We start from the raw sequence: 57,671 nt of genomic DNA on the forward strand, positions 1-57,671 counted from the left end.
GACAAAGAAATGGTTATGCCAGGCGATAACGTGTCGATCACCGTCAAGCTGATCAACCCGATCGCGATGGAAGAAGGTCTGCGCTTCGCTATCCGTGAAGGCGGCCGTACCGTCGGCGCCGGCGTGGTTGCAAAAATCCTCGCATAAGGAAATGTTATGCTTCCACCCGAGGCGTCTTGGGTGGTAGAATAGCGCTCCACTAAAGTTTTACGTAGGGACGTAGCTCAATTGGCAGAGCGTCGGTCTCCAAAACCGAAGGTTGGGGGTTCGATGCCCTCCGTCCCTGCCACCGTCAAGGTGCAGGGCACCGAAAGTAGAAAAATGTCAAATCAATCCGTGCAAACCGTTAGCACGTCGAGTGACAAGATAAAAGTCGCGCTGGCAATAGTGGCAGCGATTGCAGGAGTAGTCGGGTTTTATTACCTGGCAGGCCAACCAGCTCTGGTGCGCGCAGGCGCGCTTGTGGCTGGTTTGCTTATTGCTGTTGCGCTCTTGTGGATCTCGACGACCGGCCGTGAATTCCTGAATTTCGCCAAAGAAGCTGTGCGCGAAACCAAGAAAGTCGTTTGGCCTACCCGCAAAGAAGCTACACAGATCACCTTGATCGTGTTTGCCTTCGTGCTGGTTATGGCGATTTTCCTGTGGGGCACGGATAAATTGCTTGAGTTTCTGTTGTATGACGTAATTCTTGGTTGGAAAAAATAATGAGCGAAAATGTGCATGATGAAGCGACGGGTGAATCCGTAGCGGGCGACGCTCCGGCAACGGATGCTGGTGCAGCGCTGAGCGTTCCGGTGAGCAGCAAGCGCTGGTACGTCGTGCACGCTTATTCCGGCATGGAAAAGAGCGTCATGCGTGCACTGACCGAGCGTATCGAGCGCGCGGGCATGCAAGACCAGTTCGGCCAGATTCTGGTGCCGATCGAAGAAGTGGTTGAAGTCAAGAATGGTGTGAAGTCGGTTACCGAGCGTCGTTTCTATCCTGGCTATGTGCTGGTTGAAATGGAAATGACGGACGAGAGCTGGCACTTGGTCAAGAACACCAGCAAAGTTACCGGCTTTATCGGTGGCAAGTCGAACAAGCCGACGCCGATCTCCGCGCGCGAAATCGACGCCATCATGCGCCAGATGCAAGAGGGTGTGGAAAAGCCCCGTCCAAAAACCTTGTACGAGGTGGGCGAGCAAGTACGTATCAAAGATGGTCCTTTCACCGATTTCAACGGCAACGTCGAAGAAGTCAATTACGAGAAATCCAAAGTACGCGTTTCGGTCACCATTTTCGGCCGCGCTACCCCAGTAGAACTCGAATTCGGCCAGGTCGAAAAAGTCTAAGCAAGATCAGCATCATGGGCCGCAAGGCCCGCAGCGCCACCAGGAGCGCCGCGGCAAGTTAGCGAAATCCGGTCAGAGGAGCCCCGCCAGGGTAGGATCGGCGGGGCGCTACTACTCAATCCAAGATAGGAGCCATCATGGCAAAGAAAATCATTGGTTTTATCAAGCTGCAAGTGCCAGCTGGTAAAGCAAACCCATCCCCACCAATCGGTCCAGCTCTGGGTCAACGTGGTCTGAACATCATGGAATTCTGCAAAGCGTTCAACGCGCAGACCCAAGGTATGGAACCAGGCATGCCGATCCCAGTCGTGATCACCGCATTTGCTGACAAGTCCTTCACCTTCGTGATGAAGACGCCTCCAGCAACCTACCTGATCAAAAAAGCTGCTGCGATCACCAAAGGTTCGCCGAAGCCACATACCGACAAAGTCGGTACGCTGACCCGCGCACAAGCTGAAGAAATCGCTAAATTGAAAACCCCTGATCTGACCGCTGCCGACATGGATGCTGCTGTACGCACCATCGCTGGTTCCGCACGTTCGATCGGTATCACGGTGGAAGGTGTTGTATAATGGCTAAGTTATCCAAACGTATCAAGGCTTTCAAAGCCAAAGTCGACCGCACCAAAGCGTATGGTTTCGACAATGCTGTCGCGCTGATCAAAGAGTGCGCAACTGCCAAGTTCAATGAATCGATCGACGTATCGGTACAACTGGGTGTTGATCCTAAGAAATCCGACCAAGTGGTACGCGGCTCCGTCGTGTTGCCAGCTGGCACCGGCAAAACCGTACGCGTTGCTGTTTTCGCGTCGGGCGACAAAGCTGAAGCTGCTAAAGCAGCTGGCGCCGACATCGTTGGTATGGAAGACCTGGCTGAGCAAATCAAAGCCGGCGACATGCCTTTCGATATCGTGATCGCTTCGCCAGATACCATGCGTATCGTTGGTACCCTGGGTCAGATCCTGGGCCCACGTGGCCTGATGCCTAACCCGAAAGTTGGCACTGTTACTCCTGACGTCGCTACCGCCGTGAAAAACGCGAAAGCCGGTCAAGTTCAGTACCGTACCGACAAATCCGGTATCATCCACGCTACCATCGGCCGTAAATCGTTCGCTGACGCAGATCTGAAATCGAATCTGGTCGCACTGATCGACGCCCTGAACAAAGCTAAACCAGCATCGAGCAAAGGCGTGTACCTGCGCAAAGTCTCGCTGTCGTCGACCATGGGCGCTGGCGTCCGTATCGACCAGGCTAGCCTGGCAGCTTAAGTAAAGAATCAAGTCCTGTGGCGCCTTCGGGCGCTGCGGGCGCATCTTTGGGCTGTCTGCGTGGTGTTTTCACCGTGCAGGCAGACAATCAAAGACCGTTGGGCCGACTGGGACAGCAGGTACAGAAGGTTAATAGGCTTTCCGGCAACGGGAAGTGCCCAACGCAGATGGTGTACCCGAACAAGTTTTGTAGTCCTCATGCTGCGTGAATCCATCCGCTCAGTTTAGTACTTCTTGACTTCGGACGCCGTGTTCGAACCGATGCAAGACGCTTTACCACTCGGTAAAGAGTGTCGAACATCATTTAAGGAGGTTGACCGTGAGTCTCAATCTGAATGACAAAAAGGCCGTCGTCGCCGAAGTTTCCGCACAAGTAGCAACTGCGCAAACTATCGTCGTGGCCGAATATCGTGGCATCCAGGTTGGTCACTTGACGCAACTGCGTGCTAAAGCACGTGCCCAAGGCGTGTACCTGCGTGTGTTGAAAAACACATTGGCTCGTCGCTCCGTCGAAGGCACCCAATTCGCCAGCCTCGCCGATTCCATGACCGGCCCGTTGATCTACTCGATCTCGGACGATGCCGTTGCAGCAGCTAAAGTCATCGCTGACTTCGCTAAAACCAACGACAAACTGGTCATCACGGCAGGTAACTACGCCGGCAAATCGCTTGATAAAGCGGCTGTCGTAGCTCTGGCGAGTATTCCTTCCCGTGAAGTCCTCATTTCGCAGCTGTTGGGCGTTATGCTGGCTCCGGTGTCGGGCTTTGCACGTGGTCTGGCTGCTCTGGCAGCGAAAAAAGGCGAAGGCGCCGCTCCTGCAGAAGCAGCAGTGGAAGAAGCCCCAGCAGCCGCTTAATAGCGCGCGCTTTTTTCTCTCAGTACCAATCTGATGTAACTAACGTAATAAATTTAGGAGTTTCAAAATGGCAATTAGCAAAGACGATATCCTGGAAGCAGTTAGCGCCATGTCCGTAATGGACCTGAACGACCTGGTAAAAGCTTTCGAAGAAAAATTTGGCGTGTCGGCAGCAGCTATGGCTGCTCCAGCAGCCGGCGGCGCAGTAGCTGCAGCTGCTGAAGAGCAAACCGAGTTCAACGTTGTTCTGGACACCTTCGGCGCAAACAAAGTTGGCGTCATTAAAGCAGTTCGCGAAATCACCGGCCTGGGCTTGAAAGAAGCTAAAGACCTGGTCGATGGCGCACCAAAAACTGTGAAAGAAGGCGTTTCGAAAGCCGACGCTGAAGCAGCACAGAAGAAACTGGTAGAAGCCGGCGCAACCGCTTCGATCAAGTAATATCTGTACTGGCGTCAGTTTAGCGCCCGAGCCAAAGTCTGAGATTTCCCCTTGCAAGGGGGGAAATCCGACTTTGGCTCCTTTGTCGTCTGCATTGTATTTGTAATGTATTTGTAGCGTCTTGTAGCAATATCTGTCGCAGTTTTGTTCGATTCAAGCCGGAAAGCAGAGCCTTGAGGTTTCGTCTGTGTCACACGCAGCGTTGCAAATGAACACTTGCAAAACCTGAATTTTCTATCCTTTCTGTCACTCACGGAGTGTCCATGCACTACTCATTTACTGAGAAGAAACGCATTCGCAAATCATTCGCGAAGCGCGCCAACGTTCACCACGTTCCGTTCCTGCTGGCGACCCAGCTCGAGTCTTATCATAGCTTCTTGCAAGAGGACATAGCACCGTCCGGCCGCAAGAACGATGGCCTGCAGTCGGCCTTCACTTCGATTTTCCCTATCGTGTCGCACAATGGTTTTGCGCGTCTCGAATTCTTGTCGTACGTTCTGGGCGATCCTGCCTTTGACGTCAAAGAATGCCAACAACGTGGCCTGACGTTCGCGTCGCCGCTGCGCGCGAAAGTGCGTCTGGTGATCCTGGACAAGGAATCGCCAACCAAGCCAGTCGTCAAGGAAATGAAAGAACAGGAAGTCTACATGGGCGAATTGCCGCTCATGACGACCACCGGTTCCTTCGTGATCAACGGCACTGAGCGTGTGATCGTTTCCCAGTTGCACCGTTCGCCTGGCGTGTTCTTCGAGCACGACCGCGGCAAGACTCACTCGTCCGGTAAACTGCTGTTCTCGGCACGTATCATTCCTTACCGCGGTTCGTGGCTGGACTTCGAGTTCGACCCGAAAGACATCCTGTTCTTCCGCGTCGACCGCCGCCGCAAGATGCCAGTGACGATTTTGCTCAAAGCAATCGGCATGTCGCACGAGCAAATCCTGGCTAATTTCTTTGTCTTCGACAATTTCAACCTGCGCTCCGAAGGCGCGGAGATGGAATTCGTTGCCGAGCGTCTGCGCGGTGAAGTTGCGCGTTTCGACATCGTCGACAAGTCGGGCAAGACCCTGGTGCTGAAAGACAAGCGTATCAACGCCAAACACGTGCGTGATATCGAATCGGCTGGCATCAAACACATTTCCGTACCGGAAGACTACCTGCTGGGCCGCGTATTGGCGAAAAACATCGTCGATGGCGACACCGGTGAAGTTGTTGCTTCCGCCAACGATGAGCTGACCGAAGACCTGCTGGGCCGTCTGCGCGACGCCAACGTGTCCGAAATCCAGACCTTGTACACCAACGACCTGGATCAAGGTGCGTACATCTCGCAAACCCTGCGTATCGACGACACCGCTGACCAGATGGCAGCGAAAGTGGCGATCTACCGCATGATGCGTCCAGGCGAACCGCCAACGGAAGACTCCGTTGAAGCGCTGTTCAATGGCCTGTTCTACAACTCGGACCGCTACGACCTGTCGGCCGTGGGCCGCATGAAGTTCAACCGCCGTATCGGCCGTGATGAACTGACTGGCGCCATGACCCTGTCGAACGAAGACGTGCTGGCCGTGATCAAGATCCTGGTGGAACTGCGCAATGGCCGCGGCGAAGTCGACGATATCGATCACCTGGGTAACCGTCGCGTACGTTGCGTGGGCGAACTGGCTGAGAATCAATTCCGTGCCGGTCTGGTACGTGTTGAGCGCGCAGTCAAGGAACGTCTGGGCCAGGCCGAAGCCGACAACCTGATGCCGCATGACCTGATCAACTCGAAGCCGATTTCGGCTGCAATCCGCGAGTTCTTCGGTTCGTCCCAGCTGTCGCAGTTTATGGACCAAACCAATCCTCTGTCGGAAATTACCCACAAGCGCCGCGTATCGGCTCTGGGACCCGGCGGTCTGACACGCGAACGCGCAGGCTTTGAAGTGCGCGACGTGCATCCGACCCACTACGGCCGCGTCTGCCCGATCGAGACACCGGAAGGTCCGAACATTGGTCTGATCAACTCGCTGGCTCTGTACGCCCGCCTGAATGAATACGGCTTCCTGGAAACCCCATACCGCAAGGTAGAAGGCTCCAAGATCACCGACCAGATCGACTACCTGTCCGCCATCGAAGAAGGCCGCTACATCATCGCTCAGGCGAATGCGACCATCAACGACGCAGGCATGTTGTCCGATGAACTGGTATCGGCCCGTGAAGCTGGCGAAACCATCCTGGTATCCCCAGAGCGCATCCAGTACATGGACGTGGCGCCTGGCCAGATCGTTTCCGTCGCTGCCTCGCTGATTCCATTCCTCGAACACGATGATGCGAACCGTGCATTGATGGGCGCCAACATGCAACGCCAGGCTGTGCCTTGCTTGCGTCCTGAAAAAGCGCTGGTTGGTACCGGTATCGAACGCACTGTAGCGGTCGACTCGGGCACCACGGTACAAGCACTGCGTGGCGGTATCGTTGATTACATCGATGCAGGCCGTGTGGTGATTCGCGTCAACGATGACGAAGCGCAAGCTGGTGAAGTGGGCGTCGACATCTATAACCTGATCAAGTACACCCGTTCGAACCAGAACACCAACATCAACCAGCGTCCTATCGTGCAAGTGGGCGACCGTGTTGCCAAGCGCGACGTGATCGCCGACGGCGCATCGACCGACCTGGGTGAATTGGCTCTGGGCCAGAACATGACCGTGGCGTTCATGCCATGGAATGGTCTGAACTTCGAGGATTCGATCCTGATCTCGGAAAACGTCGTGAAAGACGACCGCTACACCTCGATTCATATCGAAGAGTTGTCGGTTGTTGCACGCGATACCAAACTGGGCGCGGAAGAAATCACGCGCGACATCTCGAACCTGGCTGAAAATCAGCTGGCACGTCTGGATGAGTCCGGTATCGTCTATATCGGCGCTGAAGTACAGGCCGGCGACACGCTGGTTGGTAAGGTAACGCCTAAAGGCGAAACCCAGCTGACCCCGGAAGAGAAGCTGCTGCGCGCGATTTTCGGCGAAAAAGCTTCGGACGTAAAAGACACCTCGCTGCGCGTGCCTTCGGGCATGATCGGTACCGTGATCGACGTACAAGTCTTCACCCGTGAAGGTATCGTGCGCGACAAACGCGCCCAGCAAATTATCGATGACGAACTGAAACGCTTCCGTCTGGATCTGAATGACCAGATGCGTATCGTTGAAGGCGATGCCTTCCAGCGTCTGGAAAAAATGCTGATCGGCAAAGTTGTCAACGGCGGCCCTAAAAAGCTGGCCAAAGGCGCCAAGATCACCAAGGAGTACCTGGCCGATCTGGACAAATACCACTGGTTCGACATCCGCCCTGCGGACGACGATGCAGCGGTAGCGCTGGAAGCGATCAAGGAATCGATCAACGAGAAGCGTCACCAGTTCGATCTGGCCTTCGAAGAGAAGCGCAAGAAACTGACGCAAGGCGATGAGCTGCAACCAGGCGTGCAAAAAATGGTCAAGGTGTACCTGGCCGTGAAACGCCGCCTGCAGTCGGGCGACAAGATGGCAGGTCGCCACGGTAACAAGGGTGTGGTTTCCCGTATTGTTCCTGTGGAAGATATGCCATACATGGCCGACGGCACGCCAGCGGACGTGGTGCTGAACCCGTTGGGCGTTCCTTCGCGGATGAACGTTGGTCAGATTCTCGAGACTCACTTGGGCTGGGCTGCCAAGGGTCTGGGTATCCGCATCGGCGAAATGCTGAAGGCGCAAACCAAGGTCGAGCAAGTACGCAAGTACCTGACCACGATCTACAACGACAATGGCCGCGCCGAAGAGCTGGATCAGTTCGACGACGAAGAGATCATGAAGCTGGCGGAAAACCTGAAAAAAGGTGTTCCATTCGCTACCCCAGTGTTTGACGGCGCGAATGAAGCCGAAATCCGCCGCATGCTGGACCTGGCGTATCCGGACGACATCGCCAAGAACCTGGGCATGACCGCTTCGAAAAACCAGGTGACCATGTATGACGGTCGCACCGGTGAAGCGTTCGAGCGCAAGGTCACTGTCGGCGTGATGCACATGCTGAAACTGCATCACTTGGTCGATGACAAGATGCATGCCCGTTCGACCGGACCTTACTCGCTGGTCACGCAACAGCCGCTGGGTGGTAAAGCCCAGTTCGGTGGTCAGCGCTTCGGTGAGATGGAAGTGTGGGCACTGGAAGCGTACGGCGCGTCGTATGTCTTGCAAGAGATGTTGACCGTCAAGTCCGATGACGTGAATGGCCGTACCAAAGTGTACGAGAACCTGGTCAAAGGCGACCACGTGATCGACGCCGGCATGCCTGAGTCGTTCAACGTGCTGGTCAAGGAAATCCGTTCGCTGGGTATCGATATCGATCTCGAACGCAACTAAAAGACAGGCTTATTGACCCAATAAGCGTCATTTGGTTTGGGAAACACAAAGCCCGGCTGGGAAACCATGCCGGGCAATGTAGTCTCAGGAATATAGAAATTTAATCACCTCTGGAGTGATACATGAAAGCACTGCTCGATCTATTCAAGCAAGTACAGACTAACGAGACCTTCGATGCAATCAAGATCGGTCTCGCTTCGCCTGAGAAAATCCGTTCGTGGTCCTACGGCGAAGTCAAGAAGCCGGAAACCATCAACTATCGTACCTTCAAGCCTGAGCGCGATGGCCTGTTCTGCGCCAAGATCTTTGGCCCGATCAAGGACTACGAATGCCTGTGCGGTAAATACAAACGCCTGAAACACCGCGGCGTGATCTGCGAAAAGTGCGGCGTTGAAGTCACCTTGGCCAAAGTGCGCCGTGAGCGCATGGGGCACATCGAACTGGCCTCGCCAACCGCGCACATCTGGTTCCTGAAATCGCTGCCATCGCGTCTGGGTATGGTGCTGGACATGACCCTGCGGGACATCGAACGCGTGCTGTACTTTGAAGCATATGTCGTGACCGATCCAGGCATGACCCCGCTGAAAAAGTGCCAGATCATGTCGGAAGACGACTACGCCGCCAAGTACGAAGAGTACGGCGACGACTTCACCGCTTTCATGGGCGCCGAAGGTATCCGTGAACTGCTGCGCTCGATCGACATCCACCGCGATGCCGAAACCCTGCGCGTGGAACTGAAGGAATCGAAATCCGAAGCCAAGATCAAGAAATACGCGAAACGTCTTAAAGTTTTAGAGGCGTTCCAACGTTCGGGCATCAAGCCTGACTGGATGATCATGGAAGTGCTGCCAGTGCTGCCGCCGGAACTGCGTCCGCTGGTACCGCTGGATGGTGGCCGTTTTGCGACCTCGGATCTGAACGATCTGTATCGCCGCGTCATCAACCGTAACAACCGTCTGAAACGCCTGATGGAGCTGCGCGCTCCAGAGATCATCACGCGCAACGAAAAGCGCATGCTGCAAGAAGCAGTCGATTCGCTGCTGGACAACGGCCGTCGCGGTAAGGCGATGACCGGCGCCAACAAGCGTCCGCTGAAGTCGCTGGCAGAGATGATCAAAGGTAAAGGCGGCCGTTTCCGTCAAAACTTGCTGGGTAAACGCGTCGACTACTCCGGTCGTTCGGTGATCGTCGTGGGCCCGCAATTGAAACTGCATCAGTGCGGCTTGCCGAAACTGATGGCGCTGGAACTGTTCAAACCATTCATTTTCAATAAACTGGAACTGATGGGTCTGGCTACCACGATCAAGGCCGCTAAAAAGCTGGTCGAGATTCAAGAGCCGGTCGTATGGGACATCCTGGAAGACGTGATCCGTGAACATCCGATCATGTTGAACCGCGCACCAACCTTGCACCGTCTGGGTATCCAGGCTTTCGAGCCAGTGCTGATTGAAGGCAAGGCCATCCAGTTGCATCCACTCGTCTGCGCGGCATTCAACGCCGACTTTGACGGTGACCAAATGGCGGTCCACGTTCCTCTGTCGATCGAAGCGCAGATGGAAGCACGCACCCTGATGCTGGCATCGAACAACATCCTGTTCCCATCGAACGGCGAACCGTCGATCGTGCCGTCGCAGGATATCGTGCTCGGTCTGTACTACGCGACCCGCGAAGCGATCAATGCGAAGAACGAAGGGATGCTGTTCCCTGACGTCTCCGAAGTGATCCGCGCCTACGATAACAAGGAAGTCGAACTGACGACCCGCGTTACCGTGCGTATCACCGAATACCCGAAAAACGCTGAAACCGGCGTATTCGAAAAAACCATCACCCGCTACGAAACCACGGTAGGCCGTGCGATCCTGTCGGAAATTCTGCCTAAAGGCTTGCCGTTCTCCGTACTGAACCGCGCGCTGAAAAAGAAAGAAATTTCCAAGCTGATCAACACGTCGTTCCGCAAGTGCGGCCTGCGCGCCACCGTTGTGTTCGCAGACAAACTGATGCAATCGGGCTTCCGCCTGGCGACGCGCGCAGGTATTTCGATCTGCGTCGACGACATGCTGGTACCACCTCAAAAAGTGACCCTGATCGCGACGGCCGAATCGGAAGTCAAGCAGATCGAACAGCAATACGCTTCGGGTCTGGTGACCGCCGGCGAGCGTTACAACAAGGTAGTCGACATCTGGGGCAAAACCTCGGACGAAGTCGGCAAGGCCATGATGGACCAGCTGAAAGTCGAAGATGTCGTCAAGCGCGATGGCACCAAGTCGACGCAAGAATCGTTCAACGCCATTTACATGATGGCCGACTCCGGCGCGCGCGGTTCCGCAGCCCAGATTCGTCAGTTGGCCGGTATGCGTGGTCTGATGGCCAAACCGGATGGCTCGATTATCGAAACGCCGATTACCGCGAACTTCCGCGAAGGTCTGAACGTTTTGCAGTACTTCATTTCGACCCACGGTGCACGTAAAGGTCTGGCCGATACGGCGCTGAAAACGGCTAACTCCGGTTACCTGACGCGTCGTCTGGTTGACGTTACGCAAGATCTGGTGGTTATCGAGGACGATTGCGGCACCACCAACGGTACCGTCATGAAGGCCCTGGTTGAAGGTGGTGAAGTCATCGAACCGTTGCGCGACCGTATCCTCGGCCGTGTGGTGGTGCATGACGTCGTCAATCCTGAAACCCAGGAAACCCTGTATGACGCCGGTACCCTGATGGACGAAGACATGGTCGAAGAGATCGAGCGTCTGTCGATCGACGAAGTCAAGGTGCGTACGCCGTTGACTTGCGATACGCGCTTCGGCCTGTGCGCCAAGTGCTATGGTCGCGACCTGGGCCGTGGCTTGCTGGTCAACGCCGGTGAAGCAGTCGGTGTGGTGGCTGCGCAGTCGATTGGTGAGCCTGGTACCCAGCTGACCATGCGTACCTTCCACATTGGTGGTGCGGCATCGCGTGCAGCAGTGGCATCGTCGGTAGAAGCCAAATCGAACGGTACCATCCGCTTCACGGCAACCATGCGTTACGTGACGAATGGCAAGGGCGCGCAAATCGTCATTTCCCGTTCCGGCGAAGTGCTGATTACCGACGACCATGGCCGTGAGCGTGAGCGTCATAAAGTACCGTACGGTGCGACCCTGATCGTCAAGGACGGCATGGTCATCAAGGCCGGTACGGCGCTGGCAACGTGGGATCCGCTGACCCGTCCGATCATTACCGAATACGCCGGTCAAGTGCGTTTCGAGAACGTCGAAGAAGGCGTCACCGTGGCCCGTCAGGTCGACGAAGTGACCGGTCTGTCCACTCTGGTGGCGATCGATGCAAAACGTCGCGGTTCGCTGACCAAAACCTTGCGTCCGCAAGTCAAGCTGATCAACGACGCCAACGAAGAAGTCAAGATCGCCGGCACCGAACACTCGGTGGCGATCGGCTTCCAGGTCGGCGCGCTGATCATGGTGAAAGACGGTCAACAGGTATCGGTTGGTGAAGTGCTGGCACGTATTCCTACCGAATCGCAAAAAACGCGCGATATTACCGGTGGTCTGCCACGCGTTGCTGAACTGTTCGAAGCACGTTCGCCGAAAGACGCCGGTATGCTGGCGGAAGTCACGGGTACGGTTGCGTTCGGTAAAGAAACCAAGGGCAAGCAACGTCTGGAAATCACAGACATGGACGGCAACAAGCATGAGTTCTTGATCACCAAGGACAAACAAGTGCTGGTGCATGACGGCCAGGTCGTGAATAAGGGCGAGATGATCGTGGACGGCCCAGCCGATCCGCAAGACATCCTGCGTCTGCTGGGTATCGAAGCACTGGCACGTTACATCGTTGACGAAGTGCAGGACGTGTACCGTCTGCAAGGCGTGAAGATCAATGACAAGCACATCGAAGTGATCGTGCGTCAGATGCTGCGCCGTGTACAGATCGTCAATGCCGGCGACACCAACTACATCGTTGGCGAGCAGGTAGAGCGTTCGGAACTGCTGGACGAGAACGATCGCGTGACGTCGGAGAACAAGATTCCTGCGACCTACGAGAACGTCTTGCTGGGTATTACCAAGGCATCCTTGTCGACCGATTCGTTCATCTCGGCCGCATCGTTCCAGGAAACCACCCGCGTGCTGACCGAAGCGGCGATCATGGGCAAGCGCGATGGTCTGCGCGGCTTGAAAGAGAACGTCATCGTCGGCCGTCTGATTCCTGGCGGTACGGGTCTGGCCTTCCACCGCGCACGCAAAGAGAAAGAAGCGTGGGAAGTGGAAGAACGTCAAGCACTGCTGCTGGCAGAAAAAGCCTCGCTGGCTGGCGAAGCTGCCGAAGCGTTGCAAGATATCGAAATCCAGCAACACCAGGGCGACGAAGCGTAATCTGGCTTCTTGCTAACAAAAACGGCACCGTGGAGAAATCCCGGTGCCGTTTTTTTATGTCCGATAGAAATAGTGTTAAGCCGGAACTTCCCCAAAATGGCCAGCTTGCAAGCGTTCCAGCGCCTGCTGCAGCGAGGCTTTGCTCTCGAATACAAACGGGCCGTGCGTGACGACGGCTTCGTCGATGTTGGGGGCGGCCAGCAGCACGCAATGGACTTCTTCCGTGGTGCTCAAGCTGAGCTGGCTGGCTTCTGCTGCACTCGCGCAAATGGCCTGGCCGGCCTGCACGCTGATGCTCGCATCGATATCGAGCTGGCCGCTGACCACATGCAGCCACGCATTCCAGCCGGCAGGCAAGTCCACCGCGTAGGGTTCGGCGATGCTTTGCAGCTTGATGTCGAGCATCAAGACCGGCGTGGGCGTGCTGGCTGGCGACACCAGCGGCCCCACCTGGCCCGCCACTATACGCACGCGGACACCGGCTTTGCCGATGATGGGCATCTGCTTGCCAGGCACGCAAAACGAGTCGGGCGCCAGGTTTTTCAGGCGCGCCGGCAGATTGACGAAAATTTGCAAGGCGTGGATATGGGCCTCTTCACCGACAGGCAGTTGCGTATGCAGGATGCCGCTGCCGGCCAGGGTCCAGTGCAGGTCGCCGGCGCCGAACTGGCTGTGGTGCCCCAGTGAATCACGGCTGAGCATTTCGCCCCGGCTATCTTCAAACATCAAGGTGACGGCTGAAAACCCTGCGTGCGGATGCACGTCGAAGGTCGGCTGCCACATATGAAAATGGTCGACCATCACGAAGGGTGACATGGCCGCGCCTTGGAAGGCGTCATGGCGAAATTGCGCGATCGTGCAACCGGTGCCGACTGGCATGGGCCGCGCCGTGACGATATTGGAAAAACGTAAGCTCATGCTCGACCTCCTGATGAATGATGCGATCAGTGTAGTCAGGCTGCCATGGTGGGGGAAGATAGTCTGGCCCGGACAGATTGTTCGGAAATGTGGGAAGATCGCGCCATGCTCAATCTGAATGACGTCTTTTACTTCGTGCAAGTGGTCAACCATGGCGGCTTTACGGCGGCCGGGCGAGTGCTGCACGTGGCCAAGTCCACGCTCAGCGCCAGGGTCCAGCAGCTGGAAAGCGACTTGAATGTGCGCCTGTTGAACCGCAGTACCCGCAAGTTCGGCCTGACTGATGTGGGCAGTGAATTCTATGCGCAGGCGCAAGTGTTGCTGCATGAAGCAGAGCTCACGGAAAATATCGCAAGGCGCCGCTTGAGCGAGCCTGCCGGCATCATCCGCATCAGCACTTCCGTGACGGTGGCGCAATTTGCCTTGCGCGATATCTTGCCTGGCTTTATGCGCCGTTTTCCTGGCATTACCGTGGTGCAGCATGCCAGCGACATCATGGCCGACTTGATCGACACGGGTTATGACCTGGCGATACGGGGCCATTCCAGTCCGCTACCCGATTCGTCGCTGGTGCAGCGCAGGCTGAGCGCCGTGTCCTGGCGCGTGTACGCGGCCCCGGACTATCTGGAACGCCGCGGTGAGCCACTGCTACCGCAGGATTTGTCCAGCCACGATGCCCTGATCTTCGGACGTGAAACCCGGCAGCACTGGCAGTTGCATCACGGGGACGAAGCAGCGCTGGCCGTGCCGGTGCAAGCGCGCTTTGCCAGCAATGATATGGTCGCGCTCAAGCATGCCGCTTGTGCCGGGTTGGGCCTGGTGGCCTTGCCTGAATATGTGTGCCGCGAAGAAGAGCATAGCGGCCGCTTGCAGCGCGTGCTGCCCGCGTGGCGCGCGGCCGATTCGCATCTGTATGCCGTGTTTCCATTCCGCCAGGGTTTGCTGCCCTCGGTGCGCGCCTTGCTCGATTGCCTGGCCGAGGAAATGCCGGCGGCAATAGCTTCTTAAGCCGCTTGCGTTTGACGCAAGCCGCGCTTGATCGCTTGCGGCGGCATGCCGTAGGCGCGGATAAAGGCGCGGCGCATGCGTTCCGGGTCATCGAAACCGTTTTCGCGGGCCACCACGTCGATCGCGTGATTGCCTTGTTCCAGCATCGTGCGCGCCGCTTCGACCCTGAGGGTTTCTACGGCTTTCGCGGGTGAGTGGCCCGTTTCAAGGCGAAAACTGCGGCTGAACTGGCGCCGGCTCAAGTGGGCCGCGTCGGCCAGTTCATCCACGCTGAGTGGTTTGCGCAGGTTGGCTTTTGCGTAGCTGAGCGCGCTCTGGATGCGGTCCGACTTCGGTTCCAGTTCCAGCAGCGCGGAAAACTGCGATTGCCCGCCGCTGCGCCGGTGATACACCACCATCTGGCGCGCCACCGTGCGGGCGATCTCGACGCCCGCGTCCGCTTCCAGCAGGGCCAGGGCCAGGTCGATACAGGCCGTCATGCCGGCCGAACTCCAGAATTTGCCATCGTTGATGAAGATGCGGTCTTCTTCCACCTTGGTCTTGGGAAATTCGCGCTGCAATTGGCGCGCCTGGCACCAGTGCGTGGTAACCCGGCGGCCATCGAATAAACCGGCCTCGGCCAGCAGCATTGCACCGGTGCAAATGCTGGCCATGCGCCGCGACGCCGCGCCCGCCTGGCGCAAAAACTCGAGGAAAGGGGCAGTCGCGGTGATGGCCGAGGTGGCGCCGCCGACCAGGACGGTATCGTAGTCATGCCGTGAAAACGGCAGGGTATCGACCTTGGCCAGCGAGGAACTGGCCACCAGTCCACCGTGTTCAGACAGCATCTGGATGTCGTAGCGTGGCCCGCCGGGCAAGTTATTGGCCAGCTCGAAAACGGTGATGGCAGCCAGGTCGACGATCTGGAAGCCGGGAAACACGACGAAGGCGATGGTCTTATGCATGATGGCCCAAATTAAGGTTTCTATGTCATTCGGGTTAAAGGTTAAACCTCTACACTGGTCCTGTCAATGCATGCAAAGGTCGGCGCGACGCGCCGGGGAGCATGCCCAACCTAAAGAGGATTTATCATGACGACGTTGAACCAGACAGGTACTGCAGTGATCACGGGCGCATCGACCGGCATCGGCGCCATGTATGCCGAACGCCTGGCGCGCCGCGGCTACGATTTATTGCTGGTGGCGCGCAGCGCGGACAAACTGGACGCGCTGGCAACCAGACTGGCCCGCGAAACGGGCCGCACGGTTGCTACCGTGACCGCCGACCTGAGCAAGGCAGACGATGTGCGCGCGCTGGAACAGCGTTTGCGCACTGAGACCAGCATCACCTTGCTGGTCAACAATGCAGGTGTGGGCGCCACGGCGAGCCTGATCGATTCCTCGGCCGATGACCTGGACCATATGCTGCAACTGAACGTGCTGTCGCTGACACGGCTGACGCACGCCGTGGCGCCGGGCATGGTGGCGCGTGGTGCGGGCGCCATCATCAATATCTCGTCGATCGCTGCCGTGGCGCCCGAGCTGTTGAATGGCACGTATGGCGGCAGCAAGGCCTATGTCCTGGCGCTGACCCAATCGCTGCACCACGAATTGAAAGACAAGGGCATCCGCGTGCAAGCCGTCTTGCCGGGCGCCATCGCCACGCCATTCTGGGACCGCGCTGGCGTTCCGATCTCCCATTTGCCAGCAGCCATCGTCATGACGCCGGAAAACCTGGTCGATGCCGCACTGGCCGGTTTCGACCAGGGCGAAGTGGTGACCGTGCCGTCCTTGCCTGAAGCGGCCGACTGGGACCGTTTTGAAACAGCGCGCCTGGCACTGGGGCCGAACCTGTCGCATACCAAACCTGCCGCCCGCTATCAGGTGGCTTGACCATCTCGCCTGATCACGCCGCATTATCGGCATAGCCATCGGGCCGTATCAGCAAGCTTTTCAGGCCGGCCAGCCGTGGGCCGGCCTGTTTGACTTGCAGCGACGTCAGCCAGGAAGTATCGAAAGCATAGGGCAGTGTGGCGGGTGCACCGTCGAAGGACAGGTGCAGCCACTTGCCTGCATGCAGCAATTCATGGATGCCGACGGCCGTGCCATCGTGCAGGCGCAACAGCCAGTCGGGGATGCGCCGGCCCGTCCAGTCCGCGTTGCCGAGCGGGGCGGACGCCGCCAGCGGCGCCGCATAACGCAAGCCGAAGCCCGACAGGTCGCTAGCCATCTTGCGGTTCAGTTCCGGCTCAAGCAGCATATCGCTGATGGTGTCGCGCAGGGCCAGCATGCGCGCATCAAAGCGGGTCAGCAGGGCCGTTTGCGCCAGGGTATTGTGCTGCAGCGCCAGGCCGACCGGGTGGCGCTCCGCATGATAGCTGTCGAGCAAACTGTCCGGCGCCTGGCCCTTGATCATGCCCCCCAGTTTCCAGCCCAGATTCATTGCATCCTGCATGCCCACATTCATGCCCTGGCCACCGGTAGGCATGTGGATGTGGGCGGCGTCGCCAACGAGGAAGAGGCGGCCCTGGCGGTAGCGCTGCGCCAGCCGCGTCTCGTCGCCAAAGCGCGATAGCCAGGTAGGATCGTGCAAGCCAAAGTCGTGCCCCGCGATGGCGGTGCTTACTTGTGACAACTCTTTCAGGGTGGCGGCCTCGCTCACCGCGACGTGCGGGCGCTGCGCATTCATGACGATGACGCGGTAGCGGCCATTGCCGAGCGGCACCATCATCAGGCTACCCGCCGTGTTTGTCATCGCCAGCATGGGCGATGCCGGTGGATATTTCAGCAGCACGTCGCCCATGATCATGCTGCAGCTGGCGGCCAGGCCTTCGAAGGCGATGCCCGCCTGCTGGCGCACCAGGCTGCGGCCGCCATCGGCACCCACCAGGTAGCGGGCCCGCAGCGTGAAAGGCGCGCCATCGTGCGTGCCGGCCACCGTGACGCCATGCTCATCTTGCTCGGTTTGCTCGACCAGCGCACCGCGCCAGACAGCCAGGTCGTCTTGTAATAGCTGCTCTTCCAGCAAACGTTCCGTAGTGCTTTGCGGCAGGAACAAGGTGTAGGGATGTGGCGTATCGAAGCCGGAAAAGTCGAGCCGTGTATCGAGGCCAGCGAAATGGCCGGTGGGGAGGGTTTTTCCCAAGGCAATAAAGCGCTGGTCCAGGCCGCGCAGTCCCAGCATTTCCAGTGTGCGGCCATGGATGGTCAGCGCGCGTGAATGCACGGTCGCTTCCTGGCGGCGTTCCAGCACGGCAACACGGATGCCGGCCAGGCGCAATTCGCACGCGAGGGTCAGTCCTGCCGGACCGGCGCCCACGATGATCACTTCAAGTTCTGTCTTCTGCATGGTATCAATCTAACGTTGTTAGTCTTCGCAAAATGGTAAACTAACGCCGTTAGAGTTTCAAGAGGAATGCACATAAATGAAAATTCAACGTGACACCGTCGTCGCCAGGGCGCTCGACTTGCTCGATGAAGTGGGCATCGAAGGCTTGACCATGCGCCGCCTGGCCGAGGCCATGGGGATCAAGGCCGCTTCGCTGTACTGGCATTTCGCCAACAAGCAGGCCTTGCTTGATGGTATGGCCGATAGGATGATCGAAGGCGTGGCCCGCACGGTCGATGTCGATGCCCCGTGCGATGGGCAGGTACGCCAGGTGGCGGCGCAATTACGCCTGGCGCTCTCCGCGCGGCGCGATGGCGTGCGCGTTTTTGGCGGCACCTATGTGATTTCAGATAATGTATTTCGCGTGGCCGAGGCATTAATCAAGCCCATGCGAATGAGCGGCGCATCGGAGAAACTGGCCAGCTGGAGCACATTTACTTTGCTTTATTACGTGATGGGTTTTGTCATGGAAGCGCAAGGTGCCGGACCCGGCAATTCCTCCATCGATGAAATGGAAAGCCGGCGTGGTGATTTTATTGCCATGGCAAGTGGCCGTTATCCCCATGTATTAGCCTCGATGGTCTCTATTTTTGATCCCGATCTCGATACCCGTTTTGATGCAGGTATTGATTTAATTTTGCTAGGATTACAGCAAAAAATCCACATGGCTTGAAAACACCTGGCAAAACCTGCTGCGCGTCGGTATAGGTGACCTGCGATGCTCACCGTACCAAAGTACGGTTGCGCTTCTCGATCCCCTCTCCCTTCCGCTCGCTACGGTTTTTGTCAGGTGTTGTTAAACCCAGGGCATTAAGGGTAAGCAGCATTGTTGCGCCTGCGCCCCAGGCATGCCAATTGTCAGTTTATTCATGCTAAGATTTGGCGCATGATAGCCCACGCCCTGTTCACCCCGGCCCAGCAGAAGCTGTTGGGATTGCTCTTTGTGCGCGTGAACGAAGGTTTTCACTTGAATGAAATCATGCGCCTGACGGGCCTGGGTAGCGCCTCGGCTCAGCGCGAATTGCGGCGCCTGCATGATTCCGGCCTGATCACGTCCGAGCGTATCGGCAATGTGCGGCGCTTCTGGCCGAACAAGGAAAACCTTGTGTATCCGGAATTGAGCGGCCTGGTGCAAAAGACTTTTGGCCTGGTTGGCGTACTGAGCACCAGCCTGGCCCCCTTGTCTGCGCAGCTGCAGCTGGCCTTTGTGTATGGCGCAACGGCGAAGGGGCAGGATATGCCGGGCGACCCGGTTGAGCTGTTGCTGGTAGGGGAAGAGGCTAATTATGGCGATATCTTGACGCGCTTGGCCCCTGCCGAACGAACCTTGCGTCGTAAAATCAATCCCAATTTATACACCTTGGCCGATTATCGGCGCCGCTTGCGCGAAGGCCAGCCATTTCTGCTGCAGGTACTACAGCAGCCTAAATTGTTTGTGATCGGCGATGCTTCGATATTGGCGTCGATGGAAATACAGGATATTTATTCCTGAGTGCGGCTGGGTATAAATGTTTCTGTTATAAGGTAATGACTGATTACTGAATCTGAAAATAAGTGATGAGAATAAGTAATGAGAATAAAAACAGAGGCGGACTGATCGTATGATGAATAAATTACAGGCGTTCGGATTGATTGTTTCCCAGGCGGTACGCGGAGAATTGACCTTCCCCACCAGCGTCAATGCCGCCTTGCAATTGCAATTGGCCTTGTCCGAGCCGGACTGCCATATCGACCTGGCCATCAAGCTGGTGCTGGCCGAACCCTTGCTGGCGGCGCGCACGGTGGCCTTGGCGAACTCGGCCGTGTACAGCCGTGGTGCGGCAGCGCCCGTGACCAGCGTGCGCGCGGCCGTCATGCGCATGGGCTACCGCAATCTGTATGCGCTGGTGGCGGCGATGGTGGTGCGCCAGTTCGGCAGCAAGATTATCGATCCGCAATTGCGGTTGAAAGCCGAACAGTTGTGGGAGCATACGGCGCACGTGGCGGCGCTGGCCCATGTGCTGGCGCGGCGCGTGACCAATATCGACCCTGATACGGCCCTGTTCGCCGGCATCGTGCATGAAGTGGGCGGCTTTTATCTGCTGTCGCGCGCCGACGAGTTTCCTGGTTTGCTGGAAGACGATGCGGAACACTGGATGGAATCGGCCGAGGAAATCATTTCGCGCGAAGTCATGAAGAAGCTGTTGATACCGCAAGCCGTGTCCGAAGCGATCGAAGGCTTGCGAGATGGCTTGCTGGCCATACCGCCCGATTCCCTGCTCGACACCTTGCTGCTGGCCAAGCAACTGGCGCCCGTGCCATCGCCGCTGCAACAGACATTTGTGGAAATGCTCACGCCGTCGGACTCCGTCATCGATTTCATTATCGATAACGAGACCCTGCAAAGCATATTGGCCGAGTCGGCCGAAGAAGTGTGTTCGATGAGCGCGGCCTTGCTGGTGTAGCGGCGCACGGCAGCCCGCACTGGCGCTGCCGTCTTATCACATGGTAAGTGCGCTTAGCTTTGTTTCTGCTGCGTGATCCAGCGGTCAACCTTGGCTTCCAGCAATTTCAAAGGCAAGGTGCCGTCGCTGAGCACCACTTCGTGGAATTTCGGCAAGCTGAACTTGTCGCCCAGCGCCTGCTGCGCGCGCTGGCGCAACTCCAGGATCTTCAGCGCACCGATCTTGTAGCCCAGCGCCTGGCCTGGCCACGCCATATAGCGTTCCGTTTCACTCTTTGCCACGGCGTCGTAGCCCAGGGTCTCGCGCATATATTGAATCGTTTGTTCGCGCGTCCAGCCCTTGGTGTGCAAGCCCGTATCGACCACCAGGCGCACGGCGCGCAGCATTTCATCGTTCAAGTGGCCGAAGTATTGCGCCGGATCGTCATACAAGCCCATTTCCTTGCCCAGGGTTTCCGCGTACAGGGCCCAGCCTTCCGTGAAGGCATTGTTGCCGCCAAAGCGGCGGAAGTTTGGCAAGTCCATTTCTTGCACCAGCGCCAGGTGGAAATGGTGGCCCGGTTTGCCTTCGTGCAGGAAGAGGGTGGTCATGCCGGTGCTGCCATATTCTTTCGGGTCGGTCACGACGGACCAGAATACGCCAGGGCGTGAACCATCGGCGGCCGGCGCCGTGTAGTGGTCGGCCGCCGTGTCGCGGCTCAGTTCAGGTTCCAGGCGCAAGTCCAGCGGCGCTTTCGGCACCAGGGTGAACAGGGCTGGCAACTTTGTGTCGAGCACCACGTTCAGCTTGCGGTAGACATCGAGCACTTCCTGATCCGTCTTGAATGGATGGTATTTGGCTTGCGCCGCCACCCAGGTCGGCAGGCCGGAGGCAGGGCCGTTGTAGCCCATCTTAGGTCCCACGATGGCGAACTGTTCCTGGATGCGGGCCACTTCCTTCAAGCCGATGGCGTGGATTTGCTCCGGCGTCATGTCGGTGGTGGTGCCGCTGGCTACGCGTGCCTGGTACCAGGCGGCGCCATCGGGCAGGGCGCTCCAGCCACTGCTGCTGCGGCTGGCCGGCAAATAATCTTTTTCCATGAAGGTGGCCAGGCGCTGCAGGGCAGGCATCAGCTTGGCCTGGATAATCACCGTATAGGTTTGCGTCAATCGCTCTTTATCGGCAGCCGAAAAACTGGCCGGCAGATTCTTGATCGGCGTGTAGTACACGCTGGCCTGCGGCGTATCGCTGACCAGTTTCTTGAATTGCGGCAAGGCCGATTCCGTCAGTGCGCGCGGCAATACGATGCCTTTTTGCATGCCGACGCGCATATTGGCGATGGCCTGGTCTATCCAGGCGGGCAATTGGCCCAAACGGCTCAGGTAAGCGTTGTATTGCTTGACGGTGGTCAGCGGTTGCGAGCCTTCGCCGCCTGCATAGTTGGCCAGGGTGACTGGCATGCTATCCATCTGGTTCAGCGGCAGCAGGTGTTCGGGGAAACGCTCGAAGCTCAGGGCCGAGGCCAGTTCATAGTCGAGGATATCGTAATTGATCTGGTCATGCTGCGACAGCTGCTGGCGCGCGATGGCACGCAAGCGCTTCTGGAATTGGTGGTACAGCACAAACTGTTTCGCGCGCGCTGCGGGCACGATGGAAGAGCCGAGCTGGTCGTCAAAACGGTTGTCGCCACTTTCGGTGGCATTGACCGGGTCGAAACGGGCGAGGGCATCGTAATACTGGTCGGCCAGTACTTGCAGCTGCTGTTTGGCTTGCGGCGCACTGACGGCGGGTGCCGGTGCGGCGGCCTTGATGGCGGGCTGGGCAGCTTGCGCCAACGGCGCATAGGCAAATAACAGGGAGGCGGCCAGGGTGCCGAGTGTACCGGCGGCAAAACGATGCTTCATTCGTTATGTCCTTTGCAAGGAGAATAAGGGAGACGTTCAAGGCGACCAGCCGATAAGCGCAGCGGCTGACAGTCGACCCGCAAGCATACGCCATCGCCCAGCTCGTTTGCATAAAAACCTGGAGGGAGCGTGGCTATTTGGCTGCAGCCGGCAAGGCTGCTTTCATCGCTGGCCAATGTTCGTTTTGCAAGGGCAAACAGGTGGGGCAAGGGTTGGCGGCGATCAACTGTGCGATACCCTGTGCGCGTACTGTTGTTTGCGGATGCGAGGACAGCCAGCCAGGCGCGGCTTTGTCGCTGCCAAATTTCTGGAAGAATGTCAGCATGCCATCGGGGCGGATGTTTACCCGTTGCAAGGCGTGCAGACCGCGCCGGTCGGCCTCTTCTTCCATGTCGCGGCTGAAATACAGGGTGCCGGCCTGGTGGACCACCATGGCGGCCACGGCGCTGATATCGCCGAGGGTCACGCCGACCAGCGCGCCCCAGCCCAGGCTGCTGATCATTTGCCGCAAGGAATGGCGCTGCTCCACATGCTGTACTTCATGCGCCAGCACACCGGCCAGTTCACCGGGGTCGGCCGCCTGGCGCAGCAGACCCGTATGCACGACGATAATGCCGCCTGGCATGGCGAACGCATTGACGCTGTCATCCTGTTTTACCAGCCAGCGGTAGTGATAGGGTGAACCGGTGGTCAGGCGCTGGCCGATCTCTTGTACCGTTTGCTGTGCGGCGCCTTGTTCCAGCAAGCCGCCCTGGCTGCGTACTTGCGCTAGGGCCAGGTCGCCCAGCTGTTTCTCGGCCGACAAGGGAATGTGGCCGGCCAGCCAGGCGATGGTGTTGTTGCCCTGCCACCACAGCAGGGCCGCCGCAACGATGGTCGCACTCGTCAAGCCGCTTAGCCAGCCCGAGACTTGCCGGCGGTTGCGCTGGCGTTCGCGCCACAGCTTTTGCAAGGCTGGCTGCAGCGCGGCGGGGGCACTGGCCAATAGTGTGGCGACATCGTCCGGCGTGGCCGCCTGCAATGCCATTTGCCGGCCCTCGTCATCGAGCCAATTGAGGAATAGTTGTGGCTTGTCCATGCCGCCAACGCTGACGTTGAGCCGGGCCACATCGACGCTGCCGGTGGCACTATCGTCTATCGACAATTGCTGGCCGAAAAAATGCGCCGTCAGCGGCCCCTGCGGTGCGGCGTTGGATGCATGCAGATAGGCTAGAAACGCTGTCATGCCGCCAGCTCTGCAAAGCGGCTTTCGTACAGGGCCGCCATCAGGTCGGACTGGCTGATGATGCCGGCCAGGCGCGCGTCGTCATCGAGGATGGGAATATGGTGGTAGCCGGCATCGGCCATCAGGGGCAGCAAATCGATGATGGGCGTGCCGAGCCTGGCCGTGTGCGGCGACGCCGTCATCAGTTGGCCGACCACTTCCGGTTTGTCGCCATGGCTCAAGCCGCTGCGCTGCAGCAGCAGGCGCAAGTGGTAGCGCACACCGTGGTAATCGTCCATGGTTTGCTGGCGCAGGAAATCGCTTTGCGTGATGATGCCGATCACGCGGCGGGCGCGGTTCAGCACGGGCAAGGCACCTACCTCATGCTGTCGCATCAATTGCCAGGCGTCGCTCAGGCTGGTGCCGAACTCCACGCTGAGCACGTCTTTCGACATGATGTCGGCACAGGTCACAATACCGAAGCGGCGCTGGTAGGCGCGCATTTCTGTTTGCAAGAAGATTGCCTGCAAGTCGTCGCGGCTGATGTCGAGTACTTGCTTGTGCTGGCGCAGCACTGCATCGAGGTCATCCGGTGAAATCCCCAGCCGCATGCTGGGCGGCTGGTCGGCGGTGGCGTGCGGATGCGCTGGCGCCAGTTGCTGGCTGTGTGGATAGCGGCGCCCCGTCAGATTGTTGTACAGCACGGCGCAAGCGACCAGCATGGCCGAATTGCACAGCACGGTGATAAAGACAAATTCAAAGCCGGCCGCATGCACGCTGGCGCCGCCCACCACGGTGGTCAGGGCCACGGCGCCACCGGGCGGATGCAAACAGCGCAGGGCGAACATGGCGGCAATCGCCAGGCAGGCGGCCAACGCCGCCACACCGACGGTCGGCCCCAGCCATTTCACGCAGGCCACGCCGACCAAGCCCGAGACCACATTGCCGCCGACGACGGACCATGGCTGGGCCAGTGGGCTGGCAGGCAGGCAAAATAACAACACGGCTGAAGCGCCCATGGGCGCGATCAGATAAATGCTGGCGCTATCGGGCGCCAGCAGGAAGTGGCACGCCAGGCCCGTTAGCAGCAAGCCGCAGATGGCGCCTGCGCAGGCGCGCAATTGCTCGCGGCGGCTGCCGTTGTTCGGTTGTGGCAGCCAGCGTGCCAGGAAGGAATAGGTCATGGTGATAGGGCGCAGGTACGCCGCGCTGCTCAGTCTGGTGTCTATTATCCCATGCATGACTGCTACCCTGCTGGCGTGCTTATTCGGATTTCGTATAAGCACAGTGTGAATTAATTGTAGATATTTCTTTCGAGCAGGAATATTCTAGTCAGTCATGTCCGCTGAGATCAGCTCAGCTTGCCTCATGTTTACTATGGAGTTTCAATATGCGTATCGCCGCCAAATCCACCCTTTCCGCCTTGCTCGCCAGTGTGATGTTTGCCGGTGCCGCCATTGCCGCCGCTCCCGCCCCGGCAGAGCCAGGCACCGCGCAGCACTTGCCTTACAACACGGCAGCCGACGCCAAAGCCGACGTGGCCCACGCGTTGGCGGAAGCCAAGGCGGCCCATGTGCCTGTGCTGCTGATCTTTGGCGCCAACTGGTGTGAAGATTGCCGTGCGCTCGACAAGGCATTAAAACAAGGCAAGAACGCAGAACTGATGCAAAAGGAATTCCGTGTCGTCAAGGTTGACGTGGGCAATTTCGACCATAACCTGGACGTGGCCAACGCCTATGGCAACCCGATCAAGAAAGGTATTCCTGCCGCCGTGCTGGTATCGAGCGAGAACAACCAGGTGTTGTACGCCACCAAGGGCGGCGAGCTGGCCAATGCGCGCCGCATGAGCGAAAGCGGTATTTTCGACTTCTTTACGCACGCAGCAACGGTCAAGTCGCCGGCCTTGTAATCGCGTCAGGCAGGCAAGCCATGGGCAATCAATTCCAGCGGTAATTCCGTGGTGAACTTGATTTGCTCCATGGAAAAAGCGGACGACACACCCGTCAGCTGTACTGCCTTGATCAGCTTTTTGTAGAAGGTATCGTAACCCTTGATATCGGTGGTGACGACTTTCAGCAGATAGTCGATATCGCCGCTCATGCGGTGAAATTCCTGCACTTCCGGCAGCACGATGACGGCGGCGGCAAAGCGGCGCAGCCACTTTTCATCATGCTGGCCCGTGCGCACGCTGACAAACACCGTCACCGGCAAGCCCACTTTTTGCCGGTTGACGATCGCCACCCGGTTCTCGATATACCCTTCTTCTTCCAGCCGCTTGACCCGCTTCCAGCATGGCGTGCTGGACAAGCCTATCTTTTCGCTGAGGGCGGCGATCGACAGCGTGCCATCGCTCTGCAGTGCGGCCAGTATCGCGCAATCGAATTTGTCGAGTGAGTTCATGTCGTTTATCGCCAAGATCTAGAATATTTATCCTGGATCTTAGCAGAGTACGACCAGCTTTTACTGCGGCCGATTGTTATTGTGGCTTGGCCCAGCGGCCCGTCATGCCTATCATCGTCAGCATCTTCAGGCTGTTGCCGTAATAATCTTCCTGCTGCAGGGTGCGGCCTTGCACATTGGTCCAGATGGCGTTCAGCCAGGCCTGGTTTTCCGGTGCGATCATGGCCGCCACGCCCAGCGCCGACACAAACGCCAGCTCATTGGTTTCGTTGGCCTTGATCGGCGTGCCGTTCAGCTTATAGCCGCTGGCGAACTTGGCCGGGTTGTTGCCCGTCTGTGTGCGGGCCCAGGCATTGAATGGCGTGAGGGCGTTGAAAGCGCGCTGGTCGCCGTAGACCAGGTAGTCGAGCGCCACGCGCCATGGATAACGCGAGGCATTCCACGAATACTGGCCATCGGTCGTACCTTCCAGGAAGTTGCTGGCGGCTGGCTTGGCGGCAATATTGAGGTTTACGACAAAATCGGGCACCAGCGAGGTTTGCGGGCTGTAGCTGGTACGCAAGGTGTCGATGATGGCGTAGCTGCGGTCGCGCACGGCGCTCCAGCGCGCGTCGCCAGTGCTGGCGGCAAAGGCGGCCAGGTGCGACATGGTGAAGTCCGAGGTGCGGGTGGAATAGCCATACTTGCCGGTGGTGCCGGTCCAGTCGCCCAGCAGCAAGTGTTTGCCCGATGGATGGACTTCGCGCGCCATGATGGCGTTCAAGACAGTTTGCGCTTCCTGGCGGTAATTGATCGCGCCGGTGCTGCCCCACTGGCGGTGGGCCAGCAGCAGTGCGTATGCAATGTCGAGGTCGCCGTCGGTGGCACTGCTGCTGCCATCGCTGGAATTGCCGCAGCCGACGATCTGGTTCCACGCCATCAAGCCTGGGCCCGAGCTGGCCTGGTGGTCGCGGAAATATGCCACCATGCCATCGAATACGGTCTTGGCGCCCGGGTCTTCATCGGCCATCAGCACGCTGATCAGCATGCCGTAGCCATGTGCTTCCGAAATCGTCAGCGTGCCATTCTGGGTGCCACCGCCGGAAAATTTTCCATCCGCATTGACCTTGACGAAATAGCGGCCGGCGCCGCATTCCTGGGCGATGTATTTGTTTTTCCATTGCTGGTAAAAGGACAGGCGCTGCTGGTCCAGCTGTGCCTGGGTGACGTGGTTCGGACGGATGGTGCCAGCCGTGTAAGGCTGCGGCGCCAGCGACGTCACGACTTCGGCGGCGTTCACCGGTGCCTGTCCACTTTGATAGTCGCTGCCGCCGCCACAGGCGGCAAGCAGGCTGGTCATGATGGCCAGGGCCAGGGTACGGTGCGTCATTGCAGGCATGGTGATTTCTCCGGTAAAGGTGGGCGAGGCAAGGGCGATGCGCATGCAGTAAAGAGCGCACTGCGTAGTCGGCGGCGACTAGTTGCTGTAGTGTAAAAGTGCCCGGCCGGGCCGGCTGTCACAGGATGTAACGGACGCTGGGGTGTCAGTCCAGCCGCAAGGGCAAGAGCAGGCTGAAGCGGGCGCCGCCCAGCGGGCTGCGCGTCACCTGGATATCGCCCTGCTGCCAGTGGGCGGCGCGTTTGGCCAGTGCCAGACCCAGGCCATGGCCCGTATTGTCGGCGTCGTGCGGCATCAGGCGCACGAACGGCTCGAAGATGCGTTCACGGTCTTCCCGCGCTACGCCGGGACCGTCGTCGTCCACATGCAGCACGATATGACCGCTGCCATGGTTGGCCACGCTGAGGCGCAGCCGGCCATGGCCGTAGGTGCAGGCGTTGACCAGCAGATTGCGTACGATCAAATGCAGCAGTGCGCGGTCGCCGCGCAATTCGCGCGCCGTGGTATCGATGACCAGTTCGGCCGGCTGTCTGGCCAGTTCCAGTGCATCGAGTTCTTCCTGCAGCCAACTGCGCAGCATTACCGGTTCGCGGGCCAGCGCCGCCGGTGCATCGGCCAGGCGGGCGAAGGCCAGGCTGGCGCGCACCAGCGATTCGAGTTCCACCACGTCTTTCAGCAAACGCTCTTGCAAGCGTCGCCGGGTGTCGTCATCCGCGCCCCGCTCCAGCAGGGCCAGCGCAAAACGCATGCGCGCCAGCGGCGTGCGCAATTCGTGCGAGACCGCTTGCGATACTTCCTTGTGGCGTTCGCTCATCGCGGCGATGTGGTGCGCATGCTGTTGCAGTGCGGCCAGCAACGGCGCCCATTCGGCGCTAGCGGTGGGCAAGATCAGCGCGGGCGTGCGGGCCAGTTGCGACAGCGAACTGCTGAGTGCCGACAGGGTGGCGGCGCGCTTGCGCCGGCGGTGCCAGGCCGCCAGTAGCAGCAGCGGCAAGGGCAGCGCCGCGGCGGCGGCCGTCAGCCAGTAGATGCGCAGGTTCAGCACGTCTTCCATCGCCGCCGCGCCCCACATCGGGCCGAACTGTATCAAGGTGTTGCGGTCCAGCGCGTAATACGCGATTTCCTCGCTGACACCGAGTACGGCGTGTTCATTGTCGAGCATCACGCCCGCTTCCGGCGCCAGTTCGACGCTGTCGCGCGGCACCAGGGTCAGTGGAAACTGGAAGCGCCGCTGCAGTTCCTGCAAGCGCTGTTCGCGCGCCTCGCCCGACAGGCCGCGCAATTGTTCGACCAGTAAATAACCGGGACCGCCCATCAGGCGCCGGAAGCTGTATTCGCTCACGCCGACGGCGCTCTTGGCTGACAGGAACAGTAGCCAGATGGTCAGCGCGCCCCAGGCGAGGCATGCCAGCAGCGCCAAGGCGTGCGCACGGGCGGCAGGTTTAATGTGCATGCGGCGCTGCCCCGGTTTCGCTGAACAGATAACCTTGCGCCATGACGGTCTGTATCGTCACCGGACAATCGAGCGCGCCCAGTTTCTTGCGCAAGCGGGATACCCGCATGTCGACCGAGCGGTTGCTGCCGTCGTAGTCCAGACCGCGCAGCTGCTGCAGCAACACTTCGCGCCCCAGCGGCAGGCCGGCGTGGCGCGCAAAGATGGCCAGCAATTCGAATTCGGCGGTGGAAAAATGCAGGCGGGCGCCATCGAGTGTGGCTTGCTGGCAGTGCAGATCGAGACTGAAGCGGCCGAAATCCAGGCGCCGCGCCTGCCGCGGATGGCGCCGCAGCATCGCCCGTATGCGCGCCAGCAAAACCAGCGGATCGACGGGCTTGACGACAAAATCATCGGCGCCGGCGTCGAAGCCGGTCAATTGTTCATGGTTTTCATCGAGCGCGGTCAGCATCAGGATCAAGCCTCGATACGCGGCGCGGATCTGGCGGCACACGCTGAAACCGTCCAGGCCCGGCAGCATCACGTCGAGGATCACCAGCGCCGGTTGCAATTGTTCGATGGCTGCGGTTGCTTCATCGCCGCGATGGACTATGCTGACGCGAAAGCCTTCGGCGCGCAGGAATTGCGCCGTCAGGGCGGCCAGCGGCAAGTCGTCTTCGATCAGCAGCAGGTGGTCTGGCATGGCGCAAAAGGCGTCGAGGCGGGATGAACGAAAAGGCAACTATACAATAAGTTAGACATGGGAAATTAGTTCGCTAACAGCATGTAGTGATCTTATGCTGCGTAATTACTTAAAATAAAATGAATATGCTTTATATGATGGCATTTGCAGGAATTTTTGGTATATATTGATGGGGCGAATTCGTTAAGCTGTCCATTCGCCAGCAATTTTCTGATACCACCCATGAACACTGAAATCTACCTCGACAGCAACGCCACCACCAGCGTGCTGCCCGCCGCCGTCGCCGCCGCAAAACAGGCGATGGAGCAAGGCTACGGCAACCCCAGCAGTACACACGCCACGGGACTGCAGGCAAAAGCGCTGCTCGATGGCGTGCGCCGCCGCGCCAGCAGTCTGCTGGGCACGGGCGAAGGCAGGCTGATGTTCAACAGCGGCGCCACCGAGGGTATACAGACGGCCGTGCTGTCGGCGCTGTGCGCGCTGCGCGAACGCCGCGATGCTGGCAAGCACATCGGCAGCTTGCTGGTGTATGGCGCGACCGAACACAAGGCCGTGCCGGAAGCGCTGGCGCACTGGAACCGCTTGCTGGGCTTGAACCTGGAATTGCGCAAGCTGCCCGTCGATGCGCAGGGCCGCCATGATTTGCAAGTGCTGGCCGAAATCATCGGTGATACAGCCATGCTGTGCACCATGGCGGCCAATAATGAAACCGGCGTCATCAGCGACCTGACGGCGATCGCGCAATTGCTGCAACAGCACGGCGCCGATGCTTACTGGATGGTTGATTGCGTGCAGGCGCTGGGCAAGCTCAAGCTGAACCTGGCTGCCACGCGTATCGATTACGCGCCATTTTCCGGCCACAAACTATATGCACCGAAGGGCATCGGCATGCTGTATGTGCGCAATGGCGCACCGTTCACGCCCTTGCTGATGGGCGGCGGCCAGGAAGCCGGCTTGCGTTCGGGCACCGAAAACATGACTGGCATCGTTGCCCTGGGCGCCGTGCTGGCGGCGCTCGATGATGGGAAGACCTTCCGTAGCCACGCTGAACTGGCGGTGTTCCGCGAGCGCCTGGTGGCTAGCCTGGAACGGGCTTTCCCTGGCATCGTCTTCAATATGCCGCTGGCCTTGTCGCTGCCGACCACGCTCAACTTCAGCGTGCCCGGCCTGTCGTCGAAAGAATTGCTGGACCTGTTCGATGCGGCCCGCGTGCGCGTCAGTTCGGGCAGTGCCTGTTCGGCGGCCAAAGCCCTGCCCAGCTATGTGCTCGAAGCCATGCAGGTGCCGCAATGGCGCGCCAGCTCGGCCATCCGCATGTCCTTCGGCCCCTTGATCGACGCGCAAACGATCACCGAAGCCTGCGCCCGTATCGAGCGCTGCGGCGAGGCGCTGCGCAGCAACTGCCTGCTGCCGTCGGCCTCATCACCCACACCGCATGACGGCGTGCTGCAATTGACGTTTGACGGCTTTAGTACCTGGCTGATCAGCGACGCCGCCAGCGCCACCTGCGTGGTGATCGACCCGGTGGCTGCGCTGGTGCCGCGCCTGGCTGCCTTGCTGCGCTGCCAGGGCTACAGCGTGCGCGCCATCGTGTTGACGGCCGCGCCGGCGGACCAGGGCGCGGCGCGCCAGGCGCTGCTGCAAGCTTTGGGGCTGGAACATCTTGCTGATATCGGTACTGAAGGTGAGCTGGCCTTGGGCCAACAAACCTTGCGCCGTGTCGATTGCGAAGGGCAGGCTGTGTATGTGCTGGGGCAGGCATTTGCCTTTACAGGCACCCTGGCGTCCAGGGCGATTGCTCCCTTGCTGGAAGCGGGCTTGCTCACGCCCGATACCGTGTTGTGTTCCGCGCGCGGCGAGCAGCTGTGCAGCACCTTGCGCGCGGAGCAGGGCCAGCCGGCGTCGGCACCCTTGCAGCTCGATGCAAAGGACCTCTCTGCCTTCTTGCAGCAACACCGCGATGCCATTCTGGTAGACGTGCGTGAAGGCCATGAACAGGCCGCTTGCGTGGACGATGTATTCGAGGGCCTGGCCATGCATAGCGTACCGCTGAGCCGCCTGGCGGAACAGGTCGGCGCCTGGTTGCAGCAGCCACAGCGGCCGCTGGTGTTTTTCTGCCGCAGCGGCAATCGCAGCGCGCGCGCCAGCGCCTGCCTGCGTAGCCTTGGCCATAGTGCCGCCTGGCAATTGAATGGCGGCCTGGCCATGGCCGCAGCGATGCGCGAGACGCTGGCGATCGCCGCCTGAGTGTTCTTGCTTTCACGCTAGTCTGACACCCTGTCGCATGGCTGCGATGCTGTGCTACAGGGCATTAATTTCCTCAAAGAATCTTTCCGCATTCTCCCCGCCAGATTTCCTCCTCGACAGCCCGATAATGCGTGGGCTTTGTACGCTAGCGCACGGTGTTGCACGGCACGCGCCCCTACGATGAAGTTCAGAAAATCTCCCTGATCCCGAGATTCACCGCAACGCCATGGCGTTACGCTGTCATTTCTGCCTGTGCCCGCCAGTATCCTGGTGTGCGGCACGGCGGTTCTGGTGCGCCTTTGCTTGCGGTTCATTGTGTCATGCGTATGGTTTGCGTATCTGTTATGCGTATCCCATGCGCCACCGAGCGAGGCCCAAGTTGAAAGAGTACACTGCCGCCGTCAAGGAAAAACTGTCCCGTTTGAAAGACATTTTTCAAGACCCATCCCCTTCCTCCTTCATGTTCGATGCCGCACGCGACGATGACTTGCCGCTGCGCTCGGAATTGTTCAGCGCCATGCAAATGGCTGCCCATGGCAAGAACGTGGCCACCGGGCATGCGGTGGGAAAGCGCCAGGGCCGCGACCGCTTGCTGGCGCGCCTGGCCGATAACGCCGCCCTGATCACGGCCACCGTCAATGAATTGACCGCCACCGTGAAAAGCGGGCGCCAGGTCACGCCCGCCTCGGAATGGCTGCTCGATAATTTTTACCTGATCGAAGAACAGATCCGCACTACGCGGCGCCACTTGCCGAAAAACTACAGCAAGGAATTACCGCGCCTGACGTCGGGTCTCGATGTGGGGTGTCCCCGCGTCTACAAGATCGCGCTGGAAATCATTTCACATGGCGATGGCCACGTCGACCTGGAAAACCTGTGCCACTTCGTCGAGGCTTACCAGGACGTGGCGACCCTGACCCTGGGCGAACTGTGGGCCGTGCCCATCATGCTGCGCCTGGCGCTGATTGAAAACCTGCGCCGCGTGGCTGCGCGCGTGGCCGACGACCGCATGCAGCGCGACCTGGCCAATACCTGGGCCGACCAGATGACGGAGATCGCCGAGCGCAATCCCAGCGGGCTGATCCTGCTGGTGGCCGACATGGCGCGCTCGAACCCGCCCATCACCAGCGCCTTCGTGGCGGAACTGGCGCGCCGCCTGCAAGGGCAAAGCGCCTCCCTGACGCTGGCCCTGTCGTGGCTGACGCACCGCCTGGCCGAATCGGGACTGACGATAGAGCAGCAGATCCAGGCCGAGATCGGCCAGCAGGCGGCCGACCAGGTTTCGATCTCGAACAGCATCGTCAGCCTGCGCTTCCTGGGCACCATGGATTGGCAGGAATTTGTCGAGACCATGAGCGTGGTCGAACAAACCTTGCGCCTGGACCCGGCCGGCACTTATGGCGCGATGGATTTCGCCACGCGCGACAGCTACCGGCATGCCATCGAGCGCATCGCCAAGCGCAGCGAGCGCAGTGAAGTGGAAGTGGCGGAAATTGCGGTGCAGCTGGCGCACACGCATGGTGCGGGCAATGATGCACGCCGCGCCCATATCGGCTTTTATCTGGTCGACAAGGGCGTGCTGATACTGGAAAAACAGGCGGGCGCCAAGCTGTCGTTCGTCGAGGCATTGCAACATACGGCACGCGCGTCGCCATTGGCCGTCTACCTGGGGGCGATCGCCTTTTTGACCCTGGCGGCCACCGCACTGTTGCTCGATCATGCGGCGCGCAGCGGCGTACATGGCTGGCTGCTGGCGCTGGTGGGCTTGCTGTCCGTACTGGGCAGCAGCCAGCTGGCCGTGGCGGTGGTGAACTGGGTGGCTACCTTGCTCACTTCCCCCCACCCTTTGCCGCGCATGGATTACACCGATGGTTTGCCGTCCGATGCGCGCGGCATCGTGGTCGTGCCGACCCTCCTGTATAGCGCTGACAATGTGGTGGAACTCTGCGAAGCGCTGGAAGTACGCTATCTGGCCAACCGCGATGCTAACCTGCGTTTCTGCCTGCTGACGGATTTTGTCGACGCCCCCACGCAGACTTTGCCCGGCGATGCGGCCTTGCTGCAGCAGGCGCAGGAGATCATCCGCGGCCTGAATGACAAGTACCGCGTGGAAGGCCAGCCTTACAAGGAAAACGGCGATCCGGCCGAGCGCGCAGACCTGGGGCAAGTGGGTCCTTTCCTGCTGCTGCATCGGCCGCGCCTGTGGAACTCGCAGCAGAATGCCTGGATGGGGCAGGAGCGCAAACGGGGCAAACTATCCGACCTGAATGCGTTCTTGCGCGGTGAGGCGCGCGACAAATTTTCCCTGGTCGAGGGTGAGTTGCGTGGCCTGCGCACCATCAAATATGTGATCACCCTGGATACCGATACGCAACTGCCGCGCGATGCGGCGCGCCAGCTGATCGCCACCATGATGCATCCGCTGAACCGGCCCGTGCTCGACGCCGCCGGCACGCGCGTGGTGGCTGGCTACGGTATTTTGCAGCCGCGCGTGGCCGTCGCGCTGCCCAGCGCAAACGCTTCGCGCTATGAGCTGCTGTGTGGCGGCGAACCGGGTATCGACCCCTATACGCGCACCGTGTCCGACCTGTACCAGGATGTGTTTTATGAAGGCTCTTTCATCGGCAAGGGCATCTACGACCTCGACATGTTCGAGCGCGTGCTGGGCCAGCGCCTGCCTGACAATAAAATCCTCAGCCATGATTTGCTGGAAGGCTGTTATCTGCGCGCCGGCCTGCTCAGCGACTCGCAACTGTACGAAGAATATCCGGCCCGCTATGACGCTGACGTGAGCCGCCGCCAGCGCTGGATACGCGGCGACTGGCAATTGATAGGCTGGCTGCTGGGCCGCGTGCCGGGCCGCGCCGGCAAGCGCGAACGCAATCCCTTGTCGATGCTGTCGCGCTGGAAGCTGTTCGATAATCTGCGCCGCAGCGTGGTGGCGCCCGCCACGACCTTGTCCTTGCTGCTGGTATGGGCCTTGATGCCGCAAGTGGCTTTCTGGAGCGTAGCGGTACTGGCCATCATCTTCCTGCCACCGGTGGTGTCGGCCCTCTACGATTTGCTGCGCAAGCCGCGCGACACCTTATGGCGCCAGCATCTGGCCGCGTTTGAACGGCGCTGCGGCGTGCAGTTCTCGCACGCCATGCTGACCCTGGTCTTCCTGCCTTATGAAGCCTATGTCAGCCTGGACGCCATCGCGCGCACCTTGTGGCGCTTGGCCATCTCGCACAAGCATTTGCTCGACTGGCGTGCCTCGAATCTGCATACCTCCACCGGCCGTCAAAGCGATAGCTGGCTAGCCATGTGGTGCTCGCCCGTGCTGGCGCTGGCTGTCACCGGCGCCTTGCTGTACTGGCGCCCGCAAGCCTTGCCGGCGGCTGCCGTCATCCTGCTGCTGTGGCTAGCCGCGCCAGCCATCGCCTGGTGGATCAGCCGTCCCATCGAGCGTGCCGTGGCGCGTTTGTCGGCCGAGCAGGGCACATTTTTGCATGGCGTAGCGCGCAAGACCTGGGCGTATTTCGAGACCTTTGTCGGTCCCGACGATCACTGGCTGCCTCCCGATAATATGCAGGAGCATCCGACCCAGGTGGTGGCGCACCGTACCTCGCCGACGAATATCGGCCTGGCCTTGCTGGCCAACCTGAGCGCCTACGATTTTGGCTATCTCACCATGGGTCAGCTGGTCGAGCGCAGCCGCGCCACCTTGCGCAGCATGGGCGAGCTGGAACGCTACCAGGGCCATTTCTATAACTGGTACGACACGCAGACGATGAAAGCGCTGCAGCCCCTGTATATCTCGACGGTGGACAGCGGTAACCTGTCCGGCCATCTGATGACCTTGCATCCTGGGCTGGTCGAGCTGTATGACGCGCCCATCTTCGGTACACAACTGGCCCACGGCATCGCCACGACGGCGCAAGTGCTGCAGCAATGCCTGGTCGACGAAGGCCATGGCCGCGCGGTGCCCGTCATACGCGATGCGCTGGCGCTGCTGCAAAAACCCACGGCACCAGACACATTGCCCGAGTGGCATGCCTATCTGCAGCGGGCCAGCGCGGCGGCTGAAACGCTGCTGTCGCAAGCGCTGCCCGATGGCGATACCGAGGGTGATTCGGCGATGTGGTCGGGCGCGCTGGCGCGCCAGTGCCGCACGGCCCTGGCTGAATTGCTGTTACTGGCGCCGTGGTCTGCGCAATCGGGCCTGGACGCGGCCTTTGAACGCGTGCCCACCCTGCGCGAACTGGCGAACATGGAAGCGCCGGACGGTACGCCGCAGGAACTGGCCGCCTTGCTGGCACAGGGGCGCGAACAGGCGAACCGCCAGCTGCGCGACATCGCCCAGGCGGCAAGCCAGGCGCGCGATTTTGCGCAGATCGAATACGCATTCCTGTACAACCCGTCGACCAAGCTGCTGTCGATCGGCTACAACGTCAGCGAGCGGCGCCTGGACCCCAGCTACTATGATTTGCTGGCGTCCGAAGTGCGCCTGGCCAGCTTCATCGCCATCGCCCAGGGCCAGCTGCCGCAAGAGCACTGGTTTGCACTGGGTCGCCAGTTATGCATGGTCGCTGGCCAGCCCGTGCTGCTGTCGTGGAGCGGCTCGATGTTCGAGTACCTGATGCCGCTCCTGGTGATGCCGAACTATCCGAATACCTTGCTCGACCAGACCTACCATTCGGTGATCGAGGCGCAGATCGATTATGGCCGCCAGCGCGATGTGCCGTGGGGCGTTTCCGAGTCTGGCTACAACACGGTCGACGCCAGCCTCAATTACCAGTACCGCGCCTTTGGCGTGCCTGGCCTGGGCTTGAAGCGGGGTCTGGCCGACGATCTGGTGATCGCCCCCTACGCCTGCATGATGGGTTTGATGGTGCAGCCCGAAGCATCGTGCCAGAACCTGCAGCGCATGCAGGCGGCCGGCTATATGGGCCGTTACGGTTTCTTCGAAGCCGTCGATTTCACCACGGCGCGGTTGCCGCGCGGGCAGAACAGCGCCGTCATCCGCTCCTTCATGGTGCACCATCAGGGCATGGGTTTCCTGGCCCTCAGCTATCTGCTGCACGACCGCCCCATGCAGCGCCGCTTCGAGTCCGATCCGCTGCTGCAGTCGGCCTTGCTGGTGCTGCAGGAACGCACGCCGCAGGCAGGCGCCTTTTATTCGAACACGGCCGAACTGGCGGTGCTGCGCAGCGGTGCGGCCGAGCAGGCCATGCCGATGCGCATCCTCACGCAAGCCAATAGCGCCGTGCCCGAAACGCAGCTGCTGTCGAACGGCCGCTATCACGTGATGGTCAGCAATGCGGGCGGCAGCTACAGCCGCTGGAAAGACTTGTCCGTGACGCGCTGGCGCGAAGACAGCACGCGCGATAATTGGGGTAATTTCTGCTATCTACGCGACCTCGACGATGATGCCGTCTGGTCAACGACTTACCAGCCGACCCTGGTCGATCCGAAAAAATATGAAGTGATTTTTTCCGAAGGACGCGCCGAGTTCCGCCGCTCCGACCATGGCCTGGACCTGTACACGGAAATCGTCGTCTCACCCGAAGACGATATTGAAATCCGCCGTACGCGCATCAGCAATAATTCGAACCGCCAGCGGCACATAGAAATCACCAGTTATGCCGAAGTGGTGATGGCGCCGGCGCCCGCCGATGCGGCCCATCCCGCCTTCAGCAAGCTGTTCGTGCAGACGGAAATCCTGCAGCAGGAAAACGCCATCCTGTGCACGCGCCGGCCCCGCTCGAAAGACGAGCAGATGCCATGGCTGCTGCATGTGATGACGGTGCATGACGCAGACCGTTATGAAGTGTCGTTCGAAACGGATCGCGCGCGTTTCATTGGCCGTGGCAACACGGCGCAACTGCCGCTGGCGCTGCAGGAAAGCGGTCCTTTGAGTGGCGGCCAGGGTTCCGTGCTGGACCCTATCGTGGCGATCCGTTATGTCATCACCCTGGAACCTGATCAGGCGGTCACCGTCGATAGCGTGACCGGCATGGCCGAGCAGCGCGATGCAGCCCTGCATCTGATCGACAAATACCAGGACCGCCATCTGGCCGACCGCGTGTTTGAACTGGCGTGGACGCATAGCCAGGTGGTGCTGCGCCAGCTCAATGCCAGCGAAGGCGACGCGCAGCTGTATGCGCGCCTGGCCAATGCGGTGATTTATCCGAACGCCGCGCTGCGCGCCGAAGCGAGCGTCCTGATCAAGAACCAGCGCGGCCAGTCCGGCCTGTGGGCGTATGCGATTTCGGGCGACCTGCCCATCGTGCTGCTGCAGATACGCGATCCGGCCAATATCGAACTGGCGCGCCAGATGGTGCAGGCGCATGCCTATTGGCGTTTGAAAGGCCTGGTGGTGGACCTGGTGATCTGGTACGAAGACCAGTCGGGCTACCGCCAGCTGCTGCACGACCAGATCATGGGCTTGATCGCTTCGGGCATCGATGCGCAGGCGGTCGACCGGCCGGGCGGTATCTTCGTGCGCCTGGCCGAACAGATCGCCAATGAAGACCGCATCTTGCTGCAATCGGTGGCGCGCGCCATCATCAGCGATATGCGGGGCACCCTGGCCGAACAGGTCAAGCGGCCCGCCAGCCCCGTGCTGCGCATGCCACCGCTGATGCAGGACACCAGCCGCGAACAGCCGTCGCTGCCGCACCGCGCGGCAGAGCGTGAACTGATCCTGGAAAATGGCCTCGGTGGTTTTACGCCCGATGGCCGCGAATATGTGATCACCACCAGCGAGGCGCAGCAGACGCCGGCGCCGTGGTCGAATGTGCTGGCCAATGCCCAATTCGGCACGGTGGTGTCCGAGAGCGGCCAGGCGTATACCTGGAGCGAAAATGCGCATGAATTCCGCCTCACGCCATGGCATAACGACCCGGTGTCGGATCTGTCGGGCGAAGCGTTTTATGTGCGCGACGAGCAGAGCGGACATTTCTGGTCGCCGGCGGCGCTGCCGGCGCGCGGCAGCGGGGATTATGTGACGCGCCACGGCTTTGGCTACAGCGTGTTCGAGCATAGCGAAGGCGGCGTCACCACCGAGCTGACCACCTATGTGGCGCTGGACGCCGCCATCAAGTATTCGGTGATCAAGGTGCGCAATGACAGTGGCGTGCCGCGCCGCCTGTCCGTCACGGGCTATGTGGAATGGGTGCTGGCCGACTTGCGTCCCAAGTCCAGCATGCATGTGGTGACCGAGGTCGATACCGTCAGCGGCGCCCTGTTTGCGCGCAATAACTACAACACGGAATTTTCTGGCCGGGTGGGCTTTTTCAATACCGATGCCAGCATCCGTTCCATCACCTGCGACCGCAATGAATTCATCGGCCGCAATGGCAGCATGGCGCAGCCGGCCGCCTTGCGCCGCGTGCGTTTATCAGGCAAGGCGGGTACGGGGCTGGACCCGTGCGCGGCGATCCAGGTGCCATTTGAACTGCAGCCGGGGCAGGAGCGCGAGATCGTCTTTGTGCTTGGCGTGGGCGGGCGCCGCAATGCCGACGCCAGCACCATGGTGCAGCGCTATATCGGCAAGGATACCGCCCGCGCTACTTTGGAAAAAGTACGCGCTTATTGGGATACCACCCTGGGCGCCGTACGCATCGAAACGCCGGAGCCATCGCTGGACGTGATCGCCAATGGCTGGTTGATGTACCAGACCATCGCCTGCCGTTTGTGGGCGCGCAGCGGCTATTACCAGTCGGGCGGCGCCTATGGTTTCCGCGACCAGCTGCAAGATGCAATGGCGATGGTGCACACCGCTCCGCAACTGCTGCGCGGCCATCTGCTGCTGTGCGCCGCCCACCAGTTCGTGGAGGGCGACGTGCAGCACTGGTGGCATCCGCCAGCGGACCGCGGCGTGCGCACGCATTGCTCGGACGATTACCTGTGGCTGCCCCTGGCCGCCTGCCGCTATGTGATCGCTACGGGCGACCTAAATGTGCTGTCCGAGGTTGCTCCTTTCATCGAGGGCCGCGCCGTCAAACCTGAAGAAGATTCCTACTACGATCTGCCCGTACGTTCGGGCGAATCGGCCGACCTTTACGAACACTGCGTGCGGGCCATCCGCCATGGCTTGCGCATGGGCGTGCACGGCTTGCCGCTGATGGGATCGTGCGACTGGAATGACGGCATGGACAAGGTGGGCGAACACGGCAAGGGAGAAAGCGTGTGGCTGGCCTTCTTCCTGTATGAAGTGCTGCAGCGCTTTGCCGAAGTAGCGGTGCTGCGCGGCGACGCAACGTTTGCCCAGTTCTGCCGCGATGAGGCGGTCAAACTGGCGGCCAACGTCGAAGCCAATGCCTGGGATGGCGAGTGGTACCGGCGCGCATATTTCGATGACGGCACGCCGCTGGGATCGCACGAGAACGAGGAATGCCAGATCGATTCGATCTCGCAAAGCTGGGGCGTGCTGTCGGGCGCAGCCAACAAGGAGCGCGTGGCAGGCGCCATGCGCCAGGTCGATGCACGCTTGGTGCGTCGCGATTCTGGCGTGATCCAGCTGCTCGATCCGCCGTTCGACAAATCAGCCCTCAACCCCGGCTATATCCGCGGTTATGTGCCAGGTGTGCGCGAAAACGGCGGACAGTACACGCATGCCGCCATCTGGACGGCGATGGCGTTTGCGCGGCTGGGCGAAGGTGAAAAGGCGTGGGAACTGCTGCGCATGATTAATCCGGTACGCCATGGCGTTGATGCAAAGGCGACGGCGCGCTACAAGGTCGAACCGTATGTGGTGACGGCCGACGTGTACGCCGTCTCGCCGCACGTGGGGCGCGGCGGCTGGAGCTGGTACACGGGATCGTCGGGCTGGCTGTACCGGCTGATCGTCGAGTCCCTGCTGGGGGTGACGCGCGAGGGCAAGCAATTGCGCATCAAACCCTGCATGCCGGCCGGCTGGGATCGCTACAAGCTGCATTACCGCTACGGCGCCAGCAACTATGCCATCACCATCGAAAAAGCAGGGGACCAGCAAACCGGCCTGTCGCTCGATGGCGTGGCAGTCGAGGGCGACAGCATCACCCTGATCGACGAGAGCCGCGAGTATGCTGTGCTACTGCGGCTGTAGTATTGATCTAAAAGCCCAGCAGCTTGCCTGCGCCCAGCAAGGTCGCCACGCCCAGGATGGCGAAGACGATCGCTGCGATGCCGTGCACCAGCGGCAGCGAGACCTTGTTGGCGATCCTGTCGCCCAGGTAGACGGCCGGTACATTGGCCAGCATCATGCCCACGGTGGTGCCCAGCACGACGGAAACAACGTCGTGATAGCGCGCCGCCAGGGCGACGGTCGCCACCTGGGTTTTATCGCCCATTTCGGCCATGAAGAAGGCGATCAGGGTGGTCAGGAATACGCCATATTTGGCCAGCTTGGTGTCGTCTTCATCGATCTTGTCCGGAATCAGGGTCCAGGCCGCCATTACCAGGAAGGAGACGCCGAGTACCCAGCGCAGCACGTCGGGCCCCAGCATGCTGGTGATCCAGGCGCCCACAGCGGCGGCAAACGCATGGTTGACGATGGTGGCGGCCAGTATCGCCAGCACGATAGGCAGGGGCTTGCGGAATTTGGCCGCCAGCAGAAAAGCCAGGAGTTGGGTTTTGTCGCCGATTTCAGCGAGACCGACGATGCCGGTAGAGATGAAGAATGCTTCCATGAGATTGCAAGAGGTACGTGGGCCGGACGAATTAACCAATGATCCAGGGGCGACTCCGGCCCATGCGGCCGCCTCGGATCAATGGTCTCGTCAAGTTCTACAACCACCTGCACCATGGCCTGCGGGCCAATTATGTTGATACAGGTTCCTGCGGCAGGACCGCAAGACGACTACTCCCCAATGTTCGAGGCGAATCATACGCCGATGGCGGCTGTCGCGCCAGTGCCGCAAGCGCCTGTTGTCAGCTGCCGACAACACAGAAAATGATCGTTTTGAAAATATGCTGGACTTAAAATGGGCCTTGTCTTTTCACTCCCGATGGAATGTCCATGCGTTTTCCAGCCTGTTTTTCCTTGCACTCGCTCGTCCCCTGCCTGTTCTTGATGGCCAGTTTTCCCGGCCTGTGCGCCGCGGCTCCAACGTTCGATGACAAGTTCCGCCAGCTGGAAGAACTGCTGCCCACGCCGAACACCTACCGCACGGCGTCCGGCGCACCGGGCCACGCCTACTGGCAGCAGCGCGCCGACTACGTAATCCACGCAACGCTCGATGAAAAGCGCCGCGCCATCACGGCCAGCGAAAAGATCACGTATCACAACCGCTCGCCCGACAGTTTGAATTACCTGTGGCTGCAGCTGGACCAGAATGGCATACGCAAGGATGCCGACCAGCGCCGCGTTTTGAGCGCGCCATCGCGCCAGGCCTGGTTGAGCGGTAATGAGGATGAAGCGCTGAAGTTCGAGGATTTGCGCGCGATCCACGCGGGCCGCGAATTCGATGGCGGTTTTAACTTGAGCGCCGTGACTTCGGATGCCGGCAAGCCGCTGCATTACGTCATCAACCAGACCATGCTGCGCATCGATTTGCCGGTGGCGCTGGCGCCTGGTCAGAGCGTGAGTTTTACTATCGCCTGGTCATACAACATCAATGACCAGAAGGTGCTGGTCGAGCGCTCCGGCTACGAGCATTTTCCTGACGAAGACAATACGATCTTCCAGATCGCGCAGTGGTTCCCCCGCATGGCCGCCTATTACGATGCGGTCGGCTGGCAAAACAAGCAGTACCTGGGTACCGGTGAATTCGCACTGGAATTCGGCGACTACGAACTGTATCTGACGGTGCCGGCGGACCATGTGGTCGCTGCCACGGGCGAACTGCAAAACGCGTCCACGGTGCTGAGTGCGGTGCAGCGCGAACGGCTGGCGCGCGCGAAGAACAGCGCTACGCCGCTGCTGGTGATCACGCCGGAAGAAGCGCTGGCCGCCGAAAAAGGCCGCAGCACGGCCACCAAGACCTGGCACTTCAAGGCGCAGAATGTACGCGACGTGGCATGGGCGTCGAGCCGTAAATTCATCTGGGATGCGCAGGGACTCGACAGCGGCGGCAAGCGCGTGATGGCCATGTCGTTTTATCCGAAAGAAGGCAATCCGCTGTGGCAGCAGTACAGCACGCGCGCGGTGGTGCACGCCATCGAGCAGTACAACAAGTACAGCTTCGATTATCCGTATCCGAACGCGATTTCCGTCAACGGCGCCGTGGGCGGCATGGAGTATCCGATGATATCGTTCAATGGCGGACGTCCGGTGAAAGATAAAAAGACGAGCGCTGTTACATATTCGAAGACGGCAAAATATGACTTGATCAGCGTGATTATCCATGAGGTGGGCCATAATTATTTCCCCATGGTGGTCAACTCCGATGAGCGCCAGTGGGCCTGGATGGACGAGGGCTTGAATTCCTTCCTGCAGTACCTGGCCGAGCAGGCATGGGAAGAGGATTACCCGTCCTGGAATGGCGAGCCGCGCAAGATCGTCGACTACATGCGCAGTACCAACCAGGTGCCCATCATGACCAATCCCGAGTCGGTACTGCTGCTGTCGCCAAACGCCTATGACAAGCCGGCCGCAGCCCTCAACATCCTGCGTGAAACCATACTAGGGCGCGAGTTGTTCGATTTCGCCTTCAAGGAATATGCTCGGCGCTGGAAGTTCAAGCGGCCCACGCCAAGCGACTTTTTCCGCACCATGAAAGATGCTTCCGGCACGGACCTGGACTGGTTCTGGCGCGGCTGGTTTTATACCACCGATGCGGTCGATATCAGCATCGATGGCATCAGCGAATATGGCGTCAGCACGAAGAATCCCGAGGTCGAAAAGGCGTGGAGAAAAGCCCAGAAGGCCGCTCAGCCCATCTCGATATCCAGCCAGCGCAACAAGCTGCTGTCCAAGAAGGTCGACAGCGATCTCACCTTGAAGGATTTTTATAACGAGCACGATGACTACACCGTCACCAACAAGGACCGCAACGCTTACGCGGAAGAGCGCGAGGCGCTGGAGCCTTGGGAGCGTGCGTTACTGGAACAGCGCGCCCAGGGCAAGCATATCTACCTGGTCGATTTTTCCAACCTGGGCGGCCTGGTGATGCCGCTGATACTGGAAATCGAGCTAGCCAGCGGCAAGAAGATCATCGAGCGCGTGCCGGCAGAAGTATGGCGCTATAGTCCGAAGAAGATCAGCAAGGTGATCATCACGGACGAGCCGATGGTTGGCCTGGTGCAAGACCCGTACTGGGAAACGGCCGATATCGACGTCAGCAACAATGCCTGGCCCCGCAAGGTAACACCATCGCGGCTGGAACTGTTCAAGCAGGACCGCGACAAGAATAACCTGATGAAGGATTTTAATACGCCGTTGAAGGGGGCGGAGGCCAGGTAAAGCCCATGTGCAGGTACTTGCCTGGTGCTTTTTTCTGCCAGCGTCGCGTGGAAGTGCTATTCTGCGCGACGCCCGGCGCACACTTGCCGGTGCCTTCGCAATCATTCAAAAGACGACCATGCAAACTTTGACCTTCCTGCGCGCGCTGGGCTGTGCGCTACTGTGCCAGGCTACCCTGGCTGCGCACGCCGATCCTCTCAGCTATGCGCGCTACGACCAGGTGCGCACGCGCGACCTGCAACTGGACCTGAAAGCCGACTTCAAGCAAAAGACCCTGTCCGGCTATGCCGAACTGTCGCTGAAGTGGATCGATCCGGCAGCCAACACCCTGGTGCTCGATACGCGCGACCTGTCGATTGCCAAGGTGCAGGTGCAGGACAAGCGCGGCGCATGGCATATGGCGCCGTACCAGCTGGACAAGGTAGACCCGGAAAAGGGCCAGGCGCTGCGCATCACTACCACCGGCCAGCCTGAAAAAGTGCGCGTGTATTACCACACGGCGCCGGGCGCCATCGCGCTGCAGTGGCTCACGCCGCAGCAAACCATGTCGGGCAAGCTGCCTTTCATGTTCAGCCAGTCGCAAAGCATCAACGCCCGTTCGTGGGTGCCGTCGCAAGATACGCCGGCCGTGCGTTTTACCTACAGCGCGCGCATCGATGCGCCTGCAGGCATGCGCGTCGTGATGAGCGCCGAGAATGACGAAAAAGCGACCGGCAAGGGCGGCTGGAAATTCAAGATGCCGCAACCGATACCATCGTATCTGCTGGCGATCGCCATCGGCGAACTGGAAGTACGCAAACTCGGTCCCCGCTCGGCCGTGTATGCGGAACCGCCGCGCATCAAGGCTGCCGAATACGAGCTAGCCGATACGGAAAAAATGATCAAGGCTGCCGAATCGCTGTATGGCCCATACCGCTGGGGCCGCTATGACATGATCGTGCTGCCGCCATCGTTCCCTTACGGTGGCATGGAAAACCCGCGCCTGACCTTCCTCACGCCGACCATGATCGCGGGTGACCGCAGCCTGGTCGATTTGATCGCGCATGAACTGGCCCACTCGTGGTCGGGCAACCTGGTCACCAACGCCTCGTGGAAGCATATGTGGCTCAACGAAGGCTTCACCACTTACGTCACCACGCGCATCGTCGAGCAGTTGTACGGCAGCGAAGTGGCGCAGATGGGCGTGCAGGTAGACCAGGAAGAGCTGGCCGCTGAAATCCGCGAACTGCCGGCCGCAAAAACGGCGCTGGTGACGCGTGATGCAGACGCCAACCCGTCCGAAACCTATACCGACGACGGCATCATTTATCCGAAGGGCGCCTGGTTCCTGGCCACCATGGAGCGCCGCGCCGGCCGCGCCGTGTTTGATCCCTTCCTGCGCGGCTGGTTCGACCAGCATGCCTTCCAGAGCGTGACGACCGACCAGTTTGTCGATTACCTGCGCAAGAATCTGTTGGCCCAGCATCCGGACGTGATGCCGGAAGCGGAACTGAACGACTGGCTGTATGGCACCGGTATTCCGGCCAGCGCGCAGCATGTGGTCTCGCCGCGCCTGACCTTGCTGGACCAGCACCGCGACGCCTGGCTGAAGGGCGAACTGCCAACCAAAGAACTGGGCATGGACAAGTGGGTAGCCCTCGAATCGATGCATTTCCTGAACGACATCAATGGCAAGGCCAGCGCCGCGCAGATGCGTGAGCTGGATCAGATGTATGGCGTGGGCAAGAGCGGCAACAATGAAGTGGCTTACCGCTTCTACCTGGCGTCCGTGAACGCCGGCTACGACGTGCACGAGCCGCTGCAAGCATTCCTGCTGAGCGTGGGCCGCCAGAAGTTTGTCGTGCCCCTGTATGCCGCGCTGATGAAGACGCCGCAAGGCCACGAGTGGGCCAAGCAGGTGTATGCCAAGGCGCGTGAACGCTATCACCCGGTGACGCAGGAAAGCGTCGATAAACTGATGGCCGCACAGGCACGTTGATCCCATTCTGGAGTTTTGACTGATGAAAAATAGCTACCAACTGCATCGCATGACCGCCGCCATCGTGCTGGCGTTTTCCAGCGTCACCTTGCCAGCCATGGCCGCTGACATTGCGCCTGCCATCGCCACTGCAACGGCAGCCGTGCCGGCCTTCGACCTGGACCAGGATGTCAATAGCGCCCTGAAAACCTTCGACGTGCCCGGCATCGCGATTGCCATCGTCAAGGATGGCAAGGTCATCACGGCCAAGGGTTTTGGCGTGCGCAAGCTCGGTGATCCGGCTCCCGTCGATGCGAAGACGCTGTTCGAAGTAGCGTCCAACTCGAAGGGTTTTACGGCGGCCGCGCTATCGATGCTGGTCGACGAAGGCAAGCTGGCCTGGGATGATCCGGTGACCAAGCATCTGCCTGGTTTCCAGATGTACGATTCGTATGTGACGGGCGCGATGACCATCCGCGACCTGCTGACGCACCGCAGTGGCCTGGGCCTGGGCGCCGGCGATTTGCTGTGGTGGCCGACCACCACCTTCAGCACCGATGAAATCATTGAAAAGCTGCGCTACATCCGCCCGGCCACCAGTTTCCGCAGCAGCTACGCCTACGACAATCTGCTGTACATCGTCGCCGGCAAGATCATCGCTGAAAAGACGGGCAAGACCTGGGGCGAGGCCGTGCATGAACGCATCCTCACGCCTATGGGCATGACGTCCACCACTACCAGCCTGACGGAAAACGCAGGCAATCCCGACGTGGCCAATGCGCACAGCAAGATCAACGGCAAGATCGCCGCCGTCAAATCGATGCCGGTACCGAACGCGGTGGGCGCCGTCGGCATCAACACGAATGCGGAAGATATCGCCAAGTGGATGATGGTGCTGCTCGATGGCGGCAAGATCGCCGGCGTGCAGGACAAGGATGGCAAGCAAGCGCGTCTGTTCAGCGAAAAGCAGGGCCGCGAGATGTGGTCGGAACAGACGCCGATAAAAATCGGTGAACCCAAACCGGCGCTGGCGGCGACCAAGCCGAACTTCAGCGCGTATGGCCTGGGCTTCCAGCTGCGCGATTACAAGGGCATGAAAGTGGCCATGCATGGCGGCGCGCTGCAAGGATTCTATTCGCGCGTGGTGATGGTGCCGGAAGCGAAACTGGGCGTGGCGATCCTGACCAATGCCGAGAATGGCGGTTCGATGACGGCGCTGCAATGGCGCATCCTCGACCATTACCTCAATGCTGCGCCATCTGACTGGATCAAGCTGGTGTCCAAGGTGGAGCAGGACCAGCACGAAGCCGAAGTCAAGAAGGTGGGCAATGCTTCGAGTGCGCGCGCTGCGAAATCGCAGCCTTCGCTGCCACTGGCGTCGTATGACGGCGAGTATGAAGACGCCTGGTATGGCAAGGTCGTGATCAGGCATGAAGGCAAGAAGCAGATCCTCAGCTTCACGCGCACGCCAGACCTGACGGGCGAGCTGGAACACTTCCAGCACGATACCTTCATCGTGCGCTGGAAAGAGCGCAATTTCAACGCCGACGCCTATGTGACGTTCTCGCTGAACCCGGACGGCAGCATCGACCGCGTGAAGATGGCGCCGGTCTCTGCCGAAACGGATTTCAGCTATGACTTCCAGGATTTGAACCTGCTGCCGGTGAAAGCCAAGGAAGCGAAGAAATAAGCACGGTATTCGCGACCATACAAGAACCGCAGCCTGGTCTGCGGTTTTTTTTCGTCCCTTGCCATCGAAATGCGAGTTGGCTGAGCCATAAGCCGCTTTTTATTTTATGAAGATATTTAATAAATAAACATTATCTTGTTTTCTTGTTTAAACATTTAGTAACTTTTCTTGGTGCTACTATTTCCATGCGCCAAGCGTCTATCGATAGACGATTTTTGGTGGCTGGTTTGTTTTTCTTTCAGTAGTTTTTATAACGACTCAACACTTTGGGAATGGAATAAAAATGATCAATGTAAAGAAAGCCGTCTTTGTCTTTTGCGCCGCCCTTGGTTTTGCCGGCGCCCTCAGCTCCACCGCCTACGCCTTGCCGACGCGTGAAACATGTGAAGAGGCCCGCGACGCCTGCCTCAATGACGGCGATCAGAATGGCTGCGCACTGGTCAAGCGCCTGTGTGGCGTGTATGGCATCCACGTATAAGGTAGCCAACACAGCTAGCCCTGGTTTTTTTAAGAACTGAACTCTTCGGGATTGGAATCGATATGCTGAATATGAAAAAAGCGTTCTTTTTGTTTGCTACTGCAGTCGGCCTGGCAGGCGCCTTGGGTACTGCATATGCGCAGCCGACGCGTCTTGAATGCATGAAAGCATCAATCGCATGCACGGTGGACGATAATATGGACCAATGCTGGGTGGTGTCGCGCTTTTGTGGCGTGTACGGTATTTTTGTGTAAGGCGGGCGCTTAGGCAGAGGGACGGCGGTACGCCGTATCGGCGCGCCGCCGTTCAGGCATTACGGTTTGACGAACTTCAGGGTCATGCGGTCGCTCTCGCCGATGGCCGTGTATTTGGCGCGGTCGGTATCGTTGTTGGCATAAGTGGGTGGCAGCGCCCAGACGCCGCCCTGGTGCTCGGCGTTATCCTTGGGATTGGCGTTGATTTCCGACTTGGCGGCCAGCTTGAAGCCCGCGCTTTCCACCAGGCGTATCACGTACGCTTCATGCATATAGCCGGTGCTGGCCTGCGCATCCTGCGCTTTGCCGGTGGGCAGGCGGTGTTCGACGACGCCGAATACGCCACCCGGTTTCAAGCTGTCGTAGACTTCCTTGAACAGCGTTTTCATGCCGTCTTCGCCGATCGGTATCCAGTTATGGATATTGCGGAAGGTGAGCACCATATCGGCCGTGCCCTTGGGCGCGATACGGTAGGTGGCCGGTGGTGCAAAGGCGCCGATTTCCACCTTGCCGAAGGCGGCCGGATTGGTATCGAGTTTTTGCTGGAAGCGGGCTGCGCTCTTGCGCGCGCCTTCGCTGGCGGACTGCGGGTCGCTGCCGGCGGCGATCAGCTTGCCATGGTCGTGCAGATACGGGCCCAGGATCTCCGTGTACCAGCCACCGCCGGGCGCCAGTTCCACCACCGTCATGGTCGGCTTGATGCCGAAGAAAGTCAGCGTTTCGTACGGGTGGCGGGCGCCATCGCGCGCCGCGTTGGCCGGGGTGCGCGCGCTGCCGGCAATCGCCGCCTTCAAGGCTGCGTCGCCCGTGTCGGCAGCCATAGCAGCGCCGCCGCTGCAGGCCAGCATGGCGGCCACTACCCCGGCCAGGGATACGCGCTTGCTCATCGTGTGCTCCATCATATGCTCCATATGTTTGGGAATCGGTTGGCGGCTATCGCCATCAATCCCGATCATCAGGCAAGCACGCGTGCGGGTCAAGCGGATTCCGTGGGCCACCCCGTGACGTAAGCGGGCGCCTCGCTGGTGCACAGCACATCGGCGATAGCCGGGCCACGGCCGTGCGTGAAGGGTAATTCACCCGTCCATACGGCGTGCGCCAGGTCCGCCTCGTCATCTTGCGGGCCGCCTCGGCGCTGCTTGACGGCGCATTCATCGAGCGCGATGCGCAGCACCGTGGTGGCGCCATATTCCTTGTCGCTGCCGCCGCGCACCTGCGCCTGGCGGCCCGGCGCCAGCTTGTCCATCAGGGCTTCCATGGCCGCGTGCTGCAGGGCGATGTCATCGACTTTTTCAAACTGCCCGTAAATCATCGCCGAGCGGTAATTCATGGTGTGGTTGAAGGCTGAGCGGGCCAGCACCAGGCCGTCGAGATGGGTGACCGTCACGCAAGCGTCGCCCCCATCGAGCAGGCGTTTGAGCATGCGGCTGCCGTTCGAACCATGGATGTACAAATGTTCGCCGATGCGCCAGCAGGCGGTGGGGATGCAATGGCTGCCCAGCGCATCGTGAAAGGCGATGTGGCACAGGTAGGTGTCGTCGAGGATGGCGTGCAGAGTAGCCTGCTCGTAGCGGGCCAGTTCGGCCACGCGGCGCACACGGGTACGAGCGCTAGGAGGGCTGGGAGGAGAGGGGACGATAGTGTAGTCGGTCATGGCGGCAGTCCTGTGGGTGAATGGCAGAGCGCGCACTATAATCGCTGGCTGGTTCTGGAAAAAGATCCAGAACCCAGTAATATTCTAGAGCCACGAGGCAGAGGGAAGTGCCATGGACTACAGCCTGCTATTCGCTACTTTCGAGCGCGGGCACCGCGAACGGAACTGGCCGCGCCAGCGCCTGCTACATGAATGCCTGCGCGCGGCCATCCGCACGGGCCAGCTGGCGCCCGGCATGCGTCTGGCGGCCACGCGCGTGCTGGCACAGGAACTGGGAGTGGCGCGCAATACGGTGCTGTACGCCTATGAGCAATTGGCCAGCGAAGGGTTTGTGCTGGCAGGCCGGAGCGGCACGGTCGTCGCTGGCAGCGCCGGCGTGGCCGTTTCATCACCGGCAAGCACTGTGCAAATAGGGCTGTCGCGCCGCGCCACGCATTTGCGCGGGGTGGCCGGGCAGGATGGAAGTGCCTCGGTGGTGTTCCCGGCCGACGTGATGGGCGCGTTTGCGCCGGGCGTGCCGGCGCTCGACGAATTCCCTTTGACCCAATGGCGGCGCATGCTGGATCGGGCCTGGCGCGCCGTCTCGCCGCGCCAGCTCAATTATGGCGATCCGGCTGGCGAGCCGCAGTTGCGGGTGGCGATCGCCGAGCATTTGCGCGCCGCGCGCGGGGTGGTCTGCGATGCGGGCCAGGTATTCATCACCGATGGCACGCAAAGCAGCCTGGAAGTGTGTTTGCGCGCGTTTGCCGACCAGGGCGACACCTTGTGGATCGAGCATCCCGGTTATGGCGGCGCGCTGGCGGCAGGGCGCGCGGCTGGCCTGGAAGTGGTGGGCATCCCTGTCGATGCCGATGGCATGGCGCCCAGTGACAATGACTGGATCGCTGCGCCGCCGCGTCTGGTCTACACCACGCCGTCGCATCAATATCCGACCGGCAGCGTACTGAGTCCGGCGCGCCGCCTGGCCCTGCTCGAGCGCGCGCGCGCCAGCGGCGCGCTGATCCTGGAAGATGACTACGACAGCGAATTTCGCCATGGCGGGCCACCGCTGGCCGCCATGCAGGGGCTGGTGAACGACGCACCCGTGGTGTATCTGGGCACCTTCAGCAAGACCATGTTCCCGGCGCTGCGCATCGCCTTTATCGTGGTGCCGGCGGCCCTGGCCACGGCGTTTGGCCAGATGCAGGCGCAGTGCGCCGTGCGAGGACGCGCCGCCGAACAGCTGGCGCTAGCCGAATTCCTGCGCAGCGGCCTGTTTGCCCGCCATGTGCGGCGCATGCGCCGTTTGTACCGGCAGCGCCGCGATGCGCTGTCGGAAGCGTTGCTGCGCCACGCGTGTGATGGCGCCAGCGTATATGGCGGCGCGGCCGGCATGCACCTGGCGCTGCGTTTTGACGACCCTGCATGCGATGATATTGCGCTGAGCCGGCGCGCCGCGCAGGCCGGCATCGTGGCGCTGGCGCTGGGCGCCCACGCCACGGGGGAGCGTCCCGGCTGGAGCGGTTTTCTGCTCGGCTATTCACAGGTGCCGGCCGAGAATATGGATGGACTGGTGCGCCAGCTTGGGGCGTTGATTTACTGCTGATCCAGCATCCACTGCTTCAAGCCATTGACCCAGTTTTTTGCTGGCAGGTTGTACTGTTTTTTGATGGCTACGGCGCGTTCGTACAAGTCGCTGAAGTCGAGCGAGGGCGACTTTTTAAAGGCCAGCACGACGATGTTTTCATCCTGCAGTTCAGGCACCCAGACAACGGCGTCGAACACCAGTTCCATCGCCTGCAGATTCTTGTCGTAGCTGGCAAAGTCGCCAAACACATTGGTGGTCATGATGCCGTCGTCCGTCAGGCAGTCGAAGCAGGCTTGATAAAACTCGGGCGTGTCGAGCACGGGGCCGCGCGCCTCTTCGTCGTACAGGTCCACCTGCAGTACGTCGATCGTGCCGTGGTTACTGGTGTCGAGCACGAAGTCGAGCGCATTCATTTCACGCACGTCGAGGCGCGTGTCATTCGGCGGCAGCGCAAACTGGGCCCCGCAGATGGCGATGATGTTGGGATTGAGCTCGGCCACTGTCACGTTCGTCTCGGGAAAGCGGCGGTAGCTGAACTTGGTCAGCGCTGCGCTGCCCAGGCCCAGTTGTACGATGCGTTTGGGCTGCGTCTTGAATAGCATCCACATCATCATCATCTGCACGTATTCGAGCTCAATGGCATCGGGTTTGTCGATGCGCATGGCGCCCTGCACCCACTTGGTCCCCAGGTGCAGGTAGCGGATGCCGCGGTGTTCGGTGATGGTGGCGGGTGGATGGTCCGGATGGCTGAAGGCGGTATTGCTGTTGTTGGTGAAGTCGGTATGCATGGCGCCAGTGTAGCAGTACGCATAAAAAAAGACGCCGCAGCGTCTTTGGTGGGGTGCTTCAGTTTCAGCTGCGGCGCCGGCGCACGGCATAGCCGATCAGGCCCAGGCCGGCCAGCAGCATGCCGTAGGTCGCCGGTTCCGGCACGGCCACGATGTTGAAATTGCCGCCATAGCTGGCAATGCCGCGCGAAATGCCCGTAATGGTCAGTATCAGCGGTGCCGTCGTGGCCAGGTCGCCGATCGACGCGGCGCCGGAAAAGGTCGTGCCGCCGCTGCTGGTGGCGTACAGCTGCAGCGCCACCCCATTCAGGGTTGCTGACAGGAACTCGATGTATTGGTTCCGGTTGACGCTGACATTGGTGAAGCCGCCATTGACGAGGAAGTTGCCACTCGCCGGTGCAAAGGTAAAGGTGTCGACAAAATTGTCGGCCACATGGTCCGCACCGAAGTGGGCTGTCCACTGGGGAGCGCTGCCTGCCAGCGTGATGTCGACATTCTTGTTGTCGGCGGCATACACGCCGCCAGCCGACACGGCAAGTACGGCCGCCAGTATCAGTGATTGTAGTTTCATGTTTGCCCCGCAAAGATAGTTTCGATGAGTGGCGAGTTCTGCTGGAAGCACGCCTGTACTTACCTTATCGGCAAGGATTTTTGTTGTCAATAATGTATATATAAATCGAAACAGATGAGTAAATAGCTTCTTGCTAACTGCGGGGCAGAGCGTCGCGGATTATTTCTGGTAGGAATTTTAATGATGTATTTTTAATACAAATAAATATTTTAAAAGCAATCAAATTGCTAATTGTTTCCTTCGCCCACAGGCAGGATCATGGTCACGGCCAGGCCGCCGCCGTCGCGGTTGGACAAAGCGATGCGGCCGCCATGGGCTTCGGCGATTTCGCGTGCCAGCGCCAGGCCCAGGCCGGTACCGCTGCGTTTTGTGGAGTAAAAGGGCACCAGCGCGTTTTCCAGCACGGCGGCACTCATGCCGGGGCCACGGTCGCGCACTTCGATGCGTAACTGCCCCATGGCTTGGCTGACGTGCAGGCTGATGTACTGCGGCCGGGAACCCGATTCACACGCGTTCTTGAGCAGGTTGAGCAATGCTTGCTGCATTTGCGCCGCATCGAATATGGCTGGCTGCGCGGGAGGTTGGCCATCGAGGGTGAACGGGATTTGCGAGGCCAGCGTATCGAGAAACGGTTGCCAGTCGCAGCTGGCCATGCGCGGCGTGGGCAGCTTGGCAAAGCTGGCATAGCCGAGGATGAAGGTTTCCAGGTGCCGTGTGCGTTCCTCTATCGTGGCCAGGATTTGCGGCAGCCGTTCGGTCTGGCCACGCCGTACCAGTTCGGCGCCGGAATGGGCCAGCGAGGCCAGCGGCGCGAGCGAATTGTTCAATTCATGGCTGATCACGCGGATGACTTTTTTCCAGGTTTGCACTTCCTGGCGGCGCAGTTCATGCGTCAGCTGGCGCAGCAGCAGCAGTTCGTGCTTGCGGCCATTCAGGCTGAAGCGGCGCCGCGCCAGGTGATACACCTCTTCCTGTTCCCCTTCGCCGCTGGCAAACAGGCCGTCGTGGCCACGCGCCAGCGCGTCCGCCAGTGCCGGCGATGACTGCTGCACGATGTCTGGCAGGTGCTGCCCCTCCAGGCGGCGGCCTTGGTGCAGCAGCTGGCGCGCCGCCAGGTTGGCATACACGATGGCGCTGCCTTCGGCCACCAGCAGCATGGCCACCGGCGTGTTCTGCACCATGGTATCGAGCAGCAGTTCGCGCTGTACCAGGTCGAGGCGCTGCTTGCGTAGCACGTCGCCCAGGTGGTTGTGGGCTGCCACCAGGTCGGCTAGTTCATCGTTTTGCGGCCAGCGCAAGCTGAAGGCAAAGTCGCCGTCCTGGTAGCTGGCGACCGTGCCGCTCAATGCGCGAAACAGCGACAGCATCGTTTGCAGCTGGGCCCGGATGGTGATGATGGCGATCGGCACCACGCATAGCAGGGACAGGCCCATCACCAGCCATGGCTGGGCGGGAAAAAAATGCGACAGCAGCAGGGCGATCCCGATGCCGAGCACCATCAGGGTGCCGATCAGGGCCGTCCAGCGCGTCAGTAAGGACAGGCGCAGCGGCAGCCTTGGCGTGGGCGTCGGCATCAGGCGCGATCGATACCCAGGCGTTCCATGCGCCGGTACAGCGCCTGGCGCGACAGGCCCAGTTCCTGCGCCGCCTGGGTCACCACGCCCTGGGCGCGCTCCAGCGCTGCGATGACGCTGGCGCGGTCAGGTTCGGCGACCACGGCATCGCCGTCGGCCTTGGCGCGCAGCACAGGCAAACCCAGTTCTTCGGCGTGGATCAGAGGGCCAGGTGTCAGCAGGCTGGCGCGCTGCATGACGTTTTTCAATTCGCGCACATTGCCGGGCCAGCCGTACGCTTGCAAGGTCGCTTGTGCCTGCGTGTCCAGGCTCTTGCCGGCGCCCAGGAAATGCCGTGCCAGCACCAAAATGTCGGCCGGGCGCTGGGCCAGCGGCGGCAGGCGCAGCTCGATTACATTCAGGCGGTAGAACAGGTCTTCGCGGAAGGTGCCGGCGCGTATCATGGCCGGCAAGTCCGCATTGCTGGCACTGATCACGCGCACTTTCACATGCCGTTCGCGGTTTGAACCGAGCCGCTCGAAGCGGCCCGTTTCCAGCACCCGCAACAGCTTCATTTGCCCGGCCAGCGGCAAATTGCCTATCTCGTCGAGAAACAGGGTACCGCCGTCGGCCGCGTCGAACTTGCCGTCGCGCGCGCGGGTAGAACCCGTATAGGCGCCCGCTTCGGCGCCGAACAGTTCTGCCTCGATCAGGTCGACCGGCACGGCGCCGCAATTGAGCACTACGAAAGGGCCGTCGCGTACTGCCGAATTGGCTTGCACGATGGCGGCGATGCGTTCCTTGCCGCTGCCATTCGGGCCGCTGATCAGTACGGACACATCGGCGCGCGCCACCTGGCATGCCAGGTGCACCACGCGTTCGGTGGCGGGGTCTTGCCATACCATGCCGCACAAATCGAAAGACGTTTCCAACGCCTGCCGCTGGCGTTGTTCCTGTACCAGCCGGCTGCGCAATGCCTGATTGGCCTGGCCCAGTTCCAGCAGGTTTTGCACCGAGGCGATCAGGCGCCTGTCATCCCAAGGCTTGGCCAGGTAGTCGGCTGCGCCGGACTTGATCAGTTCAACGGCTGCATCGAGCTGGGTCCAGGCGGTCAACAGGATCACGGGCAAATCCGGATGGCGCGCGCGGATCGCGTGAAATAGCGCCACGCCTTCTTCGCCCGAGGTGGTGTCGGCCGTGAAGTTCATATCCTGGATCACCAGGTCGATGGCATGGCCCTGCAGCAGCGCCAGGCCCTCTTCGGGCGAGGCGGCGTGCAGGGAGTCGATCTCATGCAGTGAGAACAGTACGTCGAGCGCGATGGCTACGGCGGCATTGTCGTCAATAATCAGTACGGTAGGCATGGGCGCAGCATAGCATTGTCACGGCAGATGTAAATGCAGATCTCAATGCTCATGTGCTGCGCGTGGCGGTCGCTGGCGAAATACTGGCCGCGCGCCAGGCAGGACCATATACGGCACCGAGGCCGAGCAGCCAGAACACCAGTGCGCCACCGAGCAGATACGGCAGCGGCAGGCGCGCCATTTCCAGCTGGCTCACCAGCAGCTGGTTCAGTGCCAGTGCCAGCAGCACGCCGGCGGCCACGCCCAGGCTGGTGATCATGAAGTTCTCGGTCAGGAAGTAGCGCAGGATATCGATGCGCCGCGCGCCGAGGGCGCGCCGCACGCCGATCTGCTTGCGCCGCTGCGTCACCCACAGGCTGGCGATGCCGACGATGCCGCTGGCGGTGACCAGCAACAGCAGGGCCGATACCGTGATCAGCATCCACGACAGCGCGCGGTCGGCGCGGTAGCGTTTTTCGCGGTCATCATTCAGGCTGCGCAGGCGAACGATCAGCTTGTCCGGCGTGGCGGCGCGTACTGCCTGTTCCGCTTCTTTCATCACGCGCTCACGCTGGCCCGGTTCTGTGCGTACGGTCAGCAGGGTATCGCCGTCACCGCTCAGGCGAACCGGGTAAATCAGCGAAGATTCGCCGCGATCCCCCACTTCCGCTCCTTGCGTCTGCAGCCGTTCCACCACGCCTATCACCTGCAACTGCTGCGCGTCTTCGCCAGCACCCATGAATAGTGGCATGCCCAGCGCACTACCCCCGCCAGGGTGCAGCTTGTCGGCCAGCGCACGCGTGACGATGACTTGCGGCGGAAATTGATCGGTCACATTTTGATCGATATCGACGATTTCGGATGGCGTGAAATCACGCCCTTCAACCAGCTGCAGCCCCCAGGTCTTGATCAGTGAATCGGGTGAAGCGTAGATGGCGACGTTGGCGGAGCTCTTCGACTGCTTGCGGTCGGTAGAAAGGCCGCTGGTGCTACCCGAGCGTGATAATGGTACCTGGCTGACCTGTGCCACGGAGACGACGCCGGGCACGGCGCGCACGGCGGCGGCCAGGCGTTTTTGCAGCGCGACCTCCTCATTGTTGTCAAGCTTGCGCAAGTTACGCGACAGCAGGTGAAAAACGTCGTTTTCCGCTGCCACGCCGCTGGGCCGTGCCGCCACTTCCTGGCGCACGTTGACGATATGCAAGGCGTTGGCCAGGATAGCCAGGCTTAGCGCTACCTGCACGGCAACCAGGATGGCGCCGGTTTTGCTGCGCATCAGCGCAGAAAGGATGGGTCGGATTTCCATGATGTTCCTATTTCTATTTCTATTCGTATGCGGGGAACGAGCTTATTGCGACTTGAGCTGGATGGCCGGCGTTACCTGGCAGGCGCGCCAGGTCGGCAGCAGCCCGGCCAGGATCGCAGCGGCCACCGAAATGACAAAAGTCATCGTCAGCATTACCCAGTCCATGTGTGCAGCCACGGTCAGCTGTTTCGACTGCATGCCGATCAATGCCAGCGCACCGAAGGCCAGCAGCAGTCCCAGCACGCCGCCGACCAGGCCGATGACGGTGGTCTCGATCAGGAACTGGCGGAAGATGTCGGCACGTGCGGCGCCCAGGGCACGGCGTATGCCCACTTCGGAGGCGCGCACCGAGAATTTCGCCAGCAGCAGGCCGATGGTATTGACCAGGCACAGGGCCAGGAAACCGAAGGCCAGCCAGGCCGACAGTTTGTTGTCGTTGCCGACCACGTGCAGGTACTGCAACCATTCGCTGATGCTGAACAGCTGGTTGGGTGCATTACGCTTCAAGCGTCCCAGCTTGCGTTGTTCCT

Annotated in this window: 42 protein-coding genes, 1 tRNA gene and 1 riboswitch (1 of these 44 running past the window's edge); of the genes, 24 read left to right on the forward strand and 19 right to left on the reverse strand. The window is 60.2% G+C overall.

Annotated elements, in window-relative coordinates; genetic code table 11:
* The 10 genes from HDE75_RS26230 to rpoC all read left to right on the forward strand — a co-directional run.
* On the forward strand, positions 1 to 147 hold a 147-nt coding region (locus HDE75_RS26230; RefSeq protein ID WP_465052654.1), incomplete at its 5' end, for an EF-Tu C-terminal domain-related protein.
* 66 nt (positions 148 to 213) lie between these two features.
* Positions 214 to 289 (forward strand) — tRNA-Trp (locus tag HDE75_RS26235).
* A 32-nt stretch (positions 290 to 321) separates the two neighbouring features.
* Positions 322 to 705, forward strand: coding sequence for a preprotein translocase subunit SecE (gene secE, locus HDE75_RS26240; RefSeq protein ID WP_183683094.1), 384 nt, complete (start codon positions 322 to 324; stop codon positions 703 to 705).
* Entirely contained in the window at positions 705 to 1,331 is a 627-nt protein-coding gene (nusG, locus tag HDE75_RS26245) for a transcription termination/antitermination protein NusG (RefSeq protein WP_183682981.1), read from the forward strand. Before secE ends, nusG begins: the two co-directional genes overlap by 1 nt.
* A gap of 137 nt (positions 1,332 to 1,468) precedes the next feature.
* Positions 1,469 to 1,903: a 50S ribosomal protein L11 gene (gene rplK, locus HDE75_RS26250; protein ID WP_034783246.1), complete on the forward strand. Its 435-nt coding sequence runs from the start codon at positions 1,469 to 1,471 to the stop codon at positions 1,901 to 1,903.
* On the forward strand, positions 1,903 to 2,598 hold the full coding sequence (gene rplA / locus HDE75_RS26255; protein WP_183682984.1) for a 50S ribosomal protein L1: 696 nt from the start codon (positions 1,903 to 1,905) through the stop codon (positions 2,596 to 2,598). The genes rplK and rplA overlap by 1 nt, the downstream gene beginning before the upstream one ends.
* Positions 2,599 to 2,917: 319 nt before the next feature.
* Complete coding sequence (gene rplJ, locus HDE75_RS26260) at positions 2,918 to 3,454, forward strand: 50S ribosomal protein L10 (protein WP_038500890.1); 537 nt, start codon at positions 2,918 to 2,920, stop codon at positions 3,452 to 3,454.
* Positions 3,455 to 3,521: 67 nt separating this feature from the next.
* The gene (gene rplL / locus HDE75_RS26265; RefSeq protein ID WP_038497150.1) at positions 3,522 to 3,893 is read left to right on the forward strand and encodes a 50S ribosomal protein L7/L12; all 372 of its coding nucleotides are present in this window, start codon (positions 3,522 to 3,524) and stop codon (positions 3,891 to 3,893) included.
* A gap of 263 nt (positions 3,894 to 4,156) precedes the next feature.
* Positions 4,157 to 8,263, forward strand: a complete 4,107-nt coding sequence (gene rpoB, locus HDE75_RS26270) for a DNA-directed RNA polymerase subunit beta (RefSeq protein ID WP_183682987.1) — start codon at positions 4,157 to 4,159, stop codon at positions 8,261 to 8,263.
* A gap of 122 nt (positions 8,264 to 8,385) precedes the next feature.
* The gene (rpoC, locus tag HDE75_RS26275) at positions 8,386 to 12,627 is read left to right on the forward strand and encodes a DNA-directed RNA polymerase subunit beta' (RefSeq protein WP_183682989.1); all 4,242 of its coding nucleotides are present in this window, start codon (positions 8,386 to 8,388) and stop codon (positions 12,625 to 12,627) included.
* A gap of 75 nt (positions 12,628 to 12,702) precedes the next feature.
* Here the strand turns inward: rpoC and HDE75_RS26280 are convergent, their stop codons facing one another.
* Positions 12,703 to 13,545: a pirin family protein gene (locus HDE75_RS26280; RefSeq protein WP_183682992.1), complete on the reverse strand. Its 843-nt coding sequence runs from the start codon at positions 13,543 to 13,545 to the stop codon at positions 12,703 to 12,705.
* 105 nt (positions 13,546 to 13,650) lie between these two features.
* On the opposite strand from HDE75_RS26280, the gene HDE75_RS26285 reads away from it, so the two are divergent.
* The gene (locus HDE75_RS26285) at positions 13,651 to 14,553 is read left to right on the forward strand and encodes a LysR substrate-binding domain-containing protein (RefSeq protein ID WP_183682994.1); all 903 of its coding nucleotides are present in this window, start codon (positions 13,651 to 13,653) and stop codon (positions 14,551 to 14,553) included.
* Here HDE75_RS26285 and HDE75_RS26290 read toward each other — a convergent pair.
* The gene (locus HDE75_RS26290; protein WP_183682996.1) at positions 14,550 to 15,497 is read right to left on the reverse strand and encodes a GlxA family transcriptional regulator; all 948 of its coding nucleotides are present in this window, start codon (positions 15,495 to 15,497) and stop codon (positions 14,550 to 14,552) included. The genes HDE75_RS26285 and HDE75_RS26290 overlap by 4 nt on opposite strands.
* 126 nt (positions 15,498 to 15,623) lie before the next feature.
* Between HDE75_RS26290 and HDE75_RS26295 the strand changes: the two genes are divergently transcribed.
* Entirely contained in the window at positions 15,624 to 16,424 is an 801-nt protein-coding gene (locus tag HDE75_RS26295) for an SDR family NAD(P)-dependent oxidoreductase (RefSeq protein ID WP_183682999.1), read from the forward strand.
* Between the two features lie 13 nt (positions 16,425 to 16,437).
* Here the strand turns inward: HDE75_RS26295 and HDE75_RS26300 are convergent, their stop codons facing one another.
* The gene (locus tag HDE75_RS26300; protein WP_183683002.1) at positions 16,438 to 17,880 is read right to left on the reverse strand and encodes an FAD-dependent oxidoreductase; all 1,443 of its coding nucleotides are present in this window, start codon (positions 17,878 to 17,880) and stop codon (positions 16,438 to 16,440) included.
* A gap of 76 nt (positions 17,881 to 17,956) precedes the next feature.
* Between HDE75_RS26300 and HDE75_RS26305 the strand changes: the two genes are divergently transcribed.
* The 3 genes from HDE75_RS26305 (at position 17,957) to HDE75_RS26315 (ending at position 20,363) form a co-directional block, all read left to right on the forward strand.
* A complete protein-coding gene (locus HDE75_RS26305; protein ID WP_183683005.1) occupies positions 17,957 to 18,592 on the forward strand; it encodes a TetR/AcrR family transcriptional regulator C-terminal domain-containing protein in 636 nt (211 codons plus the stop codon).
* A 213-nt stretch (positions 18,593 to 18,805) separates the two neighbouring features.
* Positions 18,806 to 19,411, forward strand: coding sequence for an ArsR family transcriptional regulator (locus HDE75_RS26310; RefSeq protein WP_183683008.1), 606 nt, complete (start codon positions 18,806 to 18,808; stop codon positions 19,409 to 19,411).
* A 112-nt stretch (positions 19,412 to 19,523) separates the two neighbouring features.
* Entirely contained in the window at positions 19,524 to 20,363 is an 840-nt protein-coding gene (locus HDE75_RS26315) for an HDOD domain-containing protein (RefSeq protein WP_183683096.1), read from the forward strand.
* 53 nt (positions 20,364 to 20,416) lie between these two features.
* Here HDE75_RS26315 and HDE75_RS26320 read toward each other — a convergent pair whose 3' ends face one another.
* From HDE75_RS26320 to HDE75_RS26330, 3 genes are all read right to left on the reverse strand, one after another.
* A complete protein-coding gene (locus HDE75_RS26320) occupies positions 20,417 to 22,246 on the reverse strand; it encodes a DUF885 domain-containing protein (RefSeq protein ID WP_183683011.1) in 1,830 nt (609 codons plus the stop codon).
* A gap of 133 nt (positions 22,247 to 22,379) precedes the next feature.
* Positions 22,380 to 23,471, reverse strand: a complete 1,092-nt coding sequence (locus tag HDE75_RS26325; RefSeq protein WP_183683014.1) for a M48 family metallopeptidase — start codon at positions 23,469 to 23,471, stop codon at positions 22,380 to 22,382.
* Positions 23,468 to 24,634 (reverse strand): HPP family protein, encoded by a 1,167-nt coding sequence (locus HDE75_RS26330; RefSeq protein WP_183683098.1) that lies wholly within the window; start codon positions 24,632 to 24,634, stop codon positions 23,468 to 23,470. Before HDE75_RS26330 ends, HDE75_RS26325 begins: the two co-directional genes overlap by 4 nt.
* A 206-nt stretch (positions 24,635 to 24,840) precedes the next feature.
* Here HDE75_RS26330 and HDE75_RS26335 point away from each other — a divergent pair, with 206 nt between their 5' ends.
* On the forward strand, positions 24,841 to 25,359 hold the full coding sequence (locus tag HDE75_RS26335; protein WP_260174476.1) for a thioredoxin family protein: 519 nt from the start codon (positions 24,841 to 24,843) through the stop codon (positions 25,357 to 25,359).
* A 5-nt stretch (positions 25,360 to 25,364) separates the two neighbouring features.
* Here the strand turns inward: HDE75_RS26335 and HDE75_RS26340 are convergent, their stop codons facing one another.
* From HDE75_RS26340 to HDE75_RS26355, 4 genes are all read right to left on the reverse strand, one after another.
* Complete coding sequence (locus HDE75_RS26340; protein WP_183683017.1) at positions 25,365 to 25,850, reverse strand: Lrp/AsnC family transcriptional regulator; 486 nt, start codon at positions 25,848 to 25,850, stop codon at positions 25,365 to 25,367.
* A 76-nt stretch (positions 25,851 to 25,926) separates the two neighbouring features.
* Entirely contained in the window at positions 25,927 to 27,228 is a 1,302-nt protein-coding gene (locus tag HDE75_RS26345; protein WP_183683019.1) for a glycosyl hydrolase family 8, read from the reverse strand.
* 145 nt (positions 27,229 to 27,373) lie between these two features.
* A complete protein-coding gene (locus tag HDE75_RS26350; RefSeq protein ID WP_183683022.1) occupies positions 27,374 to 28,681 on the reverse strand; it encodes an ATP-binding protein in 1,308 nt (435 codons plus the stop codon).
* Positions 28,671 to 29,363, reverse strand: a complete 693-nt coding sequence (locus HDE75_RS26355; RefSeq protein WP_183683025.1) for a response regulator — start codon at positions 29,361 to 29,363, stop codon at positions 28,671 to 28,673. Before HDE75_RS26355 ends, HDE75_RS26350 begins: the two co-directional genes overlap by 11 nt.
* A gap of 222 nt (positions 29,364 to 29,585) precedes the next feature.
* On the opposite strand from HDE75_RS26355, the gene HDE75_RS26360 reads away from it, so the two are divergent.
* Complete coding sequence (locus HDE75_RS26360; protein ID WP_183683028.1) at positions 29,586 to 31,610, forward strand: aminotransferase class V-fold PLP-dependent enzyme; 2,025 nt, start codon at positions 29,586 to 29,588, stop codon at positions 31,608 to 31,610.
* A gap of 460 nt (positions 31,611 to 32,070) precedes the next feature.
* Positions 32,071 to 40,683 carry a GH36-type glycosyl hydrolase domain-containing protein gene (locus tag HDE75_RS26365; protein ID WP_183683106.1) on the forward strand — a complete coding sequence of 2,871 codons (8,613 nt, stop codon included), beginning with the start codon at positions 32,071 to 32,073 and terminating at the stop codon, positions 40,681 to 40,683.
* A gap of 7 nt (positions 40,684 to 40,690) precedes the next feature.
* Here the strand turns inward: HDE75_RS26365 and HDE75_RS26370 are convergent, their stop codons facing one another.
* Complete coding sequence (locus tag HDE75_RS26370) at positions 40,691 to 41,266, reverse strand: TMEM165/GDT1 family protein (protein ID WP_183683031.1); 576 nt, start codon at positions 41,264 to 41,266, stop codon at positions 40,691 to 40,693.
* 8 nt (positions 41,267 to 41,274) lie between these two features.
* Positions 41,275 to 41,457: riboswitch (yybP-ykoY riboswitch) on the reverse strand.
* 138 nt (positions 41,458 to 41,595) lie between these two features.
* On the opposite strand from HDE75_RS26370, the gene HDE75_RS26375 reads away from it, so the two are divergent.
* The 5 genes from HDE75_RS26375 (at position 41,596) to HDE75_RS26395 (ending at position 48,359) form a co-directional block, all read left to right on the forward strand.
* A complete protein-coding gene (locus tag HDE75_RS26375) occupies positions 41,596 to 43,980 on the forward strand; it encodes a M1 family metallopeptidase (protein ID WP_183683033.1) in 2,385 nt (794 codons plus the stop codon).
* A gap of 118 nt (positions 43,981 to 44,098) precedes the next feature.
* The gene (locus tag HDE75_RS26380) at positions 44,099 to 45,958 is read left to right on the forward strand and encodes a M1 family metallopeptidase (RefSeq protein WP_183683036.1); all 1,860 of its coding nucleotides are present in this window, start codon (positions 44,099 to 44,101) and stop codon (positions 45,956 to 45,958) included.
* Positions 45,959 to 45,980: 22 nt separating this feature from the next.
* Entirely contained in the window at positions 45,981 to 47,627 is a 1,647-nt protein-coding gene (locus HDE75_RS26385; protein ID WP_183683039.1) for a serine hydrolase, read from the forward strand.
* 283 nt (positions 47,628 to 47,910) lie between these two features.
* Positions 47,911 to 48,105 carry a hypothetical protein gene (locus HDE75_RS26390; RefSeq protein WP_183683042.1) on the forward strand — a complete coding sequence of 65 codons (195 nt, stop codon included), beginning with the start codon at positions 47,911 to 47,913 and terminating at the stop codon, positions 48,103 to 48,105.
* Between the two features lie 62 nt (positions 48,106 to 48,167).
* Positions 48,168 to 48,359, forward strand: coding sequence for a hypothetical protein (locus HDE75_RS26395; RefSeq protein ID WP_183683044.1), 192 nt, complete (start codon positions 48,168 to 48,170; stop codon positions 48,357 to 48,359).
* A 59-nt stretch (positions 48,360 to 48,418) separates the two neighbouring features.
* On the opposite strand, the gene HDE75_RS26400 is transcribed toward HDE75_RS26395, so the two are convergent.
* On the reverse strand, positions 48,419 to 49,246 hold the full coding sequence (locus tag HDE75_RS26400) for a class I SAM-dependent methyltransferase (RefSeq protein WP_183683048.1): 828 nt from the start codon (positions 49,244 to 49,246) through the stop codon (positions 48,419 to 48,421).
* A gap of 89 nt (positions 49,247 to 49,335) precedes the next feature.
* A complete protein-coding gene (locus HDE75_RS26405; protein WP_183683051.1) occupies positions 49,336 to 50,013 on the reverse strand; it encodes a pyridoxamine 5'-phosphate oxidase family protein in 678 nt (225 codons plus the stop codon).
* A 112-nt stretch (positions 50,014 to 50,125) separates the two neighbouring features.
* Between HDE75_RS26405 and pdxR the strand changes: the two genes are divergently transcribed.
* Positions 50,126 to 51,598 carry a MocR-like pyridoxine biosynthesis transcription factor PdxR gene (pdxR, locus tag HDE75_RS26410; RefSeq protein ID WP_183683053.1) on the forward strand — a complete coding sequence of 491 codons (1,473 nt, stop codon included), beginning with the start codon at positions 50,126 to 50,128 and terminating at the stop codon, positions 51,596 to 51,598.
* On the opposite strand, the gene HDE75_RS26415 is transcribed toward pdxR, so the two are convergent.
* The 6 genes from HDE75_RS26415 to HDE75_RS26440 all read right to left on the reverse strand — a co-directional run.
* Entirely contained in the window at positions 51,589 to 52,368 is a 780-nt protein-coding gene (locus tag HDE75_RS26415) for a fused MFS/spermidine synthase (RefSeq protein ID WP_183683056.1), read from the reverse strand. The genes pdxR and HDE75_RS26415 overlap by 10 nt on opposite strands.
* 64 nt (positions 52,369 to 52,432) lie before the next feature.
* Positions 52,433 to 52,939: an FxDxF family PEP-CTERM protein gene (locus HDE75_RS26420; RefSeq protein WP_183683060.1), complete on the reverse strand. Its 507-nt coding sequence runs from the start codon at positions 52,937 to 52,939 to the stop codon at positions 52,433 to 52,435.
* Positions 52,940 to 53,166: 227 nt separating this feature from the next.
* Positions 53,167 to 54,513 carry a sensor histidine kinase gene (locus HDE75_RS26425; RefSeq protein WP_221292014.1) on the reverse strand — a complete coding sequence of 449 codons (1,347 nt, stop codon included), beginning with the start codon at positions 54,511 to 54,513 and terminating at the stop codon, positions 53,167 to 53,169.
* Positions 54,513 to 55,856: a sigma-54-dependent transcriptional regulator gene (locus HDE75_RS26430; RefSeq protein ID WP_183683063.1), complete on the reverse strand. Its 1,344-nt coding sequence runs from the start codon at positions 55,854 to 55,856 to the stop codon at positions 54,513 to 54,515. The genes HDE75_RS26425 and HDE75_RS26430 overlap by 1 nt, the downstream gene beginning before the upstream one ends.
* Before the next feature lie 49 nt (positions 55,857 to 55,905).
* Positions 55,906 to 57,141, reverse strand: coding sequence for an ABC transporter permease (locus HDE75_RS26435; protein ID WP_183683065.1), 1,236 nt, complete (start codon positions 57,139 to 57,141; stop codon positions 55,906 to 55,908).
* A 42-nt stretch (positions 57,142 to 57,183) separates the two neighbouring features.
* On the reverse strand, positions 57,184 to 57,671 hold the end of the coding sequence (locus HDE75_RS26440) for an ABC transporter permease (protein ID WP_183683069.1). Its footprint extends 823 nt past the window's final position; the window shows 488 of its 1,311 coding nt (coding positions 824-1,311); its start codon lies off the right edge, out of view; its stop codon occupies positions 57,184 to 57,186.

This window comes from Janthinobacterium silvisoli, from assembly GCF_014200725.1.
In the GTDB taxonomy this organism is placed as follows: domain Bacteria; phylum Pseudomonadota; class Gammaproteobacteria; order Burkholderiales; family Burkholderiaceae_D; genus Janthinobacterium.

Coding starts and splice junctions, on each gene's coding strand:
- secE (WP_183683094.1), top strand. CDS start 322: ATGTCAAATCAATCCGTGCAAACCGTTAGCACGTCGAGTGACAAGATA.
- nusG (WP_183682981.1), top strand. CDS start 705: ATGAGCGAAAATGTGCATGATGAAGCGACGGGTGAATCCGTAGCGGGC.
- rplK (WP_034783246.1), top strand. CDS start 1,469: ATGGCAAAGAAAATCATTGGTTTTATCAAGCTGCAAGTGCCAGCTGGT.
- rplA (WP_183682984.1), top strand. CDS start 1,903: ATGGCTAAGTTATCCAAACGTATCAAGGCTTTCAAAGCCAAAGTCGAC.
- rplL (WP_038497150.1), top strand. CDS start 3,522: ATGGCAATTAGCAAAGACGATATCCTGGAAGCAGTTAGCGCCATGTCC.
- rpoB (WP_183682987.1), top strand. CDS start 4,157: ATGCACTACTCATTTACTGAGAAGAAACGCATTCGCAAATCATTCGCG.
- rpoC (WP_183682989.1), top strand. CDS start 8,386: ATGAAAGCACTGCTCGATCTATTCAAGCAAGTACAGACTAACGAGACC.
- HDE75_RS26280 (WP_183682992.1), bottom strand. CDS start 13,545: ATGAGCTTACGTTTTTCCAATATCGTCACGGCGCGGCCCATGCCAGTC.
- HDE75_RS26285 (WP_183682994.1), top strand. CDS start 13,651: ATGCTCAATCTGAATGACGTCTTTTACTTCGTGCAAGTGGTCAACCAT.
- HDE75_RS26290 (WP_183682996.1), bottom strand. CDS start 15,497: ATGCATAAGACCATCGCCTTCGTCGTGTTTCCCGGCTTCCAGATCGTC.
- HDE75_RS26295 (WP_183682999.1), top strand. CDS start 15,624: ATGACGACGTTGAACCAGACAGGTACTGCAGTGATCACGGGCGCATCG.
- HDE75_RS26300 (WP_183683002.1), bottom strand. CDS start 17,880: ATGCAGAAGACAGAACTTGAAGTGATCATCGTGGGCGCCGGTCCGGCA.
- HDE75_RS26305 (WP_183683005.1), top strand. CDS start 17,957: ATGAAAATTCAACGTGACACCGTCGTCGCCAGGGCGCTCGACTTGCTC.
- HDE75_RS26310 (WP_183683008.1), top strand. CDS start 18,806: ATGATAGCCCACGCCCTGTTCACCCCGGCCCAGCAGAAGCTGTTGGGA.
- HDE75_RS26315 (WP_183683096.1), top strand. CDS start 19,524: ATGAATAAATTACAGGCGTTCGGATTGATTGTTTCCCAGGCGGTACGC.
- HDE75_RS26320 (WP_183683011.1), bottom strand. CDS start 22,246: ATGAAGCATCGTTTTGCCGCCGGTACACTCGGCACCCTGGCCGCCTCC.
- HDE75_RS26325 (WP_183683014.1), bottom strand. CDS start 23,471: ATGACAGCGTTTCTAGCCTATCTGCATGCATCCAACGCCGCACCGCAG.
- HDE75_RS26330 (WP_183683098.1), bottom strand. CDS start 24,634: ATGACCTATTCCTTCCTGGCACGCTGGCTGCCACAACCGAACAACGGC.
- HDE75_RS26335 (WP_260174476.1), top strand. CDS start 24,841: ATGCGTATCGCCGCCAAATCCACCCTTTCCGCCTTGCTCGCCAGTGTG.
- HDE75_RS26340 (WP_183683017.1), bottom strand. CDS start 25,850: ATGAACTCACTCGACAAATTCGATTGCGCGATACTGGCCGCACTGCAG.
- HDE75_RS26345 (WP_183683019.1), bottom strand. CDS start 27,228: ATGCCTGCAATGACGCACCGTACCCTGGCCCTGGCCATCATGACCAGC.
- HDE75_RS26350 (WP_183683022.1), bottom strand. CDS start 28,681: ATGCACATTAAACCTGCCGCCCGTGCGCACGCCTTGGCGCTGCTGGCA.
- HDE75_RS26355 (WP_183683025.1), bottom strand. CDS start 29,363: ATGCCAGACCACCTGCTGCTGATCGAAGACGACTTGCCGCTGGCCGCC.
- HDE75_RS26360 (WP_183683028.1), top strand. CDS start 29,586: ATGAACACTGAAATCTACCTCGACAGCAACGCCACCACCAGCGTGCTG.
- HDE75_RS26365 (WP_183683106.1), top strand. CDS start 32,071: ATGTTCGATGCCGCACGCGACGATGACTTGCCGCTGCGCTCGGAATTG.
- HDE75_RS26370 (WP_183683031.1), bottom strand. CDS start 41,266: ATGGAAGCATTCTTCATCTCTACCGGCATCGTCGGTCTCGCTGAAATC.
- HDE75_RS26375 (WP_183683033.1), top strand. CDS start 41,596: ATGCGTTTTCCAGCCTGTTTTTCCTTGCACTCGCTCGTCCCCTGCCTG.
- HDE75_RS26380 (WP_183683036.1), top strand. CDS start 44,099: ATGCAAACTTTGACCTTCCTGCGCGCGCTGGGCTGTGCGCTACTGTGC.
- HDE75_RS26385 (WP_183683039.1), top strand. CDS start 45,981: ATGAAAAATAGCTACCAACTGCATCGCATGACCGCCGCCATCGTGCTG.
- HDE75_RS26390 (WP_183683042.1), top strand. CDS start 47,911: ATGATCAATGTAAAGAAAGCCGTCTTTGTCTTTTGCGCCGCCCTTGGT.
- HDE75_RS26395 (WP_183683044.1), top strand. CDS start 48,168: ATGCTGAATATGAAAAAAGCGTTCTTTTTGTTTGCTACTGCAGTCGGC.
- HDE75_RS26400 (WP_183683048.1), bottom strand. CDS start 49,246: ATGAGCAAGCGCGTATCCCTGGCCGGGGTAGTGGCCGCCATGCTGGCC.
- HDE75_RS26405 (WP_183683051.1), bottom strand. CDS start 50,013: ATGACCGACTACACTATCGTCCCCTCTCCTCCCAGCCCTCCTAGCGCT.
- pdxR (WP_183683053.1), top strand. CDS start 50,126: ATGGACTACAGCCTGCTATTCGCTACTTTCGAGCGCGGGCACCGCGAA.
- HDE75_RS26415 (WP_183683056.1), bottom strand. CDS start 52,368: ATGCATACCGACTTCACCAACAACAGCAATACCGCCTTCAGCCATCCG.
- HDE75_RS26420 (WP_183683060.1), bottom strand. CDS start 52,939: ATGAAACTACAATCACTGATACTGGCGGCCGTACTTGCCGTGTCGGCT.
- HDE75_RS26425 (WP_221292014.1), bottom strand. CDS start 54,513: ATGCCGACGCCCACGCCAAGGCTGCCGCTGCGCCTGTCCTTACTGACG.
- HDE75_RS26430 (WP_183683063.1), bottom strand. CDS start 55,856: ATGCCTACCGTACTGATTATTGACGACAATGCCGCCGTAGCCATCGCG.
- HDE75_RS26435 (WP_183683065.1), bottom strand. CDS start 57,141: ATGGAAATCCGACCCATCCTTTCTGCGCTGATGCGCAGCAAAACCGGC.